The sequence below is a fragment of the Dietzia cercidiphylli genome, assembly GCF_039531545.1.
In the GTDB taxonomy this organism is placed as follows: domain Bacteria; phylum Actinomycetota; class Actinomycetes; order Mycobacteriales; family Mycobacteriaceae; genus Dietzia; species Dietzia natronolimnaea.
The window spans coordinates 446876-504208 of sequence record NZ_BAAAQG010000007.1 but is presented as its reverse complement, the minus strand read 5'-3'; the positions used below and the strand labels follow the sequence as shown (position 1 = coordinate 504208).

General features: G+C 70.4%; 52 protein-coding genes and 1 riboswitch (2 of these 53 only partly in view). Of the genes, 24 read left to right on the top strand and 28 right to left on the bottom strand.

Translation table 11 applies throughout. The features are described 5' to 3' along the window. The 3 genes in view from ABD250_RS08665 to ABD250_RS08655 are tightly spaced (at most 53 nt apart) and all read right to left on the bottom strand, a layout consistent with a single transcriptional unit that may run on beyond the window. Window positions 1-112: the beginning of a lysophospholipid acyltransferase family protein gene (locus tag ABD250_RS08665; protein WP_179525045.1), read on the bottom strand. The gene continues 623 nt to the left of window position 1, outside the view; the window shows 112 of its 735 coding nt (coding positions 1-112); the start codon lies at window positions 110-112; the stop codon falls past the left edge of the window. A 46-nt stretch (window positions 113-158) separates the two neighbouring features. After that, window positions 159-989 carry a hypothetical protein gene (locus ABD250_RS08660; RefSeq protein ID WP_338404239.1) on the bottom strand — a complete coding sequence of 277 codons (831 nt, stop codon included), beginning with the start codon at window positions 987-989 and terminating at the stop codon, window positions 159-161. A 53-nt stretch (window positions 990-1042) separates the two neighbouring features. Further along, complete coding sequence (locus ABD250_RS08655; RefSeq protein ID WP_182609375.1) at window positions 1043-1504, bottom strand: SRPBCC family protein; 462 nt, start codon at window positions 1502-1504, stop codon at window positions 1043-1045. Window positions 1505-1649: 145 nt separating this feature from the next. Here ABD250_RS08655 and ABD250_RS08650 point away from each other — a divergent pair, with 145 nt between their 5' ends. Continuing rightward, a complete protein-coding gene (locus ABD250_RS08650; protein WP_179525042.1) occupies window positions 1650-3449 on the top strand; it encodes an AMP-dependent synthetase/ligase in 1800 nt (599 codons plus the stop codon). A 30-nt stretch (window positions 3450-3479) separates the two neighbouring features. On the opposite strand, the gene ABD250_RS08645 is transcribed toward ABD250_RS08650, so the two are convergent. From ABD250_RS08645 to ABD250_RS08630, 4 genes are all read right to left on the bottom strand, one after another. Then, entirely contained in the window at window positions 3480-4613 is a 1134-nt protein-coding gene (locus tag ABD250_RS08645) for a glycosyltransferase family 4 protein (RefSeq protein ID WP_182659329.1), read from the bottom strand. 52 nt (window positions 4614-4665) lie between these two features. Beyond that, window positions 4666-5766 carry an NlpC/P60 family protein gene (locus ABD250_RS08640; protein ID WP_344391759.1) on the bottom strand — a complete coding sequence of 367 codons (1101 nt, stop codon included), beginning with the start codon at window positions 5764-5766 and terminating at the stop codon, window positions 4666-4668. A gap of 163 nt (window positions 5767-5929) precedes the next feature. Further along, complete coding sequence (locus ABD250_RS08635) at window positions 5930-6544, bottom strand: NlpC/P60 family protein (RefSeq protein ID WP_179525039.1); 615 nt, start codon at window positions 6542-6544, stop codon at window positions 5930-5932. 13 nt (window positions 6545-6557) lie between these two features. Next, window positions 6558-6706, bottom strand: a riboswitch (cyclic di-AMP (ydaO/yuaA leader). Between the two features lie 80 nt (window positions 6707-6786). Continuing rightward, window positions 6787-6996 carry a hypothetical protein gene (locus ABD250_RS08630; RefSeq protein WP_241730472.1) on the bottom strand — a complete coding sequence of 70 codons (210 nt, stop codon included), beginning with the start codon at window positions 6994-6996 and terminating at the stop codon, window positions 6787-6789. 189 nt (window positions 6997-7185) lie between these two features. Between ABD250_RS08630 and ABD250_RS08625 the strand changes: the two genes are divergently transcribed. Then, window positions 7186-8838 carry an exonuclease domain-containing protein gene (locus ABD250_RS08625; protein ID WP_179525037.1) on the top strand — a complete coding sequence of 551 codons (1653 nt, stop codon included), beginning with the start codon at window positions 7186-7188 and terminating at the stop codon, window positions 8836-8838. Here ABD250_RS08625 and trpD read toward each other — a convergent pair. Then, a complete protein-coding gene (gene trpD, locus ABD250_RS08620) occupies window positions 8819-9883 on the bottom strand; it encodes an anthranilate phosphoribosyltransferase (RefSeq protein ID WP_182610020.1) in 1065 nt (354 codons plus the stop codon). The genes ABD250_RS08625 and trpD overlap by 20 nt on opposite strands. A 283-nt stretch (window positions 9884-10166) precedes the next feature. On the opposite strand from trpD, the gene ctaE reads away from it, so the two are divergent. The 4 genes from ctaE to qcrB are packed head-to-tail and all read left to right on the top strand — an operon-like array spanning window position 10167 to window position 14525. Beyond that, window positions 10167-10778 (top strand): aa3-type cytochrome oxidase subunit III, encoded by a 612-nt coding sequence (ctaE, locus tag ABD250_RS08615; RefSeq protein ID WP_182610021.1) that lies wholly within the window; start codon window positions 10167-10169, stop codon window positions 10776-10778. Between the two features lie 56 nt (window positions 10779-10834). Further along, a complete protein-coding gene (gene qcrC / locus ABD250_RS08610) occupies window positions 10835-11719 on the top strand; it encodes a cytochrome bc1 complex diheme cytochrome c subunit (protein WP_182615678.1) in 885 nt (294 codons plus the stop codon). After that, on the top strand, window positions 11716-12906 hold the full coding sequence (gene qcrA, locus ABD250_RS08605) for a cytochrome bc1 complex Rieske iron-sulfur subunit (RefSeq protein WP_182658742.1): 1191 nt from the start codon (window positions 11716-11718) through the stop codon (window positions 12904-12906). The genes qcrC and qcrA overlap by 4 nt, the downstream gene beginning before the upstream one ends. Next, the gene (gene qcrB / locus ABD250_RS08600; protein ID WP_182658743.1) at window positions 12903-14525 is read left to right on the top strand and encodes a cytochrome bc1 complex cytochrome b subunit; all 1623 of its coding nucleotides are present in this window, start codon (window positions 12903-12905) and stop codon (window positions 14523-14525) included. Before qcrA ends, qcrB begins: the two co-directional genes overlap by 4 nt. 264 nt (window positions 14526-14789) lie before the next feature. Here qcrB and ABD250_RS08595 read toward each other — a convergent pair whose 3' ends face one another. Then, window positions 14790-16373: an FAD-dependent oxidoreductase gene (locus ABD250_RS08595; RefSeq protein WP_182640073.1), complete on the bottom strand. Its 1584-nt coding sequence runs from the start codon at window positions 16371-16373 to the stop codon at window positions 14790-14792. A 157-nt stretch (window positions 16374-16530) separates the two neighbouring features. On the opposite strand from ABD250_RS08595, the gene ABD250_RS08590 reads away from it, so the two are divergent. Beyond that, window positions 16531-17055, top strand: a complete 525-nt coding sequence (locus tag ABD250_RS08590; RefSeq protein WP_179525030.1) for a DUF3253 domain-containing protein — start codon at window positions 16531-16533, stop codon at window positions 17053-17055. A gap of 129 nt (window positions 17056-17184) precedes the next feature. After that, the gene (locus ABD250_RS08585; protein ID WP_182615672.1) at window positions 17185-18342 is read left to right on the top strand and encodes an acyl-CoA dehydrogenase family protein; all 1158 of its coding nucleotides are present in this window, start codon (window positions 17185-17187) and stop codon (window positions 18340-18342) included. Between the two features lie 202 nt (window positions 18343-18544). Here ABD250_RS08585 and ABD250_RS08580 read toward each other — a convergent pair whose 3' ends face one another. Together ABD250_RS08580 and ctaC are read right to left on the bottom strand one after the other, a co-directional pair. Then, window positions 18545-18961, bottom strand: a complete 417-nt coding sequence (locus ABD250_RS08580; RefSeq protein ID WP_179525028.1) for a cytochrome c oxidase subunit 4 — start codon at window positions 18959-18961, stop codon at window positions 18545-18547. A 36-nt stretch (window positions 18962-18997) separates the two neighbouring features. Beyond that, window positions 18998-20116 (bottom strand): aa3-type cytochrome oxidase subunit II, encoded by a 1119-nt coding sequence (ctaC, locus tag ABD250_RS08575; protein ID WP_179525027.1) that lies wholly within the window; start codon window positions 20114-20116, stop codon window positions 18998-19000. Window positions 20117-20343: 227 nt separating this feature from the next. Here ctaC and asnB point away from each other — a divergent pair, with 227 nt between their 5' ends. Both asnB and ABD250_RS08565 read left to right on the top strand, forming a co-directional pair. Next, window positions 20344-22269 carry an asparagine synthase (glutamine-hydrolyzing) gene (gene asnB, locus ABD250_RS08570; RefSeq protein WP_182653740.1) on the top strand — a complete coding sequence of 642 codons (1926 nt, stop codon included), beginning with the start codon at window positions 20344-20346 and terminating at the stop codon, window positions 22267-22269. Between the two features lie 137 nt (window positions 22270-22406). After that, the gene (locus ABD250_RS08565) at window positions 22407-23642 is read left to right on the top strand and encodes an IS30 family transposase (protein WP_425551884.1); all 1236 of its coding nucleotides are present in this window, start codon (window positions 22407-22409) and stop codon (window positions 23640-23642) included. Window positions 23643-23741: 99 nt separating this feature from the next. Here the strand turns inward: ABD250_RS08565 and ABD250_RS08560 are convergent, their stop codons facing one another. Both ABD250_RS08560 and ABD250_RS08555 read right to left on the bottom strand, forming a co-directional pair. Next, window positions 23742-24719 (bottom strand): carbohydrate kinase family protein, encoded by a 978-nt coding sequence (locus ABD250_RS08560; protein ID WP_182616426.1) that lies wholly within the window; start codon window positions 24717-24719, stop codon window positions 23742-23744. Between the two features lie 65 nt (window positions 24720-24784). Further along, window positions 24785-25147: a HesB/IscA family protein gene (locus tag ABD250_RS08555; protein ID WP_107756186.1), complete on the bottom strand. Its 363-nt coding sequence runs from the start codon at window positions 25145-25147 to the stop codon at window positions 24785-24787. Window positions 25148-25314: 167 nt separating this feature from the next. On the opposite strand from ABD250_RS08555, the gene ABD250_RS08550 reads away from it, so the two are divergent. The 3 genes from ABD250_RS08550 to ABD250_RS08540 all read left to right on the top strand — a co-directional run bounded on the left by ABD250_RS08550 (window position 25315) and on the right by ABD250_RS08540 (window position 28779). Next, window positions 25315-26010 (top strand): DUF3043 domain-containing protein, encoded by a 696-nt coding sequence (locus ABD250_RS08550; protein WP_182610029.1) that lies wholly within the window; start codon window positions 25315-25317, stop codon window positions 26008-26010. A 99-nt stretch (window positions 26011-26109) separates the two neighbouring features. Continuing rightward, the gene (gene cobT, locus ABD250_RS08545; RefSeq protein WP_182653738.1) at window positions 26110-27939 is read left to right on the top strand and encodes a nicotinate-nucleotide--dimethylbenzimidazole phosphoribosyltransferase; all 1830 of its coding nucleotides are present in this window, start codon (window positions 26110-26112) and stop codon (window positions 27937-27939) included. Between the two features lie 6 nt (window positions 27940-27945). After that, window positions 27946-28779, top strand: a complete 834-nt coding sequence (locus ABD250_RS08540; protein WP_344391738.1) for an adenosylcobinamide-GDP ribazoletransferase — start codon at window positions 27946-27948, stop codon at window positions 28777-28779. Window positions 28780-28917: 138 nt separating this feature from the next. On the opposite strand, the gene ABD250_RS08535 is transcribed toward ABD250_RS08540, so the two are convergent. Together ABD250_RS08535 and gcvT are read right to left on the bottom strand one after the other, a co-directional pair. Next, window positions 28918-30009: a branched-chain amino acid aminotransferase gene (locus ABD250_RS08535; protein ID WP_182659561.1), complete on the bottom strand. Its 1092-nt coding sequence runs from the start codon at window positions 30007-30009 to the stop codon at window positions 28918-28920. Between the two features lie 29 nt (window positions 30010-30038). Next, window positions 30039-31151 (bottom strand): glycine cleavage system aminomethyltransferase GcvT, encoded by a 1113-nt coding sequence (gene gcvT, locus ABD250_RS08530; RefSeq protein WP_179525021.1) that lies wholly within the window; start codon window positions 31149-31151, stop codon window positions 30039-30041. Window positions 31152-31294: 143 nt separating this feature from the next. Here gcvT and ABD250_RS08525 point away from each other — a divergent pair, with 143 nt between their 5' ends. Next, entirely contained in the window at window positions 31295-32821 is a 1527-nt protein-coding gene (locus ABD250_RS08525; protein WP_344391736.1) for a leucyl aminopeptidase, read from the top strand. A gap of 34 nt (window positions 32822-32855) precedes the next feature. Here ABD250_RS08525 and ABD250_RS08520 read toward each other — a convergent pair whose 3' ends face one another. Next, window positions 32856-33221, bottom strand: coding sequence for an oxidoreductase (locus tag ABD250_RS08520; RefSeq protein ID WP_179525019.1), 366 nt, complete (start codon window positions 33219-33221; stop codon window positions 32856-32858). 313 nt (window positions 33222-33534) lie between these two features. Between ABD250_RS08520 and sucB the strand changes: the two genes are divergently transcribed. From sucB to ABD250_RS08500, 4 genes are all read left to right on the top strand, one after another. Continuing rightward, the gene (gene sucB, locus ABD250_RS08515; protein ID WP_344391733.1) at window positions 33535-36009 is read left to right on the top strand and encodes a 2-oxoglutarate dehydrogenase, E2 component, dihydrolipoamide succinyltransferase; all 2475 of its coding nucleotides are present in this window, start codon (window positions 33535-33537) and stop codon (window positions 36007-36009) included. An 84-nt stretch (window positions 36010-36093) separates the two neighbouring features. After that, window positions 36094-36771 carry a lipoyl(octanoyl) transferase LipB gene (lipB, locus tag ABD250_RS08510; RefSeq protein WP_182658490.1) on the top strand — a complete coding sequence of 226 codons (678 nt, stop codon included), beginning with the start codon at window positions 36094-36096 and terminating at the stop codon, window positions 36769-36771. Window positions 36772-36792: 21 nt separating this feature from the next. Then, window positions 36793-37803: a lipoyl synthase gene (gene lipA / locus ABD250_RS08505; protein WP_182611207.1), complete on the top strand. Its 1011-nt coding sequence runs from the start codon at window positions 36793-36795 to the stop codon at window positions 37801-37803. A gap of 145 nt (window positions 37804-37948) precedes the next feature. After that, window positions 37949-38704: a DUF4191 domain-containing protein gene (locus tag ABD250_RS08500; protein WP_179525016.1), complete on the top strand. Its 756-nt coding sequence runs from the start codon at window positions 37949-37951 to the stop codon at window positions 38702-38704. Window positions 38705-38851: 147 nt separating this feature from the next. On the opposite strand, the gene ABD250_RS08495 is transcribed toward ABD250_RS08500, so the two are convergent. Beyond that, window positions 38852-39340, bottom strand: coding sequence for an RDD family protein (locus ABD250_RS08495; RefSeq protein ID WP_179525015.1), 489 nt, complete (start codon window positions 39338-39340; stop codon window positions 38852-38854). 221 nt (window positions 39341-39561) lie between these two features. Between ABD250_RS08495 and glnA (ABD250_RS08490) the strand changes: the two genes are divergently transcribed. The 3 genes from glnA (ABD250_RS08490) (at window position 39562) to ABD250_RS08480 (ending at window position 42377) form a co-directional block, all read left to right on the top strand. Further along, on the top strand, window positions 39562-40998 hold the full coding sequence (glnA, locus tag ABD250_RS08490; RefSeq protein ID WP_179525014.1) for a type I glutamate--ammonia ligase: 1437 nt from the start codon (window positions 39562-39564) through the stop codon (window positions 40996-40998). 113 nt (window positions 40999-41111) lie between these two features. Then, window positions 41112-41522: a hypothetical protein gene (locus ABD250_RS08485; protein WP_179525013.1), complete on the top strand. Its 411-nt coding sequence runs from the start codon at window positions 41112-41114 to the stop codon at window positions 41520-41522. A 45-nt stretch (window positions 41523-41567) separates the two neighbouring features. Further along, complete coding sequence (locus ABD250_RS08480) at window positions 41568-42377, top strand: DUF1206 domain-containing protein (protein ID WP_182611208.1); 810 nt, start codon at window positions 41568-41570, stop codon at window positions 42375-42377. A gap of 25 nt (window positions 42378-42402) precedes the next feature. On the opposite strand, the gene ABD250_RS08475 is transcribed toward ABD250_RS08480, so the two are convergent. The 5 genes from ABD250_RS08475 to glnA (ABD250_RS08455) all read right to left on the bottom strand — a co-directional run bounded on the left by ABD250_RS08475 (window position 42403) and on the right by glnA (ABD250_RS08455) (window position 48793). After that, the gene (locus ABD250_RS08475) at window positions 42403-42933 is read right to left on the bottom strand and encodes a DUF732 domain-containing protein (protein ID WP_241730614.1); all 531 of its coding nucleotides are present in this window, start codon (window positions 42931-42933) and stop codon (window positions 42403-42405) included. Between the two features lie 15 nt (window positions 42934-42948). Then, entirely contained in the window at window positions 42949-43914 is a 966-nt protein-coding gene (locus ABD250_RS08470; RefSeq protein WP_344391725.1) for an endonuclease/exonuclease/phosphatase family protein, read from the bottom strand. Continuing rightward, window positions 43911-44270: a hypothetical protein gene (locus ABD250_RS08465; protein ID WP_304813275.1), complete on the bottom strand. Its 360-nt coding sequence runs from the start codon at window positions 44268-44270 to the stop codon at window positions 43911-43913. Before ABD250_RS08465 ends, ABD250_RS08470 begins: the two co-directional genes overlap by 4 nt. Window positions 44271-44340: 70 nt before the next feature. After that, a complete protein-coding gene (locus tag ABD250_RS08460) occupies window positions 44341-47433 on the bottom strand; it encodes a bifunctional [glutamine synthetase] adenylyltransferase/[glutamine synthetase]-adenylyl-L-tyrosine phosphorylase (protein WP_182658715.1) in 3093 nt (1030 codons plus the stop codon). A gap of 19 nt (window positions 47434-47452) precedes the next feature. Next, complete coding sequence (gene glnA, locus ABD250_RS08455; RefSeq protein ID WP_179525009.1) at window positions 47453-48793, bottom strand: type I glutamate--ammonia ligase; 1341 nt, start codon at window positions 48791-48793, stop codon at window positions 47453-47455. 239 nt (window positions 48794-49032) lie between these two features. On the opposite strand from glnA (ABD250_RS08455), the gene panB reads away from it, so the two are divergent. Both panB and pip read left to right on the top strand, forming a co-directional pair. Then, the gene (gene panB / locus ABD250_RS08450) at window positions 49033-49896 is read left to right on the top strand and encodes a 3-methyl-2-oxobutanoate hydroxymethyltransferase (RefSeq protein WP_182610486.1); all 864 of its coding nucleotides are present in this window, start codon (window positions 49033-49035) and stop codon (window positions 49894-49896) included. 17 nt (window positions 49897-49913) lie between these two features. After that, the gene (gene pip / locus ABD250_RS08445) at window positions 49914-50909 is read left to right on the top strand and encodes a prolyl aminopeptidase (protein WP_182658714.1); all 996 of its coding nucleotides are present in this window, start codon (window positions 49914-49916) and stop codon (window positions 50907-50909) included. A 32-nt stretch (window positions 50910-50941) separates the two neighbouring features. Here the strand turns inward: pip and ABD250_RS08440 are convergent, their stop codons facing one another. Further along, on the bottom strand, window positions 50942-51760 hold the full coding sequence (locus tag ABD250_RS08440; protein ID WP_182638936.1) for an SDR family NAD(P)-dependent oxidoreductase: 819 nt from the start codon (window positions 51758-51760) through the stop codon (window positions 50942-50944). 65 nt (window positions 51761-51825) lie between these two features. Continuing rightward, the gene (locus ABD250_RS08435; protein WP_182616380.1) at window positions 51826-53334 is read right to left on the bottom strand and encodes an FAD-dependent oxidoreductase; all 1509 of its coding nucleotides are present in this window, start codon (window positions 53332-53334) and stop codon (window positions 51826-51828) included. A gap of 127 nt (window positions 53335-53461) precedes the next feature. Here ABD250_RS08435 and ABD250_RS08430 point away from each other — a divergent pair, with 127 nt between their 5' ends. Continuing rightward, window positions 53462-55096: a CYTH and CHAD domain-containing protein gene (locus tag ABD250_RS08430; RefSeq protein ID WP_182658713.1), complete on the top strand. Its 1635-nt coding sequence runs from the start codon at window positions 53462-53464 to the stop codon at window positions 55094-55096. A 99-nt stretch (window positions 55097-55195) separates the two neighbouring features. On the opposite strand, the gene ABD250_RS08425 is transcribed toward ABD250_RS08430, so the two are convergent. The 4 genes from ABD250_RS08425 to ABD250_RS08410 form a co-directional block, all read right to left on the bottom strand. Next, complete coding sequence (locus tag ABD250_RS08425) at window positions 55196-55369, bottom strand: SPOR domain-containing protein (RefSeq protein WP_182610482.1); 174 nt, start codon at window positions 55367-55369, stop codon at window positions 55196-55198. A 72-nt stretch (window positions 55370-55441) separates the two neighbouring features. Continuing rightward, window positions 55442-56410 (bottom strand): crotonase/enoyl-CoA hydratase family protein, encoded by a 969-nt coding sequence (locus ABD250_RS08420; RefSeq protein ID WP_182638928.1) that lies wholly within the window; start codon window positions 56408-56410, stop codon window positions 55442-55444. Next, complete coding sequence (locus ABD250_RS08415) at window positions 56407-57210, bottom strand: crotonase/enoyl-CoA hydratase family protein (protein WP_338404188.1); 804 nt, start codon at window positions 57208-57210, stop codon at window positions 56407-56409. Before ABD250_RS08415 ends, ABD250_RS08420 begins: the two co-directional genes overlap by 4 nt. A gap of 5 nt (window positions 57211-57215) precedes the next feature. Beyond that, window positions 57216-57333 carry the 3' portion of an acyl-CoA dehydrogenase family protein gene (locus ABD250_RS08410; RefSeq protein WP_182658712.1) on the bottom strand. 1529 nt of this gene lie beyond the right edge of the window, so 118 of the gene's 1647 nt are visible here — the last part of the coding sequence; the start codon falls outside the window, past its right edge; it ends in the stop codon at window positions 57216-57218.

The following is a 57333-nucleotide window of genomic DNA, read 5'->3' as shown; positions in this document are numbered from 1 at the left end:
CGAGAACCGCCGCCCCGCTGGTCGGGAAGTTCTCCCGGCCGGTGATGACCGGCCTACTGGTCAGCCGCAGGAAGGGCCCGATGATCACGTACTTGAACAGCCAGTACAGCAACTTGGGTCACCGGACCTTCCGTCGTTGGGAGTTGACGGAGCGGATACTACCCGGATCGGTCCGCGAATCCGGACGGGACGAGATTCGGTGGCCACAGCTCGGGATCCGGGACGAAGCTGGCGATCACGGCGCGCGCCCCGGGGTCGAAGTGCGAGGCGACGAGGGTGCACCGGGACAGCAACGCGGGGAGCCTCACCACCGTCCGGACACCGTCGAGGTCCAGGCGCAGCTCGTCGCCCTCGACCGAGGGCGGGGTCGTCGGACGGTCCGGCACCGGGCACTCCACCCGGTATCCGCCACTACCGTCCGGGGAGACGGAGGGTGTGACCGCCCCGCGTGCGAGTGCCGCCAGCGCCGCGGTCCGGCCCGGGGCGCTCCCGGCGACCATCACCTCGACGGGCCCCGCGAGGAACGTCGAGACCTCCGCCGCGAGGAGGGACAGTCGGTGCGCCTCGCGGGTCCGGGCGTCCGCGCGGTCACCTGCGGCCATCGAGGCGAACCGCACGTGCGCGGGCCAACGAGACTCCACGAACGCGGTCAGCTCCCCCGCCGCCGCGATCCTCCGGACCGCCGCGAGGTCACCGTCGAGTTCCACCACCACCACGTCCCACACTCCCGCGGCGGCCGCCCGCCGGGCGTACTCCCATCCCAGGACAGCGGCGAGGGGCGCGTCCCCTCCGGCGGCCAGCGCCGCGAGCACGTCGTCGTCCGGATCCACCGCACCGGACCTGTACGACTCGAGTCTCGCGGTGGCGTCGTCCGCCCGGACCTCCACGGGCCCCTCGTCGGTCGTGTCCAGCCGCGGATCCACCGCACCGGGGTCCCCGGTCAGGATGAGAGCCGTTCCGCCCGCGTCGAGCAGGAACTGCGCGGTCACCTCCGACCTGGCCGGGGGGTCGCCCCCCATGACGATCGCGACCCTGGCGCCGGTCACCGCGACTCGGCCCGGCGCTTGAGTTCACGCAGGGCCTCGGAGAGGATCCGCCGTTCGGCCCGGTCGCGGAGCCGGCCGATCACCGGCACCACGAGTTCTATCTCCAGCTCGTAGTCGACCCTGGTGCCGCCCTCGACCGGTTCGAGGCGATAGGAGCCCTTCTGCGCACGTTGCAGCGCCGAGCTCTCCAGCCTCCACTCGACGACCCTGTGGTCCGCCGACCAGGAGTAGGCGAGGACGTAGTCGTCGACGATCGCGCCCGCCTCCAGGGCGAACCGGACCCGGTCCGGACGACCGTCCGCGCCGACGGACAGGACCTCGGCGACCCGGATCGACGTGGACCATTCGGGATACGAGTCGAAGTCCGAGATGACGGCCATCACGTCCTCGACCGTCGCGTCGATCACGGTGGAGTCGCTGGTCGGCCACACCTCGGGGGCGCCGTTGTCCTCGCTCATATCCCCCAGCTTCACATATCTTCGGCCGGGATGCGCCCTGGCGACCGGCGCCCGGGCACACGGGTGACGTGGATGCCGACCGGCCCCGGGGATAGTGTGTCCTCACTGCGATTAGACCATCGATCGTCTCCACCAGGAGGACCCTTTGCGCGAATACGTCGCCGCCCCCGCCACTTTCACCGTCCCCGACGACTGGTCCTGCGCCCAGGCGGCCTACGACCGCGCGGAGCGGACGCCGGACAACGTGGCGTTCCAGCGGCCGGTCGACGGTCGGTGGACGGATGTCACCAACCGGGAGTTCGCCGAGACGGTCCGCGTGGTGGGTCGGGGTCTCGTCGCCCGAGGCGTCCAGGCCGGGGACAGGGTCGCCCTCCTGTGCTCGACCCGATACGAGTGGAACGTGATCGACTTCGCGATCTGGGCCGCCGGCGCGGTCACGGTGCCCGTCTACGACAGCTCCTCGGCCGAGCAGATCCGGTGGATCATGGAGGATTCGGGCGCCCGGCTCGCCATCGTCGAGAAGGAGACCCACGCCGCCACCACCCGCGAGGGGATCAGCGGGCTGGAGGCGGCCCCCGACGTCCTCGTGATCGAAGGAGACACCCCCGCGTTGGACGCCCTCGCCGCGGGTGCGACCGAGGTGCCCGACGCGGTACTCGACGAACGGCGCGCCGGGGTGACCGCCGACTCCCCCGCGACGTTGATCTACACCTCGGGCACCACCGGACGCCCCAAGGGGTGCATGCTCACCCACCGCAACTTCATGTCCGAGGCCCTCGCGGTCCTCGAGACGCCGTTGAACCAGTACCTCCGCCAGGACGCGACCACCGTCATGTTCCTGCCCCTGGCCCACGTGCTGGCCCGCGCCATCACCTACGCCGGGTTCCACGCGGGTGTCCGCATCGCCCACTCGTCGGACCTGACCAATCTCGTGGACACGTTCTCCGAGATGCAGCCCCACTACATCCTGGCCGTCCCGCGCGTGTTCCAGAAGGTCTTCAACAAGGCCCAGGCCACCGCCCAGGACGGCGGCACCGTCAAGGCCTGGATGTTCGACAAGGCCACCGACACCGCGGTCGCGTACTCCAAGGCCAACCGCAGTGGACGCGTCGGGCCGCTGCTCAGGCTTCGCCACGCCCTGTTCGCCAAGCTCGTCTACGCCAAGCTCGTCGCGGCGCTCGGCGGCCGCTGTGAGATCGCCATCTCGGGTGGGGCGCCCCTCGGTGAGCGCCTGACGCACTTCTTCGACGGCATCGGTGTCAACATCTTCGAGGGATACGGCCTCACCGAGACGTGCGCCGCGATCGCGGTCAACACCCCCGGTCAGATGCGTATCGGCACCGTCGGCCAGCCGCTGCCCGGGTGTGCGGTCCGGATCGCACCTGACGGTGAGGTCGAGGTGAGCGGCCCGGTGGTGACCTCCGGCTACTGGCGTAACGAGCGCGCCACCGCCGAGGCGTTCTCCGACGGGTGGTTCAGGACCGGGGACCTCGGGTCCCTGGACGAGGACGGCTACCTGACCATCACCGGTCGCAAGAAGGAGATCATCGTCACCGCCGGGGGCAAGAACGTCGCCCCGAGCCAGCTCGAGGACGCGCTCCGGGCCGACCCGCTCGTGGCCGAGGCGGTGTGCGTGGGCGACGGCAAGCCGTTCATCTCGGTGCTGCTCACCCTCGACCCGGAGGCACTGGAGCGGTGGAAGGCCCACCACGGTAAGACCGGCTCGCTGTACGAGCTGCTCCGGGACGCGGACATGATCGAGCATCTCGACCAGGCGCTGTCCCGGGCCAACCGGACCGTCTCCCACTCCGAGGCGATCAAAAAGTACCACGTGCTACCCGACCAGTTCACCGAGGAGACCGGGGAGCTCACCGCCTCGCTCAAGGTCAAGCGGAACGTGGTGCACCAGAAGTTCGCGGCCCAGATCGAGGACCTCTACGCCTGACCCACGGCCGGGTCGGGGTTCGAGCCGGGGCTAGTCGCCGGAGAGCACCCGCCGCATGTCGCGTGCCAGGTCCTCCCAGCGCCACGACCCGAGAACCCAGGAGCGTCCGCGGACGCCCATCGCGGAGGCGCGTGGCCGGTCCGAGAGCAGACCGGCCACGGCCTCGACGATCTCGCCGTCCGAGGTCCCGTCCACCACGAGACCGGTGCTCCCGTCCACGACGGTCTCCGGAGCGCCACCACTCCGGCCGGCCACCACGGGGACACCGCAGGCGGACGCCTCCAGGTACACGATCCCCAGCCCCTCCACGTCCAGTCCCCCGCCCCGGGTGCGGCACGGCATGGCGAACACGTCCGCCATCCGGTGGTGGTCGACGATCTCGTCCGCCGGGATCCGACCGGTGAAGATCACCCGGTCGGACACCCCGTGCCTGCGGGCCAGACCCTCGAGCGTGCGACGGTACGGACCACCCCCGACGACGACGAGGACCGCTCCCGGAACGCGGCGGGCGATCTCGGGCAACGAGCGGATGAGCGCGTCCTGACCCTTGCGCGGGACGAGTCGTGAGAGACACACGATCACCTCCCGGTCCGCCACCCCGTAGCGTTCCCGGATCGCCCTACGCCGCACGGGATCGGGACGGAACCTGGCCGTGTCGACGCCTCCGGGCTGGTGCACGAGTCGGGCGTGTGGACCGAACGCCGCCGCGAAGCGACGTCTCGTGTAGTCACTCACGTAGGTGACGGCGTCGGTGGACTCCCCGATCAGCCTGAGCACCTGCCGCGAACCCGGCAGCATCGACCACCCCACCTCGTGACCGTGGGTGCTGGCGACGATCCGCTCGACGGGCCCCTCCCGGAGGACGGGCGCCATCACGGCCAGCGGCGCCGCCGCACCGAACCACACCGTGCTCGCCCCGAAGTCCGAGGCGAGCCTCCGCGCACGCACCGCGAGCTCCGGCGTGGGCAGCAGCATCTCCGTCGGCACCCTCTCGACCAGGTAGGGACGGGAGTCGTCGTAGTCGGTCGAGTCGCTACCCCGGAACGTCGAGGCGAGGACCGCCACGTCCTCGGGATCGAGATGCGCCAGATAGGTCTCCAGGTACGACTGGATGCCGCCGGGTCGCGGCGGATAGTCGTTGGTGATCAGCAGGGTCTTCGTCATCACGTCCGAGACTGCCACAGTGTCCGGGTCTCCCCCGCCCGGCGTCCCCGCGTCAGTACCGTCGGATCCCGCTGATCGGCATCGCGTCGACCTTGTCGAGTTTGACCGGGACCCCATAGGTCGACGCGTGCAGCACCAGTCCGTCGCCGGCATACATGCCGACGTGGGTCGCCCCCGGGTAGTAGATGACGAGGTCGCCCGGTTGGATGTCGGCCATCGCGACGGGTGCGCCCGACACCGCCTGCGCCTGACTCGACCGCGGTAGCGTCTTCCCCTCCTGCGCGTACGCCCACACCATGAGTCCCGAGCAGTCGAACTCCTCCGCGCCGGTCGCCCCCCAGGAGTACGGGGAACCGAGCCGGGTGAGAGCCACCTTCAGCGCCGCGGTGTTGACGCCGTCGACAGCCGGGGCGACGTAACCGGGCGGGACCAAAGGGCCGCCGGCCCAGACTGCACGCTGCGCGTCCGAGAGGGCGTCGACACGACGTCTCACCTCATCGATCCGCGCCCGCATCTCCTCCGAGCGCCGGTCGAGCTCATCCGCCCGACCCTGTGCGTCCCGGGCCGAGGCCCGCGCGATCTCCGATGCCACGTCCGCGTCCCTGCGGAGGCGGGCGGCCTCAGCCGAGGCGGCACGCGAGGCGTCCAGGGCGCTGGTGGTGGTGCCGGACAGCCGCTGCAGCGTTCCGAGCCGGTCGACCAGGTCGCGGGGACTCTCGGCGAGGACGGCGGCCCGTGTCGCCCCGGTGTCGCCCCCGCGATAGCGCACGGTCGCGAGTCGATCCACCAGGGACTGGTCGCGCGAGGCACCGGCGTCGGCGACCACGGCGAGCCCGGCGGCGACCCCGGCCTCGCGTTCGCGTCGTTCCCGTTCGGCGTCGGCCCGCTCGAGTTCCGCGCGCGCCAGATGGAGCTCCTCACCGAGCGCTCCGGCCTCCGCGGACAACCTCGCCAGCTCCGCCAGGTCCTCACCGGGTGCGTCATCCGTCGAATCGACACCGGCCCGTGCGGTGCTCTGCCCCGGGCCCCCCGCCTGCGCCGGCCCCACCACCCGGGTGGGGTCCGCGGTCTGAGCCGACACCGTCACGACCCCGGAACTCAGGACAACGAGAGCGGCCACGATGAGGGCGACCGGCCGGGCTCTGGGGGTCATGGGCAATTGTGACACTCTCGGATCGCTGTTCAGTGACGAGCGGAACGCGGCGGGGGCACCGTCAGACTCCGTTGCCGAGATGGTACAGACGACGAACCCCGCCGGTACCGGTTACGTGACCGGCGTTCGGCGGGGTTCGCGGACGTGCGTGGTGCGAGACGGCTCAGTAGTAGCGGGTCGCACCGTAGAACGGCATGGAGTCCACCGGCGCGTAGCTCACAGAGGTGCCGGAGTACGGGGCATGGACGACCTGGCCGTTGCCGGCGTAGATCCCCACGTGGCTGGCGCCGCTGTAGAAGGCGACGATGTCCCCGGGCTGCAGGTCGGCCTTGGAGACCTGGGTCCCGCCGCCGATCTGGGCCTGGCTGGTGCGCGGGATGGAGATTCCCGCCTCCTTGTACGCCCACGAGGTCAGGCCCGAGCAGTCGAACGAGTTGGGGCCGGTGGCGCCCCAGACGTACGGCGAACCGACGCGGGTGCTGGCGGCGTCGAGGATGCGCTGACCGGTGGAGATCTGCGGCGCCGGGGCGGCGAACTCGACGGGGGCCGCCTGTGCGGCGGCGGCCTGGGCCAGGCCGGCCGGGAGGGCGATGCCCTCAGGGAGGTCGACGGTGACCTGTGCGGGCACACCGGGCAGACGCAGCTCGACGGGGACGTCGACGGTCACCGGCGCGGCGGCCGCGGTCCCGGCGCCGGCGATGGCGGCTCCGGCCGCGAGCAGTCCTGCGGTGGCGACACGACGCCCGGTCGAGTTGGCCTTGATGCTGTGGGCTCCCACGAGAGTGATTTCCTCTTTCTTCCTGGACACCGACCGGGTTAGCTGACGGGTTCGGACACGGAAGTCTGTCCTACGCCCGGACCTCTCGGCCCTCGGGCGATTCACCCCAGTGGAACGTGGTTCCCCGGTGCACCGTGGTTGGCGCTTTGGTGGTGACCCCGGCCCCCCACCGGCGGGCGGGTGATGACTTCCGAGGTCTCGAAAAGGTTACGAAACCATCTCGTCGAAGTCCAGTCCATCCGCTAGGCGGCCGTCTCCGAGGCCATGATCTCGACCGTCGAGACCATTCCGAGCTCCATGAGCACCTCGATCGCCGAACGCACCTCCGGCTCCAGGACGTACCCACACGACTCCTCGGAAAGCGCGTCCACCTGCGACTCTCCGGCCAGGAGCACCGAGACGACGCAGTCCTCACACCGGCGCGGGCGGGCCGGGCACCGTGAGCAGTCCATCGAGAACATGATCTACATCACACTCCGTCCTGGGCGTGTTGCCCATTCGTTACCGGGCCGCGATCTACGGCTCGAGGCCGACCGTAACGGCGGGGTACGACATCCCCCTCCGCGGCGGCGGGCCGCACCCGGCCTCCGCCACGACCGTCCGCCCCGCCACTGTCGGACCGGGTCGCTACCGTCGGCACCATGCCCACTCCCCCGACGCGAGAGCCGGTCCGCACGCCCGGGCCCCAGGGGGTCCAGGCGGCGTTCGACGAACTCGAACCGATGCTCTCCGAGGTGACGTTCGTCGTGGTCGACCTGGAGACCACCGGCACCCGACCGGGGACGGACGAGATCACCGAGATCGGCGCGGTCCGCGTACGGGGCGGCGAGGTCCGGGCTGAGCTGTCCACGTTCGTCGCCATCGACGGTGCCCTGCCGGGGCACATCAGCAGGCTCACCGGTATCGACCCCGGCGACCTCGTCGGGGCGCCCACCCTCGGAGAGGTGATGGCGACGTTCCTGGAGTTCTCCCGCGGCGCCGTCCTGGTCGCCCACAACGCCCGGTTCGACCTCGGTTTCCTCCGGGCGGCTGCCGTCTCCACCGACCATCAGTGGCCGGATCCCCCGTCGATCTGCACGCTCGCCCTGGCACGTCGGATTCTCCACCGTGGCGAGACCCGCGGACACCGTCTCGGTGAACTCGCCGCCCATCTGGGATCCACCGTCGAGCCCAACCACCGGGCGCTCCAGGACGCCCGCGCCACCGTCGACGTCCTCCACGCCCTGATCTCCAGGGTCGGGGACTGCGGGGTGGCCACCCTCACCGAGCTCCGGTCGTACGACGGCCGCCTCGCCCCCGAGGTACTGCGCCGCGCCGCGCTGACCGAAGCGCTCACCACCGGTCCCGGCGTCTACCTCTTCCGTGACGGGTCGGGGGGCGCCCTGTACGTGGGGTCATCCGTGTCGGTGCGGCGGAGGGCCCGTTCCTACTATTCCGGAGCCGACTCGCGCAGCAGGATGCGCACGATGGTCGGGCTGGCCGCGAGTGTCGAGTCGGTGCCCTGTGCGCACCTCCTGGAGGCGTGGACCGTCGAGGAGCGGCTCATCGATTCCCTGCAACCGCCGTACAACCGGCGCTCGCGGAGTCCCCGTCGCGGGTGGTGGCTCTCCCCACCCTCCGGGCGCGCGATCCGTGGACAGGTCACCCGCACACCGGAGCACCCGTCCGCCCTCGGCCCGTTCCGGAGATCCGAGGACGCCAGGTCGGCGTGGCTGGACCTCGTCGAGACCCTCGGTTCCCCGCCCGACGCGGAGGACTGGGAGGCGCTGGTCGCCGGCCGGAGCTCCGCGACCGTCAGGGCGATGGTCGACCAGATCGACGCGATCGCGGCGGGCGGAGCGTTCGAGCGCGCGGCCCGGTTGCGCGATCGCACGGCGACGCTCGTCCGGATCCTCACCCGGCAACAGGAGCTCGCCGCCACCGCCGGCCTGCCCGAGCTGGTCCTGGCCCAGCCCGGCCCCGCGCGCACATGGGCCGTGGCAGTCGTGCGTCACGGACGTCTGGCCGCCTCGGGGATCGTGCCGGCCGGGGCCGCCCCCCTCCCCGTCATCGACTCACTCAGGGCGGGCGCCACGACCGTGCGACCCGGACCCGGGCCGTTCTCCGGCGCCAGCGCCTCGGAGATCCGGAACGTGCACAGATGGATCGACTCCGCACCCACCCGCATCGTGTCGGTCGCGGGTTGCTGGGCCCTCCCCGTCGACGGTGCCCACACTCTGACCGCATGGGCGGATCGAGCCGAACGGGCGGCCGCGGAGACGAGCAGAGCAGGGATCAGTCCCGCGCGACGCTGAAGGCCGCCCACCTGTCCAGGAGTCCGGCCGCCTCGCCGTCGTCCACCGCCCTCGCGGCGCGATCCACCGCCGACGTCATCGCGGTCACCAGGTCAGCTCCCGGCTCGAGTCCGTCGAAAGCCACCAGCGCAGCCGCGGAATTGAGCAGGACGGCATCCCTGACGGGGCCCTTCTTACCCGCCAGCAGGTCCCGGGCGACGCCCGCGTTGTGCTGCCCGTCCCCCCCACGCAGCTCCTCGATCGCGCACGTCGCCATCCCGAAGTCGCCGGGGGCGATCTCGTCCTCCTCGATCCGGCCGTGCGAGACGCGCAGCACGCGGGTCGGCCCGGTCATCGTGATCTCGTCGAGGCCGTCGGCTCCCCGCACGACGAGCGCCGAGCGCCCGCGGAGCGCGAAGACCTCCGCCATCACGGTCATGAGACGGTCGAAGGCGCACCCGATGAGGTTGGCCGCGGGGGCCGCGGGGTTGGTCAGGGGACCCAGGATGTTGAAGACGGTCGGGATGCCGATCTCCCGCCGTGGCGCGGCGGCGAAGCGGAGGGCGGGATGGAACACGGGGGCGAAGCAGAAGGCCACACCCACCTCGTCGACACACCGGGCGACCTCCTCCGGGCCCAGGTCGATCGCCACCCCGAGAGCCTCGAGGACGTCGGCCCCTCCGCTCTTCGATGACGCCGCACGATTACCGTGCTTGACCACGGGCACTCCGCAGGCGCTCACGACGAGGGCGGACATGGTGGAGATGTTCACCGTTCCCTGCCGGTCCCCGCCGGTCCCGACGATGTCGACGCAGGGCCGGGAGGTCGGCACGCGACGCGAGTAGTCGAGCATCGTGGAGGACAGGGCGTCCAGTTCCGGACCCGTGACACCCTTCATGTCGAGCGCGACCCCGAACGCCGCGATCTGCGCATCCGTCGCGAGGCCCTCCATGATCCGGGACATCGCCCAGCGGGCGTCCGCCGGTTCCAGGTCCTCACCCGCCGTGAGCGTGCCGAGTACCCCGGGCCAGGACCGGCCCTCGTCGAACGCTGCAGAACTCCCCACGTGTCCCGACCTCTCTCCCTGGATCCCGGCGGTCCGTCACCGTCCGACCGCACAGTGACAATCGTGCCACCAGCCGCGTCGTCGGTGCCCGCGGACTCCCGTCACGGGACCCGTTCCCCCAGCCGCAGAAGAGCCTGAGAAGGCCCTGATACCCCTGCACGGGGTGCGTCCCCTGACGGGTTACCGGGGAGTTCTAGGAACGACCTGCGAAAACGCTGTGGGGACACGCCGAAATCGGGGGTCCCTGCAGCCTCCGCCCACCTCAGGGGTCATACTTGGCCTCGTGACGAGCGCAGTGGATAACTCAGGATCGGCAATGGCTCAGCGCGTTCATTCGCTGAACCGGCCGAACATGGTCAGTGTGGGCACCATCATCTGGTTGTCCCAGGAGTTGATGTTCTTCGCGGGGCTGTTCGCGATGTACTTCGTCTCCAAGGCGAACTCGGGAGGTGACTGGCCCTCCTACCCGACGCACCTCAACGTCCCGTTCGCCCTGACTATCACGGCGATCCTCGTGGCGTCCTCGGTTACCTGTCAGATGGGCGTCTTCGCCGCCGAGCAGGGTGACGTCTTCGGTCTCCGTCGCTGGTACATCATCTCGGCCCTCATGGGCACGGTCTTCCTCATCGGTCAGGCCTACGAGTACGTCATGCTGTACCTCGAGGGCACCACGATCTCGTCCAGCGTCTACGGGTCCGTCTTCTTCATCACCACCGGTTTCCACGGCCTCCACGTGGCGGCCGGCGTCCTGGCGTTCGTCGTCCTCGTCATGCGGACGACCATGTCCCGGTTCACTCCCGCCCAGGCCACGGCGGCCATCGTCGTGTCGTACTACTGGCACTTCGTCGACGTGGTCTGGATCGGCCTCTTCGTCACCATCTACTTCATTCAGTAGTCAGCTGGCCGCAGGACGCTGCGTCCAGCAGGTCCCAACTCCAAAGGGAACTCATAATGAACTCACCTCACCCACCCGCTGCGGACACGCCGTCGCCGGAGCCCGCGGTGAATCCGGCGCGCCCGGTCTCGTCCAAGCGTCGCCGTAAGGCGACCGGCGCGCTCGTCATCGCCGCCGGTCTCCTCGGCGCCGGGGCCATCGCCACTGCCGTCGTTCCCGATCCCCAGGTCGCGACGGCCCAGCAGGACCAGGCCGCGCTCATCGCCGAGGGCAAGCAGATCTACGACGTCGCGTGCATCACCTGCCACGGAATGAACCTGCAGGGTGTCGAGGACCGCGGGCCCTCGCTCGTCGGCACGGGCGCGGGCGCGACCTACTTCCAGGTCCATTCCGGTCGTATGCCGGCGGCCAACAACGAGGCCCAGGCCGAGCGCAAGAAGCCGCGCTACAGCGAGCACCAGATCATCGCGCTCGCGGCGTACGTCCACCTCTTCGGCGGCGGTCCCGAGATCGTCACCGATCCCGACGGGTCGATCGCCCAGGGGTCGCTGCGCGGTGCCTCGGGCGAGGCCCGCGCCGAGGAGATCGCGCGCGGTTCCGAGCTCTTCCGCCTCAACTGCGCCTCCTGCCACAACTTCACCGGTCGCGGCGGAGCGCTGTCGGCGGGCAAGTACGCCCCCATCCTCGACCCTGCCAACGAGCAGGAGATCTACCAGGCGATGCTCACCGGTCCGCAGAACATGCCCAAGTTCTCGGACCGTCAGCTCACGCCTGACGAGAAGAAGGACATCATCGCCTTCATCAAGGACACGGACTCCAAGGTCTCGCCCGGCGGCTACGCGCTCGGCGGACTCGGCCCCGTGACCGAAGGTGTGGCCATCTGGCTAGTCGGCATCGTCGCCCTCATCGGTGCGACCCTCTGGATCGGATCCCGTTCATGAGTGAGACCCCCAAGAACCCGTCCCCCGCGGACCTCGACCGGATGAGCGACGCCGAGCTCGTCCGGTTGGGAACCGAACTCGACGAGGTCGACGTCCGATTCCGCGAGAACCGGTGGCCGGACGGTGTCACCACGCGATCCGAGAAGCGTGCCGCACGAGTCGTCACCACCTGGTTCGCACTGTCCGCGGTCCTCGCGCTGGCCTTCGCCGTCATCTACATCGCCTGGCCCTGGGAGTACCGCGGCCAGGGCGAGGACGGCTACTGGCTCTACATGGTGTACACGCCCCTCCTCGGCCTGACGATCGGCCTGTCGATCCTCTTCCTGGGCTTCGGTGCGGTGCAGTTCACCAAGAAGTTCATCCCCGAGGAGATCTCGGTCCAGACCCGTCACGACGGCCCGTCGGAGGACATCGACCGCCGGACCCTCGTCGCCGGGCTCAACGACTCCTGGAAGACCTCGACCCTGGGTCGCCGCAAGGTCATGGGCGGCTTCCTCGGAGCGAGCGTGGCCCTCATCGGTCTGTCCGCGATCCTGCCGCTCGGTGGCATGGTCAAGAACCCGTGGCGCCGTGGGGAACTCACCATCGCCGGAGACGGCACCCTGCACACCACGGGGTGGACCCTCGCGTCGGACACCCGTCCGGACGGGCTCCCGGCCGAGAAGGTGTACCTCGGTCGCGACACCGGCAAGGTCTACCCGGACGGCCATCCCCCCGCGGGTGAGGGACGCCTCGAGCGCATCCACGTCGAGGACCTCTCAGCCGGTGGACTCGAGTCGGTCTTCCCGCTTCCCGAGAGCGCCCTGGGCGACTTCGAGGAGCACATGCACTCGATCCACGGGGCGCGCAACTCGGTCATGCTGATCCGCTTCCGCCCCGCCGACTCGGCCCGGGTGATCAAGCGCAAGGGCCAGGAGAACTTCAACTACGGCGACCTCTACGCCTACTCGAAGATCTGCACGCACCTGGCGTGCCCCACCTCACTGTACGAGCAGCAGACGCACCGCTTCCTCTGCCCGTGCCACCAGTCGCAGTTCGACGCGCTCGAGTACGCGAAGCCGATCTTCGGCCCCGCCGCGCGCGCACTGCCGCAGTTGCCCATCGCGGTTGACAGCGAGGGTTACCTCGTCGCCAACGGTGACTTCATCGAGCCGGTCGGACCTGCCTTCTGGGAGCGTCGTTCATGAGTAACAACACCAAGCTCGCGACGATCGGGGACAACCTCGACTCGCGATACACCATGGCCAAGGGCATGCGTCGGCAGATCAACAAGGTCTTCCCCACGCACTGGTCCTTCCTGCTGGGCGAGATCGCCCTGTACAGCTTCATCATCCTGCTGATCTCGGGTGTGTACCTCACCCTCTTCTTCGACCCGTCGATGTCGAAGGTGATCTACCAGGGTGCCTACGCGCCCCTCAACGGCATCGAGATCTCCCGGGCCTACGAGACGGCGCTCAACATCTCGTTCGAGGTCCGCGGCGGCCTGTTCGTGCGCCAGATCCACCACTGGGCGGCACTACTCTTCGTCGCCTCGATGATCGTCCACATGATCCGCATCTTCTTCACCGGCGCGTTCCGTCGCCCGCGTGAGGCCAACTGGGTCATCGGTTGCGTGCTGCTGCTGCTGGGCATCGTCGAGGGCTTCCTCGGCTACGGCCTCCCGGACGACGTCCTGTCGGGAACCGGCATCCGGATCACCTCCGGCATCATCGTCGGGCTCCCGGTGATCGGGACCTGGATGCACTGGATGATCTTCGGCGGGGACTTCCCCGGCGATCTCCTGATCCCGCGCTTCTACATCCTGCACGTGCTCATCATCCCCGCTATCATCCTGGCCCTCATCGCCGCGCACCTCGCGCTGGTCTGGTACCAGAAGCACACGCAGTTCCCCGGGCCGGGCCGCACGGAGAACAACGTCGTCGGCGTCCGGATCCTCCCGGTCTTCGCCGTCAAGTCCATCGCGTTCGGCGCCATCACGGTCGGCATGCTCATGCTCTTCTCGGGCCTGTTCACCATCAACGCGATATGGAACCTCGGGCCGTACAACCCATCCCACATCTCCGCCGGCTCGCAACCCGACTGGTACATGCTGTGGACCGAGGGCGGCGCCCGCGTGATGCCTGCGTGGGAGATCTACCTGGGCAACTACACCATCCCTGCCGTCCTCTGGGTGGCCGTGATGCTCGGCGCCATGGTCGCGGTGATGTTCCTGTACCCGTGGATCGAGGCCAAGCTCACCGGTGACACCGCGCACCACAACCTGCTCCAGCGTCCGCGCGACGTTCCGGTTCGTACCGCCGCCGGCGTCATGGCCATCACGTTCTACGTGATCCTGGTGTTGATGGGATCCAACGACCTCATCGCGTATCACTTCAACATCTCGCTGAACGCCACCACATGGGCGGGCCGGATCGGTCTGATCCTGCTGCCGCCGGTCATGTACTTCTTCACCTACCGTCTCTGCCTGGGTCTCCAGCGGGCCGACCGGGAGGTCCTGGAGCACGGGATCGAGACCGGCATCATCATGCGGATGCCGCAGGGCGAGTTCGTCGAGGTCCACCAGCCGCTGGGCGGGATGGACGAGCACGGTCACGCGGTTCCGCTCGAGTACGCGGGTGCCAAGGTGCCCACGAAGATGAACCAGCTCGGTGCGGCCGGCCGGCCCCCGCGGGGCGCACTCACCGCCGACCCCGTCGACGAGGTGCGTCATCTCGACGACGCCGATCACGGCAAGCACGACCGCGAGCACTCGATGCTCACCACGTTGCAGCAGGAGAACCGTACGCGTCGCCACGACGAGCACTGATCCACCGCTGACACCCGACCGCGGGCCGGAGCTCCGAGAGGAGTTCCGGCCCGCGGTCGTCTCGCCTCCTCCACCGGGGGCGAGTGATCTTTCGGGAGCGGGTGATCTGTCGGGGGGTCGACGTCGCGGGCCGCGTGACACCGGCCTCACCCCGGCGCCTGGGACGTCCTCCTCATGGGACGGGTTGGGCCGGAGGCCCGTGGGACCACCCGGGAGGTGCGGTCACCGTGCCCGGCCACCCGCGAGAGGTGGCGGGCGCTCCGGTCACCGGGCGACCGGAGCGGGGTTCACCGGCAGCGGCTTCCCGGCCATGTCGGCCACGGCCCGGAAGGCCATGGTCATGCCCGACCCCAGGGGAACCCCGGGACCCGGGTATGCCTCACCGGACACCGACGCCGACGAGTTGCCGGCGGCGTAGAGGCCCGGGATCGGTGCACCGTCGGTACCCACCACGGCCCCGTTCGGGTCGATCACGGCACCACCCTTGGTGCCCAGGTCCCCCAGCACCAGGCGCACGGCGTGCAGACGATCGCCCCCCAGGGGCCGCAGGCATTCCTCGGCAGTGGAGGCGCCGAGGAAGAACCTCCCGTACGGATCCTCGCCCCGTCCGAAGTCGTCATCTCTGCCCTGCGCGGCATGGCCGTTGAACCGGGTGACGCTCTCGGCGAGGACGTCCGGATCGATACCGATGGCCTGGGCCAGCTCCCCGATCGTCGCTGCGGTGTGCCAGAGCCCGGCCGCCCGCAGCTGCTCGGGATCAGGGGCGGGGACGCAGATCGCCGGATACCCGCCCGCCTCCGAGTCATCGAAGACGAACCAGAACTCCTCGCCCGCTCCGTCGTCCATCCGGGCGTGCATGCGACGGCCCATCTGGTCGTACGGCAGGAGTTCGTTGGCGAAGCGACGACCTGCGCCGTCGACGATGATCCCGGAGCGGAAACCGAGGGTGAACGCCGCGTGCCCGTTGGGGAACAGTGTCGCCGGACACCACCATGACTGGTCCAGCAGGTCGAGTCTGGCCCCGACCTCGTCGAACATGCGGACGGCGTCCCCGGAACCGGTATCCGGGTGGGAGGCCGACCAGTCAGAGGTCGGCATCCGCTGCCACCGTCGACGCAACTCCGTCGACCGCTCGAATCCGCCCGCGGCGACGAGTACGCCCCGCCGTGCGCGAATCGACCGCAGGCCCGAGCCCTCTCGCACCTCGACCCCCACGACCCGCCCGTCGTCGTCGCGGATAAGTCGCTCCGCAGCCGTCGACAGCCAGAGCTCGGCCGACTCCATGCCATCCAACGCCAGCACGAGCCGGGCGACCCAGGCGCGGCCGCCCTCCAACCTGGCGGTGTCCTCCGGGGAACCGAACTGATCCGACGGCACCGAGGAGCGGATATCTCCGGTGCGCTCACCGACCTCCTCCCCCTTGATGGGCTTGGGGTAGATGCTTCGACCCACCTCCTGGCGTCCGGGTGCGTCGAAGTAGTCGGGGAACGCCTGGAATCTCGTAGGGATCCCCAGCGTGTCCTGGAGGAAGTCGACGACCATCGGCCCGGTGTTCAGGTACGCGTCCTGCAGGTCGTGGTCGGTCCGGTCGCCCACGACGGCGCGGAAGTAGGTGCGGCCCGTGTCCACCGAGTCCTCCAGCCCGTCGCGGGCGAGGACGGCGTTGCCGGGCAACCACACCGCGCCGCCCGAGTACGCGGAGGTGCCCCCGAAACGGTCCGTCTTCTCGACGAGACAGGTGGACAGCCCCCGCGAGGCCGCCGCGGCCGCGCCGAAGAGCGCCGCGACGCCCGATCCCACCACAACCACATCGAACTCTGCATCGAACGTGCCGGCCTGCGTCGTCACGGGCTCTCCTCGTCTCGTCGTCACGGGCACACGGCCCGGACACCGGCCGTGGGCCGACGCCTACTAGAACACGTTCTACACTAGCTTCCCGGCGCGTTTCCGTGGCCCGACCGGCGGGTTTCGTGACACCTCAACGTCGTGCGGGCATGATCGCGGTGTGACGCGCAACGAGGTCGAACACACCGAGGACGGTCGCTACATCGTGGTCAGGGGGAGGCGATGGAGGGCCACCGATCCGTCGATCCCGGACACGCTCAGGACCGAACTCGTCTCCGCGCTCATGACCGGCCGCCGGCTCGTGAAGTCCGAGGGTGACGCCGCGCGGGTGATGGTGCACGACGCCAAGACCGCGCTGGGCGAGCGCGGCGACCCCTGGTGGGATCCGACCGAGGAGGGGACGCGGAACCGGTTGGCCGCGACGATCCGAACGCTGCTCCGCTCCCGCGGCGAGGGCTCGATCTGCCCCAGCGACGCCGCCCGCACGGTGGGCGGCGAACAGTGGCGCGAGCTCATGGACACCGCCCGACAGGTCGCCCTGGATCTCCGAGCGGACGGCGTCGTCGCCATCACGCAACGTGGCCGGGTCGTCTCCGGAGCCGACATCCGAGGCCCGATCCGCATCGTGGCGGCGGACGCGCTCGACTTCCGGCCACCGACGGACGGCAGCGTGGCACGGGACTGAAGCTACCAGCCGGTAACCCCCGCCATGTCGCGGTTCGCGACCTTGTACGATCACTTCTGGTAGGAGACATTCACCAGATCGCCCCGTCCCCCTCTCACGGCGGGTCGTCCAATGGAAAGGCATACACCCTTGCGTCGCACAGTGTTCAACGAAGACCACGAGGCCTTCCGCCAGACCATCCGCGCCTTCATCGAGTCCGAGGTGTCCCCCCATTTCCAGGAGTGGTTCGACGCGGGCATCGTGCCGCGCGAGTTCTACTACAAGCTCGCCGATCTCGGGGTCTTCGGCATCAACGTCGACGAGGAGTACGGCGGCGCCGGGATCAACTCGCACAAGTTCGAGGCCATCCTGTCCGAGGAGACCGCCCGGGCGGGCGTGAACTTCGGTGGATCGGGCGTTCACGTCCTGCTGGGCCTGCCCTACATCAAGGCCCTGGCGACCGAGGAGCAGAAGCAGCGTTATCTGCCCAAGTTCGTCTCCGGCGAGGAGATGTGGGCGCTGGCCATGACCGAGCCGGGCACCGGCTCGGACCTCGCCGGCATGAAGAGCACCGCCAAGCTCTCCGAGGACGGCACCCACTACGTCCTCAACGGTGCCAAGACCTTCATCACCGGCGGTGTCCACGCCGACCGCGTGATCGTCTGCGCCCGGACCGCTCCCCCGCGCGAGGACGACCGTCGCTTCGGCATCTCCCTCCTGGCCGTCGACACCAAGCTCGCGGGTTACTCCGTGGGACGCAAGCTCGACAAGGTCGGTCTGCGCACCTCCGATACCGCGGAGCTGGCCTTCAGCGACGTCAAGGTCCCTGTCGAGGACCTGCTCGGCGAGGAGAACCGTGGTTTCTACTACCTCGGCCAGAACCTGCCGTCCGAGCGCTGGGGAATCGCGTACGGCGCCTACGCCCAGGCCGCGGCCGCGGTGCGCTTCGCCAAGGAGTACACCCAGCAGCGCACGGTCTTCGGCAAGGAGGTCGCCTCGTTCCAGAACACCAAGTTCGAACTCGCCGCCTGCCAGGCCAAGGTCGACGCGGCGCAGGCCGTCGCCGACCGCGCGCTCGAGGCACTCGACGAGGGAGAGCTAACCGCGGCCGAGGCCGCATCGGCCAAGCTGTTCTGCACCGAGATCGCGGCCGAGGTCATCGACCGTTGCCTGCAGCTGCACGGCGGATACGGGTTCATCAACGAGTACCCGATCGCCCGCCTGTACACCGACAACCGGGTCAACCGGATCTACGGCGGGACCAACGAGGTCATGAAGACCATCATCGCCAAGGACATGGGACTGTAGTCCCCCACCGGGCCTGATCCGGGCCGGGACCTGCGCGCCGCGCGGGTCCCGGCCCGAGCTCGTTCCCGGGTGATGCCCCCGACGTCGGAGACGCCACGACCGCGGGTTGCCGACATGAGTCCCGGCTTCGGGCGGTGATCCGTGAACAAACGAAGCCCCCACCGCGTCTCGCGGTGGGGGCCTCGTGGGGTCTGACCGTCGGTCAGTGCTTCTCGCGGCCCCAGTGGTACTCGAAGACCAGGGCACAGGCGGTGATGATCAGCGCGGTCGCGCCACCGAGCAGCACCCACCAGTTCCAGAACGCCGCGCCGAAACCGATGATGAGGATCGAGAAGGCGATGAAGAACGGCCAGAAGCTGTGCGGGCTGAAGAACCCGAGCTCGCCGGCGCCGTCGGAGATCTCCGCCTCCTCGTAGTCCTCGGGAAGCGTGCTGATGCGCCGCGCCACGAAGCGGAGGTACCCACCGATCAGCAGGCACAGCCCGGCGGAGAGCACGAGAGCCGTGGAGCCCACCCACTCGATACCCGTGCGCGAGGTGCCCGTGAGGTAGGTGTACGCGATGGCCAGGATGGCGAGGAAGACCACCAGTCCGTCGAAGATTCTTACTGTTGCGTTCATCGTGCAGGAGCCCTTCGCGTGATACCGGGAGAGACGTCAGTTAGCGGATGCGTTCTCGATGATGTTGTTCTGGTCGCGGGTATCGCTGCGGCCGGTCTTGAACGGTGCCGTGGACGTGGAGTAGGGCTCCTCGCCGATCGACGCGAGCGCCTCCGCGTTGGACGCGGTCGGGTTGTCCTGGCGGAACTGGATGTACTCCGCGAAGGCCTCCGGCGACACCGCCCTGAGCTCGAAATTCATCATCGCGTGGTACGCGCCGCACATTTCGGCACACCGTCCGACGAAGGCGCCCTCACGCTCGATCTCCGCGATCTGGAACATGCTCAGCTGCTGGTTCTGGCCGGGGTGCGGCATGACGTCGAGCTTGTAGATGAACTCGGGGATCCAGAAGGAGTGGATCACGTCGGCCGCCGCGAGGCGGAACTCGACGCGGGTTCCGGTCGGCAGTACGAGCACCGGGACCTCTTCGGAGGTGCCGACGGTCTCGATGTCGTTGAAGTGGAGGTACGACTTGTCCTCGGCGAGGCGACCGTGGATCGGACCGCCGGCGGCGGGCTCCCCGTGGTGACCGAGGGCCATGCGCTGCTCCTCCGAGAGGACGCCGGCCTCCTCGGCCGCACGCTGGGCCTCCTCGTTGGTGCCGTCCTCGATGGACACACCCGCGACGTCGACCTTGTTGTACCCGAACTTCCAGTTCCACTGGAACGCGGTGACGTCGACCTTGACGCCGACCTCTTCCTCCGGCCGGAGGTCGAGGACCTTGTTCTGCGTGATGACGGTGAAGTAGAAGAGCACCGAGATGATCACGAACGGCACCGCCGTGTAGACCAGCTCGAGCGGCACGTTGTACGCGGTCTGACGCGGGAACTCGCCGTCGTCGTTCTTCCTCTTGCGGTGGAAGGCCATGGTCCAGAAGATGAGGCCCCACACGAAGAACCCGACGACAAGCGAGGTGATGACGGTGATAGTCCAGAACTCCCTGATGGCGATGCCCTCGGGCGTGATCCCGTTGGGGAACCCGAAGTTCATGGTCTGGTTCCACCATTTGTTGTCGGTGTGGAGGCTGCAACCGGACAAAATCAAGCCCAATGTGCCGAGCGACACCGCGAGTGCAGCCCTGCGCGTCCGACGACGCCCGTCACGCTGTTCCACCATCACGCCTTCCTGATCAGCGGCACCGACCACGTGGCCGGGACACTTAGGAATCGTAGACCACGGCTCTCAGTTTGGAAGCCGCGGGTCCCGGCATTTCACCGAACCCACCCCTCCGCCGTCCGGCGCGGCGGGCGGGAGCCCCGGGACCAGTAGTATTCGAACCCATCGTGGCCCGCAGACGCGGGTTCTCCCCCACCCCCGACGACGATCGACGAGGTACCCGACGAATGTGTGGCCTGCTTGGTCTGCTCACCCCCGACGGCTCCGCCCGCGCCCAGGAATCGAGGGTTCTGGGCGCGATGGGGTGCCAGCGTCACCGCGGTCCGGACGAGGTGGGGACCTGGGTCGACGACGACCTGGCGTTCGGCTTCAACCGTCTGTCGATCATCGACATCGCGCATTCGCATCAGCCGCTGCGCTGGGGTCCGCCCGAGGCCCCCGACCGCTACGCCCTGACGTTCAACGGGGAGATCTACAACTACGTCGAACTCCGTGCGCAGCTGCGTGAGGAGTTCGGTGCCGAGTTCCGGACCGAGGGCGACGGGGAGCCGATCGTGGTGGCGTTCCACCACTGGGGCCCCGCCGCCGTCCGCCGGCTCCGCGGGATGTTCGCCTTCGCGATCTGGGACACCGTCGAACGCACCCTCTTCGTGGCCCGCGACCCCTTCGGGATCAAGCCCCTCTACATGGCGACCGGTCCCGGGGGCACCGCGTTCGCGAGCGAGAAGAAGTCGATCACCGAACTGATCGACCTCCTCGCCGTCGACACCTCTCTCGACACCCGCGCCCTACAGCACTACGTCACCCTCCAGTACGTCCCCGAGGACGAGACGCTGACCCGCGGTGTCCGCCGCCTGGAATCCGGTTGCCACGCGACCCTCTCCCCCGGCGCCGCTCCGGTGATCGAGCGCTACTTCGAGCCGACCTTCCCCGTGGTCCCTGTCGCCGACGGCGATTCCGAGCGCCGCTACGAGGAGATCGCCGTGGCCCTCGAGGACTCCGTGGCCAAGCACATGCGCGCCGACGTCACCGTGGGTTCGTTCCTGTCCGGCGGCATCGACTCCACCGCCATCGCCGCGCTCGCCCGGCGTCACAACGAGAACCTCCTCACCTTCACCACGGGGTTCGAGCGGGAGGGTTACTCGGAGGTGGACGTGGCCGCCGAGTCCGCCGCGGCGATCGGTGTGGAACACATCGTCAAGGTGGTCTCGCCCGAGGAGTTCGCCGCCGCGATCCCCGAGATCATCTGGTACCTCGACGAGCCGGTCGCCGATCCGGCCCTGGTCCCGCTGTACTTCGTCGCCCGCGAGGCCCGCAAGCACGTCAAGGTGGTCCTGTCCGGCGAGGGCGCGGATGAGCTCTTCGGCGGATACACCATCTACAAGGAGCCGCTCTCGCTCGCACCGTTCGAGAAGATCCCCGGTGGCCTGCGCCGCGCACTGGGAAGGGTGAGCACGCGGATCCCCGAGGGCACGCGTGGGAAGAGCCTGCTGCATCGCGGATCCATGAGTCTCGAGGACCGCTACTACGGCAACGCGCGCTCGTTCTCCGAGGACCAGGTCCGCTCGGTCCTCACCGACTACCGTCCCGAGTGGAGCCACCAGGACGTGACGGCTCCGATCTACGAGCGCTCCCGCGGGTGGGACCCTGTCGCCCGGATGCAGCACCTGGACCTGTTCACGTGGCTCCGCGGGGACATCCTGGTCAAGGCGGACCGGGTCACCATGGCCAACTCACTCGAGCTGCGCGTGCCGTTCCTCGACCGCGAGGTCTACGAGGTCGCCTCCCGCCTGCCGTACACGGAGAAGGTCGCTCACGGGACCACCAAGTACGCGCTCCGCAAGGCGCTCGAGCGGATCGTGCCGGCGCACGTGCTGCACCGGAAGAAGCTCGGCTTCCCGGTTCCGACCCGCCACTGGCTGGCCGGACCGGAGCTGCACGACTGGGCGCGGGCGCAGGTCCTGGCCTCGGGCACCGACGAGTTCGTGGACAAGGCCGCCGTGATGCGCATGCTCGACGAGCACCGCCGTGGCGAGTCCGACCACAGCCGCCGGATCTGGACGATGCTGTGCTTCATGATCTGGCACGGCATCTTCGTGGAGGGGCGCATCACCCCGGACATCGAGCAGCGGGACTACCCCGTGCGCCTCTAGTCCGACCCGACCCCGCCGCCAGCCGGACCCGATCTCGGGCCCCCGCGGGCCCGACCCATCGAGAAGAGCGTTCCGCACACACCCTCTCGGGTGGTCTCCAGGAGCTAGCGCAACACCCTGACTGATCGGGGTGTGTGGTGGCTCAAGAGTTGGACTGGAGACTGCGGGCGGGGGTGTGTCGGTCCCTGCTCGAGGGAAGTAGCGGGCGTGATGCCGCGGCGCAGTGGGGTGTCAGCGTGGCTACGGCGTGGAGGTGGGCCAAGCTGGCGGGCATGACGTTTGAAGTGGGCCGGCACGGTGGCGTGGGCGTGGATCCCGGGACGGCCGGGACCCAGCGACCCTTGGAGAAGTTGGCGAGTTATCGCCGGTTGAGCTTGTTCGACCGGGTCTATATCCAGGCCATGTTCGAGCTGCCGACTCCGGCCGGTGTCCGGGCTATCTCCCGGGGTCTGGGGGTGGCCGCCTCGACGATTTGCCGGGAGCTGGCTGCCCACTCGTTCGAGCACTGGGGCAAGCGACGCTACGACGCCCGGTTGGCCCACCTGCTGGCCCTGGGCAAGCGCGCACGCTGCCGGCCGGGCAAGCTGGAGACCGCGCAGCTGCGCGGCGAGGTCATCGCCCGGTTGAACCAACGGTTCTCACCTGAGCAGGTCGCCGGCCAGCTGCGGTTGATGTTCCCCGAGCAGCCGGAGATGCACGTGTCCCACGAGACGATCTACCAGGCCTTATATGTCCAGGGCAAGGGTGCGCTGCGGCAGGAGCTCAAGGTCGAAAAGGCGCTGCGATCGGGGCGCAAGGGCCGCGTTCCCGCCTCCCAGCTGCCACCGCGCACCTCCCGCCCGTGGCTGCACGGGGCGCGGCTTTCCGACCGGCCGGCCGAGGTAGAGGACCGTGCCGTGCCCGGGCACTGGGAGGGCGATCTGGTGGTGGGGCCGAACAACTCCGGCATCGTCACCCTGGTCGAGCGCCAGACCCGGTACGTGCTGATCGGCAGGCTTCCCGGCTGCCGGGACAGCGCCACCGTCACCGACGTTCTGGCTCAGATGATCGCGGCGTTGCCCTCCCGATTGGTGGCCACGATCACCTGGGACCAGGGCACCGAGATGGCAGCGCACGCCGCGTTCACCGTCAAGACCGGCTGCCCGGTCTTCTTCTGCGATCCGCACTCGCCCTGGCAGCGCGGATCCAACGAGAACACCAACGGCCTGATCCGGGACTTCTACCCCAAGGGCACCGACTTCAACACCCTCAGCGACGCCGAAATCGCCGAGACCGAGCGCCTTCTCAACATCCGCCCCCGAGAAACCCTCGGCTTCCACAGTCCCCATGCGAAGATGACCGAACTAATCGACGGTGTTGCGCTAGCTACCTGAGACTGCCTCGGGGAATGCGTGCGGAACGCTCTTCTCGTCGGGGGTCGGTCGCTGGCCGGTCGGTGGTCGTCGGCACGGCGGTGAGCGCCCCGGGCGGGATCAGGCGGGCAGCAGCGCCGCGAGCTCCTCGGCGGCCTCGTCCCCGTAGGCCGCGGCGAGTCGCCGGCGCGCGGCGGCGGAGTCGATGCTCCACTCCTGGGTGCCGGTGGTCTCCAGCACGTGGGTGGCGATGAGAGCACCGAACTGGGCCGAACGCTCCAGCGAGAGGCCGTCGACCACACCGGTGAGGAATCCGGCGCGGAACGCGTCGCCGACGCCCGTGGGGTCGAGCAGGTTGTCCGAGGGCACGATGCCCACCTCGAGGGGCTCGGCGCCCTTCTCCACGATCACCACGCTCTTGCCTCCGCGGGTGGTGATGCGGGTACCGACCTTGTCGTCCAGCTCCTCGGCCGTCCACCCGGTCTTGTTCAGCAGGAGTTCGTACTCGTACTCGTTGGTGAACAGGTACCGGGCGCCGTCGACCAGCGCTGCGGCCGCCTCACCGTCGAGGAACGCCAGCTGCTGGGAGGGGTCGGCCGCGAAGTCGAGCCCGAGCTCGCGGCACTCCGCCGTGTGGGAGTTCATCGCGGTCGGGTCGTTGGCGCCGATGAGCACGATCTCGGGCCGACCGATGCGGTCGACCAGGCGGGCCAGGGAGATGGTGGCCGCCTCACCCATCGCGCCGGGGTAGAACGAGGCGAGCTGGGCCATGTCCGAGTCGGTGGTGCACACGAACCGTGCGGTGTGCAGGGCGGAGCTGATGTGGACCGCCGAGGTGTCCACGCCGTGCCTCTCCAGCCAGTCGCGGTACTCGGCGAAGTCCTCACCCGCGGCGCCCACCAGATGGGGACGACGGCCGAGCACGCCGAGCGCGAACGCGATGTTGCCACCCACTCCGCCGCGGCGGATCTGGAGGGAGTCCACCAGGAAGCTCAGCGACACGTGGGCGAGCTGGTCCGGCAGGAGCTGCTCGGAGAACCGACCCGAGAAGGTCATGAGGTGGTCGGTGGCGATGGAACCCGTGATGACTACTGACATGCTCCAGACAGTAGACGACCCGGGCCGACCAGCGATCGGCCCGGGTCGTCAGTGCCCGGCTGGACTCAGTTGAACGAGTCGCCGCAGGCGCACGAGCCGGTGGCCTGGGGGTTGTCGATGGTGAAGCCCTGCTTCTCGATGGTGTCGACGAAGTCGATCGACGCACCGGTCAGGTAGGGCACGCTCATCCGGTCGACGGCGAGCTTGATGCCACCGAAGTCGTCCACGACGTCGCCGTCGAGCGAGCGGTCGTCGAAGAAGAGCTGGTACCGCAGGCCGGCACAACCACCGGGCTGGACGGCGATGCGCAGCGCGAGATCGTCGCGACCTTCCTGGTCGAGGAGTGCCTTGGCCTTCGAGGCGGCGGCGTCGGTGAGCAGCACACCGGTGGCGGTGGTCTCCGTGGCGGTGTTCTCCGCAGTGGTCATGTCGGTTCTCCTTGCGATCCGAGAGGGTCTTCGGTGGCGTCCTACGGTGGTGCAACGCCCACCGGGGAGCTCTCTATTCCCCGGACGCCGCGTCGCCTGACACGATACGCCTGCGAGGAGTGACGGGTGAATGTCCTCGGCGGGGATCGATCGCCTAGCCTGGGTATGTGAAGTTGCGCGCATTCGGCTCCAGTAAAGACGACCCCGGCAAGGGCTCCGCAGGTACCGACACCGGGCCGGAGTCCTCCCCGGGCACGGATCCGGGGCCTGCAGGGGACGCCCGTCGGCCCGCGGGCAAGGGCAAGCCCACCCCCAAGCGGCGGGACCAGGAGCGCGCGCGCGGCCTGCGGACGGGTCCCGTCACGGCGCCGGTCACCCGTAAGGAGGCCAAGGAGCGCCGGAAGGCCGCCGAGGCCAGCATGACCAAGGACGAGCGCAAGGCCGCCCGGGCCGAGCAGCGTACCGCCCGTGAGGAGCGCCGCCAGCTCATGATGGCCGGCGACGACCGTTACGTGCTCTCGCGGGACCGCGGCGAGGTCCGTCGCTTCGCCCGCGACTGGGTGGACACCCACCGGCGCCTGATCAACTTCTTCATGCCGCTCGCGCTGTTCGTGATCATCTTCCAGCTGATCCCCAACCCGGAACTGATGTTCTACAGCCAGAACCTGTTCCTCATCCTGATCGTCGTGGTGGTGGTGGACGGAATCCTCCTCGGACGCAAGGTCAACAGTGTCGTCCGCGAGCGGTTCCCGGACACCGAGGACACCGGGTTCGGCATGGGCTGGTACGCGGTGATGCGGGCGACGCAGCCGCGGATGCTCCGCACCCCGCGCCCCCGGGTACGCCCGGGCGACTCCATCTGACCTGATCACCATCTGGCCTGATCACCATCTGACCTGCTCGGCAGCTGACCTGAACGACAGCTGACCTGACCGACGATCCACGGAAAGGCCCGGAACGCCATGCGCCTGCTCGTCCTCGGCGGCACCCGCTCGGGCAAGTCCGCCCACGCCGAATCGGTGGCCGAGGCCACCGGCGCGGACGTGGTGTACGTGGCCACCGCGCGACCGGACCACGACGACGCCGAGATGACCGCCAGGATCGCCGCGCACCGGGACCGCAGGCCCGCCGAATGGTCCACCGAGGAGACCGACGAGATCCCGCGGGTACTCGCCGATCACCCGGCCGACACGGTCCTCGTCGACGATCTCGGGGGTTGGCTCACCCGCCGGATGGACGCCACCCTCGGGTGGACTGACGGCGGGGCGGCCGTGTCCGATGAGGTCGACGCGCTGGTCTCGGCGGTCGCCGCCCACCCCGGTTCGCTCGTCCTGGTCTCCCCCGAGGTCGGCCTGGGGGTCGTGCCCGACACCCTCTCCGGCCGTCTGTTCTCCGATCTGGTCGGTTCGCTCAACCGGCGGTTGGCCGAGGTGTGTGACTCGGCCGTCCTCGTCGTCGCGGGCAGGGTCCTCCCCCTCTCCTCCCCCGGGGCCCCCGCCGCGGCGGACCGCTCCCCCGGTCACCCCGCCTCACCGGCTCCGGCCCACCCCGCGGCGTCCGCTCCCACCGTCGGTGGGGCCACCGCGCCCGCCGGTGCGACAGGGGACACCACTGACCCGCAGGTGTCCGGCGGGACCGCCCGGGACCTCGAACCGGAGACCGGGGCGCAGGACGAGCCGGGTCCCGGGTCGGAGTCCGCGCCGCCGACGCACGATTTCCCCGGTCTCGCGGACGTCGCGCACTACGACGACCCCGTCACTTTCCCCCCGGTCCACCCGCCCTCCCACACCGTCGGCGACGAGGCGCGCGCCCGGCAGCTCGTCCTGACCAAACCGTCGGGCTCGCTCGGCAGGCTCGAAGAGCTCGGGGTGTGGATCTCGTCCTGCCAGGGGACGTGCCCGCCCCGCCCGCTCGACAGAGCCCGGGTCGTGGTGTTCGCCGGCGACCACGGCGTCGCCGAGAACGGGGTCTCCGCCTACCCGCGTGAGGTCACCCTGCAGATGGCGGACAACATCGTGGGCGGCGGCGCGGCCGTGTCCGTGCTGGCCCGCGCCGCGCGGGCGACCGTCCGCGTTGCCGACATGTCCATGTCGGCCGAGCGACCCGGAGGTCTTGACGACCACAAGATCCGTCGCTCCAGCGGGTCGATCGACCGCGAGGACGCGTTGAGCCCCGACGAGGTCCGGGCGGCGATCGCGGCCGGCCGCCGGATCGCCGACGAGGAGGTCGACTCCGGGGCGGACCTGCTCATCGCGGGCGACCTCGGCATCGGCAACACCACGCCGGCGACGGTGATCACCTGTCTCGTCACCGGTCGCGAGCCGGTCGAGTTGGTCGGGCGCGGCACCGGGATCGACGACGTCGGGTGGATGCGCAAGACCGCCGCGATCCGGGACGCGATGTTCCGTGCCTCCGGAGACCTCCGCGATCCGGTGGCCATGCTCCGCAGGGTCGCGGGCGCCGACCTCGCGGCGATGGCGGGCTTCCTCGCGCAGGCCGCGATCCGGAAGACCCCCTGCATCCTCGACGGTGCGGTGGTCACCGCCGCGGCGCTGCTCGCCGAGTCACTGGCACCCGGGGCCCGCCAGTGGTGGGTCGCCGGTCACAGGAGCGCCGAACCCGCCCATTCCGCGGCGCTCACCTATCTCTCGCTCGAGCCGATCCTCGAGCACTCCATGCGCCTGGGAGAGGGCAGCGGAGCCGTCGCCGCGCTTCCCACCGTCCACGCCGCGATCGCGATCCTCACGGAGATGGCGACCTTCGCCGACGCCGGGGTCAGCGGCAAGGCCTGACGTCCCGTGGTCGACGCGGTCCGTCTGGCCCTGTCCTGGATGACGGTGCTGCCCGTCGGCGGGCGGGGCGTCCCGGGTCGGTCTGAGGCCGGTCGGGCCATGACCGCGCTACCTGTGGTGGGGCTCGTCTGCGGGGTGGTCGCCACCGCGACCGCCCACGGGGCGTACGCCGTCGGGGCGGGCTCCGTCATCGCCGGCGTGGTGGGGATCGCCGCGGTACTGGCGTTGACCCGTGCGATGCACGTGGACGCGCTGGCCGACACCGCGGACGGCCTCGGCTCGTACGCCGGACCCGAGCGCGCGCTGGAGATCATGCGTTCCGGCTCGGTGGGACCGATGGGGGCCGCGGTCCTGGTCCTGGTCCTGCTCGCCGAGGTCGCGGCCCTCGGGGCCCTGGTCGCCTCGGGAGCGTGGCTGGCACCGATCGCGGCCTTCGTCCTGTCCCGGTGCCTGCCCGTGATCCAGCTACGACGGGGTGTCCCGGCGGCGACCACCACCGGGTTCGGCGCCATGGTCGCCGGGTCGCAGTCCCGGGCCGCCGTGGTGGCCGTCGCTCTGATCTGCGCGGCGGCGGGAGCGGGTCTGGCCGGGTCGGGATGGTCGGCGACAGGGTGGGGGGCGGCATGGTGGGGGGCGGCATGGTGGGGGGCGGCATGGTGGGGGGCGGCATGGTGGGCCCCGACCATCGGGGCTGCCCTCGGACTGTCCCTCTACGCTGCTGCCGCGGGCTTCGCACGCCACGCCGTCCGCCGCCTCGGCGGGGTCAACGGCGACGTCCTGGGGGCGGGGATCGAGGCGGGCACGGCCGCAGCGCTGGTCATCGCCGTCATCCTGGCCTGACACCCGTCACGGAAAGACCCGCGCGTCAACGAGAAGACCGTTCCGCACACCCCCTACTCGAGAAACGTGTGCGGAACGCTCTTGGCGATGGAATCGGGCCGGACGCGGGACCGGACGCGAGGCCGGACGCGAGGCCGGTCAGGCGAGCGTGGTCATCCAGCCGAAGGTGTCCTCGACGGACCCACGCTGGATCCCGGTGAGGGTCTCGCGCAGACGCATGGTGATCTCGCCGGGCCCGCCGTCGCCGACCGTGTACCCGCCCTCGGCGTGCTTGACCGAGCCCACCGGGGTGATCACGGCGGCGGTCCCGCAGGCGAACACCTCGGTGACCGCCCCGGAGGCGACCCCGGACTCCCACTCCTCCACCGAGACCTTCCGCTCGGTCACCGGGTAGCCGAGATGGCGCGCCAGCCGGATGAGGCTGTCGCGGGTCACGCCGGGCAGCAACGAGCCGGACAGTTCGGGGGTCACGATCTCGGCGGAGTCGCCGGAGCCGAGGACGAAGAACAGGTTCATCCCGCCCATCTCCTCCACGTACTTCCGCTCGATCGCGTCGAGCCAGACCACCTGGTCGCATCCCTTGGCCGCGGCCTGCTCCTGGGCGCGCAGCGAGGCGGCGTAGTTGCCGCCGAACTTGGCGGCGCCGGTGCCGCCGGGGCTGGCGCGCACGTACTCGGTGCTCAGCCAGACGCTCACGGGGGCCACGCCGCGGGAGAAGTACGCGCCGGCCGGGGAAGCGATCACCGAGTAGAGGTATTCGTCGGCCGGCCGCACGCCGAGCCCGGTCTCGGTGGCGATCATGAAGGGCCGCAGGTAGAGCGCCTCCTCGCCGCCGGCGGCGGGGACCCAGTCGCGGTCGATCGCCACGATCTGCCGGAGGGACTCCATGAACAACTCCTCGGGCAGCGTCGGCATGGCCAGACGCTGCGCGGACCGGTTGAAGCGCGCCGCGTTCTGCTCCGGGCGGAAGGAGGCGATGGAGTCGTCGGCCTGCCGGTACGCCTTGAGGCCCTCGAAGATCGTCTGGGCGTAGTGGAGCACCACGGCGGAGGGGTCGATCGACAGCGGGGCGTAGGCCTCGACGGTGGGGGTACCCCAGGCCCCGTCTGAATACGGGAGGGTGACCATGTGGTCGGTGAAGTGCTTGCCGAAGCCGGGAGCGGCGAAGATGGCTTCGCGCTCGGCGGCCGTCCTCGGTGTGGCCGAGGGGCGGATGTCGAACTGGGACATGTCGTCTCGCTTAGGTGAGAAGGGGCGGGTCAGCGGGTGCGGATCTCGACGAGCGGGGGTACCGCGAGGCGGCACGGTACCTCTCGCCCCCGTACGTCGACGACGACCTCGTCGCCCTTCTTCAGGCCGGCGTCCAGCTCGACGAACGCGAGCGCGATCCCCGTCTTCAGCGTCGGCGAGAACGTGCCGGAGCTCGTGACGCCGACGTCGCGTCCGCCGGCCCGCACGGTCTGGCCGGCGCGCAGGACTCCGCGGCCCGTGACCTCGAGCGCGTACATGCGCCGGGCGGGCCCGGCCTCCTTCTGACGCAGCAGCTCGTCGCGCCCCCAGAAGGACGGCTTGTCCCAGCCGATGGCCCACGCGCAGCGGGCCTCGAGCGGGCTGAGGTCGAGGGACAGCTCGTTGCCGTGCAGCGGGTAACCGGCCTCCGTGCGCAGGGAGTCGCGGGCACCCAGCCCACACAGCGCCCCCTGGCGAGCGAGGACCTGCTCGGCCAGCGCGTCCCAGACCGGGCCGGCCTGATCCCACGCGGGCAGGACCTCGAAGCCGTACTCGCCGGTGTACCCGGTGCGGCAGACCCGGACGGGAACTCCGGACCAGTCGGCGTCGACGAAGGCCATGTAGTCCAGGTCGATGGGCAGGCCGACCGCGGTGAGGACCTCCCCGGCGAGCGGGCCCTGCACTGCGATCACGGCGCGGGAGCGGTGCTCGTCGGTGACGCTGACCTCGGGCGCCCGCTCGGCCGCCGCGGCCTGCATCCGCCGCACCACCTCGGCGGTGTTGGCGGCGTTGGGGATGAGGAAGATCTCGGAGTCGGAGACGCGGTAGGCGATGAGGTCGTCGACGACTCCCCCGGACTCGTCGCAGCACAGCGTGTACTGGGCGCTGCCGGCGGAGATCCGGTCGAGGTCGTTGGTGACGCAGGTGTTGACGAACCCGGCGGCGCCGGGGCCGGTCACGAGCGCCTTGCCCAGGTGGCTGACGTCGAACAACCCGACGGTCGTGCGGGTGGCGTGGTGCTCGGCGACGGTGCCCGAGTACTGCACGGGCATCGACCAGCCACCGAAGGGGGCGAAGGTGGCCCCGGCCTCCACGTGACGAGAGTGCAGCGGCCCCTCGTAGAGGTCCCCGGTGTCTGTCATGTGGCCACTCCTCGCGCTCTCCAGTACGGCTCCGCTCCCACGGTAGTCGATAGACTATGGTGCCCTGGCCGTGGCGGTCCCGCCACGTCATCAGGGCATCTGACACGTCCCGTACGTCCCCGCCGACCACCAGGAGTGCTTTCATGCCCACCGCGCAGTCGATCCTCACCCACAGCCCGGACCTCGCCGCGATCGAGGCCGTCACGACGCCTGTCGAGTCCGAGGTGGTGGTGGTCGGTATCGCCGCGGGCGCCGACCCCGGTGACGCCGACGGCGGTTCGGACGCGGCCCCCGTCGTCGTCGCCCCCGGTCTCGACGGCGAGGTCACCGCGGCGCTGGCCACGCTGGCCCACTCCGTCGGGGCCTCCACCAAGGTCGGGTCCACCACGCGCGTCCCGGCGCCGGAGGGCGTCCCCGGCCGGTCCGTGGTACTCGTCGGGCTCGGGTCCTCAGACGATGCGGTCGACGACGAGACGCTCCGCCGGGCGGCCGGCGCCGCCGCGCGCGCGTGCCGTGGGCTGGGCTCCGCACTGGTCCTGCTCGACGCCGGGCGCGCCGAGGCGGTCGCGTTGGGGGCTGCGCTGGGATCGTTCCGGCCGGCCAAGGTCACGGCGAAGAACGACGACGACGACAAGGCGGACACCGTGAAGGTGTTCGTCGCGGAGGGCGGCGAGGACGCGGTGACCCGTGCCGCCACCATCGCCGAGTGCGTCGGCCTCGCCCGCGACCTGGTCAACACCCCACCCAACCTGCTCTTCCCCGGTTCCTTCGCGGACCGCGCCGCCGAGCTCGCCGCCGCCGCGGGCCTGGAGGTGGAGATCATGGACGAGGCCGACCTGGCCGACGGTGGATACGGCGGCATCCTGGCCGTGGGCGGCGGGTCGTCCCGGCCACCACGCCTGGTCCGACTCACCCACCGGGGCAACGAGAACCGGCCGCCCGTCGCCCTGGTGGGCAAAGGCGTCACCTTCGACACCGGCGGCATCTCCATCAAGCCGGCCGCGGGCATGGAGCAGATGACGATGGACATGGGCGGTGCGGCCGCCGTGGTCGCGACCGTCATCCTGGCCGCCCGGCTCGGTCTCGACCTGACCGTGGTGGCGACCGTCCCGATGGCCGAGAACATGCCGTCCTCGACCGCGTACCGGCCCGGCGACGTGCTCACCATGTACGGCGGGACGACGGTCGAGGTGCAGAACACCGACGCCGAGGGGCGGCTGATCCTGGCCGACGCCATCGTCCGCGCGTGCGAGGACTCGCCGTCCCACCTCATCGACACCGCCACGCTCACCGGGGCGCAGATGGTCGCACTGGGCAAGAAGTCCCCCGGTGTCATGGGCACCGAGGAGTTCCGAGACCGGGTGGCCGAGCTCAGCCGGGGGGTCGGCGAGGGCGGCTGGCCGATGCCGCTGCCCGAGGAGCTCCGCGACGGCCTCGACTCCCAGGTCGCGGATCTGACCAACGTCACCCCGCACCGCTGGGGCGGCATGCTCTCCGCGGGCCTGTTCCTCTCCGAGTTCGTCGCCGAGGGCGTCGAGTGGGCCCACGTCGACGTGGCGGGCCCGGCCTACAACGACGGCGGCGCCGAGGGCTACCTGCCCAAGGGCGGGACCGGTGTCCCCGTCCGGACGATGCTCGCGGTGCTCGAGGACATCGCCGCGGCCGGCTGACCCGTCCGCGGGCGGCTGACCCGTCCGCGGCCGGTCAGGCCTCGTCGGCTCCGCGCATCTGTTCGCGGAGCCGGCGGGCCCTCTCCTTGCGCTCGCGGGAGATGCGGACCTCCTCGAAGAGCCGCATCCGGTCCGGGTACCCGGTCTCCATCGCGTCGTAGAGGGGGATCTTGAGCTCGTCGGCGAGCTTGCGCGCGGTGGCCACGTCCCCCACCGGGCGTCGCGTCCACTCGCCGTCGAACGCGACGAGGAGGAGCCCGGGCACCGACACGAGGGTCTCGGGCTCCAGGTACGCCTCGATCCCCACCCGGGTCTCGCACCAGGATCGGAAGTGGGCGAGGTCGGCGGGATCCGCGGGGATCCGCGTCTGCCGCCGCCGGAAAAGATCGCGGATCGCCACTGTCGGTCTCCTCCCGTCGGCCCCCCGTCCGGGGTGGGGCCGTCTACGCCGAATCGATCGTACCGAGCCCGAGCACCGGTGATCGCGCGGCCGCCGGGCGGATCGGGCGCCCACAGACGCCGGGATCGGAGCGTCCGCCGACACCGGTAGGTGGCACAGGGCACAATGGGGGTCGATCGTCCGGGCGGGCCGCCACAGTGGTTCCGTCCCGGGTCGTCTCGAAGAATCGATAGCCCACCACCATGTCGCCGCTCACGCGGGTGCGGATCGCGCCGGCGGGCAGCGCCCAGAACTCTTGAGGAGTCACGACACCATGGCCTTCTCCGTACAGATGCCGGCTCTCGGTGAATCCGTCAGCGAGGGCACCGTCACCCGCTGGCTCAAGAAGGAGGGGGACACCGTCGAGGTCGACGAGCCGTTGCTCGAGGTCTCGACCGACAAGGTCGACACCGAGATCCCGTCGCCCGCCGCGGGCACGCTGTCCAAGATCGTCGCCGACGAGGACGAGACCGTCGAGATCGGCGGCGAACTCGCGGTCATCGACGACGGTTCCGGTGGATCGGACGACACCGACGAGCCGGCGGAGGATTCCTCCGACGACGATGTCGACGACGACTCCGATGACGATGCCGACGAGGCCGACACCTCCACGGAGGAGGCCGACGAGGCACCCGCCGAGAAGCCCGCGAAGTCCTCCGGCGACTCGGGCGGCAAGGGCTCGGGCGGCAAGGGCACCGAGGTCACCATGCCCGAACTCGGCGAATCCGTCACCGAGGGCACCATCACCAACTGGCTCAAGGCCGTGGGCGACACCGTCGAGATGGACGAGCCCCTGCTCGAGGTCTCCACCGACAAGGTCGACACCGAGATCCCCTCCCCCGTCGCCGGCACCCTGCAGAAGATCGTCGCCGACGAGGACGAGACCGTCGAGGTCGGTGCCGTCCTCGCCGTCATCGGCGACGGCGACTCCTCCGACCAGGACGACGAGCCCGCCGACGCCGACGAGCCGGCGGAGGATTCCTCCGACGACGATGTCGACGACGACTCCGATGACGATGCCGACGAGGCCGACACCTCCGCGGAGGCCGACGAGGCACCCGCCGAGAAGCCCGCGACGTCCTCCGGCGGCTCGGGCGGCAAGGGCTCGGGCGGCAAGGGCACCGAGGTCACCATGCCCGAACTCGGCGAATCCGTCACCGAGGGCACCATCACCAACTGGCTCAAGGCCGTGGGCGACACCGTCGAGATGGACGAGCCCCTGCTCGAGGTCTCCACCGACAAGGTCGACACCGAGATCCCCTCCCCCGTCGCCGGCACCCTGCAGAAGATCGTCGCCGACGAGGACGAGACCGTCGAGGTCGGTGCCGTCCTCGCCGTCATCGGCGACGGCGACTCCTCCGACCGGGACGACGAGCCCGCCGACGAGGGGACGTCCGACGCCGCCGAGTCCACCCGTCCGGATGACGCCCCCGCGCAGGCGGAGGGCGATGCCACCGACGCTGCCGGCGCTGCGGAGCAGGACGACGCCGCGGGCGGGACCCCGAAGACCGAGAAGAAGGCGGCGAAGAAGGCCGCCGCCAAGGCCGAGAAGTCCGCGGACGCGGACACGGCCGACGGCCCGGGTTCCTCGGGCGCGCAGGGCGAGCGGGCCGAACCGGCGGAGGCCGCCAAGTCCGGCACCTCGCCGTCCCCCACCCCGTTGGTGCGGACGCTCGCCGAGGAGAAGGGTGTCGACCTCGAGACCGTCGAGGGCACCGGGGCCAGTGGGCGCATCCGCAAGCAGGACGTGCTCGCCGCGGCGGAGAACGGGACGGAGAACGAGGGCGGCGCCACGGGCTCCGGCTCCGGTACCTCCCCCTATGTCACCCCGCTCGTGCGCAAGCTCGCGCAGGAGCACGGCGTGGACCTGGAATCCGTCACGGGCACCGGGATCGGCGGACGCATCCGTAAGCAGGACGTCCTCGCCGCGGCCGAGGCTGGCGCCGAGGGCGGCACCGAGGCCCCCGCGGAGAAGAAGGCCCCGGCAGGCGGCCCGTCCAAGGCCGGAGTCCGACCCGAACTGGCCGAGCTGCGCGGGACCACCAAGAAGGCCAACCGGATCCGCAAGATCACGGCCAAGAAGACCCGCGAGTCGCTGCAGACCAGCGCGCAGCTCACGCAGGTCTTCGAGGTGGACATGAGCCGCGTCGCTCAACTGCGGGCCCGGACCAAGAGCCGGTTCGCGGACGAGCACGGCGTCAAGCTCACCTACCTGCCGTTCTACGCCAAGGCGGTGGTCGAGGCCCTGGTCTCGCACCCGAACGTCAACGCGTCGTACGACGAGGACACCAACGAGATCACCTACCACGGTTCGGTGAACCTCGGCATCGCCGTGGACACCGAGGCGGGGCTGCTCTCACCGGTCATCCGCGACGCCCAGGACCTGGACATCCCGGGGCTCGCCAAGGCGATCATCGACCTGGCGGAGCGGGCGCGGGCGTCCAAGCTCACCCCGGACGACCTCCAGGGGGGCACGTTCACCATCACCAACATCGGGAGCGAGGGTGCACTGTTCGACACCCCGATCCTCGTGCCGCCGCAGGCGGCGATGCTGGGGACCGGCGCGATCGTGCGGCGCCCCGTGGTGGACGCCGATGACGACGGCGAGTCGATCGCCATCCGGTCGATGGGCTACCTGCCGCTGACCTACGACCACCGTCTCATCGACGGCGCGGACGCCGGTCGTTTCCTCACCACGGTCAAGGACCGTCTGCAGAAGGCCGAGTTCGAGGGAGACCTCGGACTGTAGGTCCCGACGACAGCGCGACGGGCGTCCTCCTCCGGGAGGGCGCCCGTCGTCGTCTGCGGGACCCTTCGGCCTAGAGTGGACGGCATGTCCCACACCGGTCTGTCCCTGCGCCGCGATCCGGTCGAGCCGGAGATCCGCCGCCTCGGCACCGTCGAGTACACCTCTACCTGGGAGCTGCAGCGAACGCTCGCGCAGGAGCGTGCCGACGGAGCCCGCGGGGACACGATCCTGCTCCTGGAACACCCGGCCACGTACACCGCCGGGAAGCGCACAGAGCCGTCGGATCGCCCGGTCGACGGGACCCCCGTCGTCGACGTGGACCGGGGTGGTCGGATCACCTGGCACGGACCCGGGCAGCTGGTCGGGTACCCGATCATCGCCCTGTCGAACCCCATCGACGTGGTCGAGTACGTCCGCCGGGTGGAGCAGGCCCTCATCACCACGTGCGCCCGGATGGGGGTGGAGGTCGACCGGGTGGACGGCCGGTCCGGGGTGTGGTGTCCGGCCGGTGACGGCCGGCCGGAGCGCAAGATCGCCGCCATCGGGATCCGTGTCCAGCGCGGGGTGACGATGCACGGTTTCGCGCTCAACTGCGACTGTGATCTCGATGCATACTCGCGGATCGTCCCCTGCGGGATCGTCGACGCCGGGGTCACGTCCCTCTCGGCCGAACTCGGACGGGACGTCCCCGTCTCGGAGGTCCTCGACCAGGTCACCTCCGACGTGGTGGAGGCGCTCGACGGTCGACTACCCGTGGGGTGATTCGAGCGTAGGCTGGCGGCCGTGACTGTCACTCCCGAAGGCCGCAAACTGCTCCGCATCGAGGCCCGCAACGCCGAGACGCCGATCGAGCGGAAGCCCTCCTGGATCCGGACCCGGGCCACGATGGGCCCCGAGTACAAGGAACTCAAGGGCCTCGTCAAGACCGGCGGCCTGCACACGGTGTGCGAGGAGGCCGGCTGCCCCAACATCTACGAATGCTGGGAGGACCGCGAGGCCACCTTCCTCATCGGCGGCGAACAGTGCACGAGACGCTGCGACTTCTGTCAGATCGCGACGGGCAAGCCCAGTGCCCTCGACCGGGACGAGCCGCGGCGCGTGGCGGAGTCCGTTCGCGAGATGGGCCTGCGGTACTCGACCATCACCGGCGTCGCCCGGGACGACCTCGACGACGGTGGCGCGTGGCTGTACGCGGAGACGGTCCGCAAGATCCACGAACTCAACCCCAACACCGGCGTCGAGAACCTGATCCCCGACTTCAACGGGGATCCGGATCAGCTCGCGGAGGTCTTCGAGTCCCGGCCCGAGGTGCTCGCGCACAACGTGGAGACGGTCCCCCGGATCTTCAAGCGCATCAGGCCGGCGTTCCGGTTCGACCGGTCCCTCGGAGTGATCCGCGCCGCCCGTGACTTCGGGCTGGTCACCAAGTCCAACCTCATCCTGGGGATGGGTGAGACCACGGAGGAGATCGTCGACGCGATGATCGACCTGCATTCCGCGGGGTGCGACATCCTCACCATCACCCAGTACCTCCGGCCCAGTCCGCTGCACCATCCCATCGACCGCTGGGTCAAGCCGGAGGAGTTCGTGGAGTTGTCCGACCAGGCGCGCGAGATCGGTTTCGCCGGGGTCATGGCCGGTCCACTGGTGCGGTCCTCGTACCGGGCCGGTCGCCTCTACGTCCAGGCTCTCGAACACCGCGGCCAGGAGGTTCCGCAGCACCTCGCGCAGTTGACCTCCGGGGGCGCCGCCTCGCAGGAGGCCTCGTCCGTGCTGGCGCGCGCCCGGGCCTGACCCCCCGCGGGCCCACGTCCGACCCGGCCGTCTCAGCCGGGCCACCCGGCCGACTCAGCCGCGCCACCCGTCCTGCTCGCCCTGTCCACCCCTGCGGCGAACCGCGGTTCCCGAACGGTGGTCCCCGCCACGTATCCTGAACGGTATGGCGAAGAGCGAGGTCAGCAAGGCGGACAAGAAGGCGGCTCGGGCTGCACGGCGGCAGGCGAGCAAAGCGCAGCGCGGGCAGATGTGGGAGGCCCTGAAGATCCAGTCCAAGCAGGACAAACTCCTGTGGCCCCTGATGATCGGCGCGTTGATCCTCTCCACCGCCGCGTTCTTCCTCCTGGGTTCGCTCTGGGGCGGGGAGTGGTGGATGCTCCCACTCGGTGTCCTCACCGGTCTGATGCTGGCGATGGTGATCTTCTCCCGCCGCGTCCAGAACACCGTGTTCGCGAAGGCCGAAGGACAGCCCGGTGCGGCGGCGTGGGCACTGGATCAGCTCCGATCGGGCTGGCGCGTCAATCAGGCCGTCGCGGCGACGACCAGTTTCGACGCCGTGCACCGCGTGGTCGGCCGATGCGGGATCGTCCTCGTGGGCGAGGGGCAGCCGCACCGGCTCAAGCCACTCATGCTGCAGGAGAAGAAGAAGGTCGCCCGGGTCGTCGGTGATACCCCGATCTATGAGCTGATCGTCGGCGACGAGGAGGGGACGACCCCTGAACAGGTCCCGCTGCGCAAGCTCAACCGTCGCCTGACCCGCTACCCGATGAACATCAACCGCGCCAAGGTCGACGCCCTGGACACCCGGTTGCGTGCGCTGGGCACCAAGACCGGCATCCAGAACCAGATGCCCAAGGGCCCGCTCCCCCAGGGCGCGAAGGTCCGCAACATGCAGCGCAGCGCCCGGCGACGGGGCTGACCGGGGCCGGAGCCCGTCACGCCCACCGGTCGTGCTGGTCGCGCCGGCCGCGCTGGTCGCACTCGCCGGCCGCGCCGACGGGTTAGCGCGAACAGATCCCCGGATCCGCCTCCGGGCCCACCGGGCCCACCGGGACCAGCTCCGGGGTCACCGGGTCCGGATCAGCGCCGTACCCGTCGCCCTGTCGTGCAGGCCGCGGCCGTCCTCGTCCTGGACGAGGGGAGGCAGCAGGAAGAACACGAAGGCGACCCGGACGATCGCACGGAGGACACCGACCCGCTCGTCGGCGTCGATCCGTGCGGTGCCGATCCCGAAGAGTGCCTGTCCGGGCGTCTGGGCGAAGAGCCAGACGCACACCACGCCGGACAGGCCCCAGAGCAGCGGAGTCGCCCAACTGGCCACGGCGGAGAACGTCTCGCCTCCGAGCAGGCCCGGTCCACCGAGGGTGACGACGAGTCCCACGAACCCGTAGGCCAGGAACCAGTCGACCAGTAGCGCGCCGAGACGCACCCCCAGCGGCGCGAGAGAGCCCTCGCCGTACCGGGGCAGCCCGAGCCGCTCACCTTTGAAGGCCTGCTCCGGCTCGTTGCCGGACGAGGTCGGGCCGGACAGCCATGATCCTGCAAGTTCACGCATGGTTCCCAGGGTAACCGGGGCCCGGTCGATCCCCGTGTCGACGTTCCCCCGCAGTGGTTGACTAGGCTGACCCCTATTGGGAGGGACACCACCCGGCCCGCCTCTGTAACACTGCCGAAACATTCGGTTGACGGCCGGGCAACACCTCGCCCATATCGTGAGGTCACCGCACGACGGGCGGCACCGGTTGCCCGTCGCACAGAGAGACGAGGAGCGACATCGTGGCATTCTCCACTCCGGACGAGGTCATCAAGTTCATCAAGGACGAGGGCGTCGAGTACGTCGACATCAGGTTCACCGACCTGCCCGGCGCCGAGCAGCACTTCACGATCGCTGCCGCGGCTTTCGACGAGGACATGATGGAGGACGGCCTGGCGTTCGACGGCTCGTCCATCCGGGGGTTCCAGTCGATCCACGAGTCCGACATGATGCTCCTGCCGGACGTGTCGACCGCTCGCCTCGACCAGTTCCGCAAGGCGAAGACGCTGAACATCAGCTGCTTCGTGCACGACCCCTTCACCCGTGAGGCCTACAGCCGCGACCCCCGCAACGTCGCGCGCAAGGCCGAGGAGTACCTGATCTCCACGGGCATCGCCGACACCTGCTTCTTCGGTGCCGAGGCCGAGTTCTTCGTGTTCGACTCCGTCCGCTACGGCTCGGGCACCAACCACGGCTTCTACGAGGTCGACTCGATCGCCGGCAACTGGAACACGGGAGCCGAGTCCGAGGCCGACGGTTCACCGAACCTCGGGTACAAGGTCCGCCCCAAGGGCGGGTACTTCCCGGTGGCGCCCTACGACCACTTCGTCGACCTGCGCGACGAGATGTCGACCAACCTCACCAACGCCGGCTTCGAGCTCGAGCGCTTCCACCACGAGGTGGGCTCCGGTGGCCAGCAGGAGATCAACTACAAGTTCAACACGCTCCTGCACGCGGCCGACGACATCCAGCTCTTCAAGTACATCGTCAAGAACACCGCGTGGAAGAACGGCAAGTCCGCGACCTTCATGCCCAAGCCCCTCTTCGGTGACAACGGCTCCGGCATGCACGCCCACCAGTCGCTGTGGAAGGACGGCAAGCCGCTGTTCCACGACGAGGCCGGCTACGCGGGACTGTCGGACGTCGCCCGCTACTACATCGGTGGCATCCTCCACCACGCGCCCAGCCTGCTCGCGTTCACCAACCCCACGATCAACTCGTACCACCGGCTCGTCCCGGGTTACGAGGCACCGATCAACCTGGTGTACTCGCAGCGCAACCGCTCGGCCTGTGTCCGTATCCCGATCACGGGCAACAATCCCAAGGCCAAGCGCATCGAGTTCCGCTGCCCCGACTCGTCGGGCAACCCGTACTTCGCGTTCGCCGCGATGATGATGGCGGGCCTGGACGGCGTGAAGAACAAGATCGAGCCGCACGCCCCCGTGGACAAGGACCTCTACGAGCTCCCGCCGGAGGAGGCCGCCGACATCCCGCAGGCCCCCACCTCGCTTTCCGCGGTGCTCGACCGCCTCGAGGCCGATCACGAGTACCTCACCGCGGGTGGCGTGTTCACCGAGGACCTGATCGAGAACTGGATCGAGTACAAGCGGGAGAAGGAGATCGCCCCGGTCAACCTGCGTCCGCACCCGCACGAGTTCGACCTGTACTACGACTGCTGATCCCGCAGCTCGCGTAATCGTTGAAACGCCCCGGCCCCTGTGGCCGGGGCGTTTACGGTTGACCCAGGACCGGGGAACGCCAGGAGGCGGGGAACGGAAGGGGTCGGGAGCTCGTGGACGCAGACGACGTGGACTTCCGGAGCGCCTCCCCGAGGGCCAGACCACTCAAGGTGGTCGCGGCCGCCCTGGACCCGGATCACGAACCGGGAACCGGCGGCGACGGCGAGAGCTACCCCGTGCTGCTCAAGCTGTCGCGGGTGCTCGACCCCGAGGAGGCGAGGTTGATCCTCGAACGGAACCCGTTCCTCCATGCCAGCGCGGGCTCACGCAAGCTCATCGCGATGGACACCTCGGTCGAGACACTGCGCGAACAGAAGGACCGTCTCCAGCTCCTCCTGGCCGAGGTCGAGGCGGACGCACTCGCCGAACAGGCCCGCCGCCGCTCCGAGGAGCACCGCGCGGCCGAACAGCGGCTGGCCGAGCTCCGTCGGCGGAACGACGTCCTCGGCGAGATCGAGTGGTGAACCGCCGAGGTCGTGGGGAAGCCGAGCTCGTGGGAGAGTGCTGAGATGAAGACACCCAGTTCCCCTCGCTCCGTTCAGGGCGCCGCCCGCTCCGCCGTCGACCATCCCGCCCTCGAGTGGCTGGCCCGCGCGGGCTTCGTCATGAACGGGATCCTCCACCTGCTCATCGGGTGGATCGCCATCCGGATCGCGACCGGATCGGGCGGAGAGGAGGCGTCCAACTCGGGTGCCCTCGCCGAGATCGCCTCCGCACCGGGTGGCCAGGCCCTCCTCTGGGTCGGCGCGATCGGCTTCCTCGCCCTCGGTCTCTGGCAGGTCATCGAGATGATCCTGGGATCGGAGGAGGCCTCGGACAGGGTCAAGGCGGGCGCCAAGGCCGCCGTCTACCTCGCTCTCGGCGTGACCACCGCCCGGTTCGCCTCCGGTGGATCCGATTCGGATTCCGAGACGGCGTCCGGTACCACCGCCGGACTGCTCGGCTCCGCACCGGGCAAGGTCGCGCTCGTCGTGGTGGGCCTCGTGATCATCGGCGTGGGCGCGTATCACGTCTACAAGGGCGCCACCAAGAAGTTCGTCGAGGACCTGGAACGCACCGGGGGCGGACACGTCGGGCGGGCCATCGTCGTCTCCGGTCAGCTCGGGTACATCGCCAAGGGTGCCGCCCTGGTCATCCTCGGCGGACTGGTGATCGCGGCGGTCGTGACCGCGGATCCCGAGAAGGCGGGCGGACTCGATGCCGCGCTGCGAACGGTCGGCGAGCAGCCGTTCGGCCAGATCCTGCTCATCATGACCGGCGTCGGGATCGCGTTGTACGGCGTCTACTCCCTGGGCCGTGCCAAGTACAGCCGGATGTGAGACGCCGGGCTCACACCGGCCGGGCTCAGCCGAGCTTGGGGAAGTTCTGGGGGCAGTAGGTACCCACGGCGGCGCCGAGGAAGAATCCCTGCTGCTCGGGGCCCAACCGCCCGTACTCGCCGAGCCACCCCGAGACCTCGTCCATCTGCTGGCCCCCGTCGAAGCGGCCACACGCCTCCGCGGCGGTGGCCACCGGATCCACGCCCTCGGGGAGTGCGACGTCCTGCCTCTGCAGCAGCGCGACGAAGTCACCGCCTCCGGGGGCGACGGGAGCGGGCTCAGCCGCCGGGGTGTCGTCCGCTCGTGGTTCCGGCGCGGGCTCCCCCGGCATCGGTTCCGGCTGCGGCTCGGGCGGCGGGGGCGGTGTCACGGGCCCGGTGGGCTTCTCCGGTCGCTCCTCGGCGAACGGGGTACTCGACGCGGCGGACGTCGTGGTGGACTCCGTGGCCACCTCGGGCGCCTCCCCCTCCACGGTCGCCCCGCCACAACCCCCGAGTACCACGGCGAGCGCGACCGCACCGAGGCCGGACGCTGCTGTCAGGATGCGTGAACTCATGGTGCGCATCGTAGGTCAACGGACCCGGTCCCCGGCAAGACGTACCGTCGCGATCACGCCCAGGTGATCGGTGCCACCCACCCGGACGGTCCTGGTCTCCCCCACCGCCGACGCTCCCCGCGCGAGCACGTGGTCGATGCCGATCAGTGGCGGGACGCGCCCGTCGGCTGGCCACGTGGGCACCCAGCCGTCGCCACCGCCGGAGACCGAATCGGTGTACCCCAGCCCACGCAGTCCGCGGAACCGGGCGTGGTCCCAGGTGGCGTTGAAGTCGCCGCCCACCACCACGGGGGCCGGTCCGGGCAACCCGCCGAGGTACCACCTCAGACGGTCCGCCTCCTCGACCGCGGCGGGACCGTCGAACACGGGCGCGACGGGGTGAGCCGCCACCACCGTCACCGGACCCGCGGGGCCGGCCATGTCCGTGCGCAGGACTCCCAGGCTGAATCCGGCGACCCGCTCGGGTGGCGAGAGCGGGTACCGCGACCAGACCGCGACGCCCGCGGCCTGCGGGGCGGCATCGGATGCCTCGTGCGGGAGCATCTCGCCGAGGCCCGCCGCGCGGAGACCGTCGACAGCCTCCGGGGTGGCCTCCACCGTGATCAGCAGATCGACCCCGCCGTCGCGGACGGCACGGGCCACGTCGACCGGGTCGGCTCCGCCGTACTCCAGGTTCTGCACCAGCACCCGGAGGTCGACGCCCTCGTCGTCGTCGTACCCACGGGCGGGTGACACCAGCGGGCCGTACTGGACCGCCCCCGCCCCGACCAGCGCCACGGCCACGACCGTCAACACCACGGAGCGGGCGCGCAGCGCCGCGAGGACCGCGATGAGGGAGAACGCCCAGGCCCACAGCGCGAACGTGGCCAGGACCAGGACCGCGGGGACCTCGGAGGTCGAGTGGTGCAGTGCGATTCCCGCCGCGGCCACCAGCGCGGCCAGCACGGCCGCCGCCCGGGCCACCGGGCGGGGTCGCCTCACCGCAGGAACTTGCGGAGGTCCCCCAGTGCCGCGATCACACGGTCGAGGTCGTCACCGTTGCGGACCATCGAGCGGACCGTCTCCGCCACCGAGGCGATCGACGGTGAGGACGACGGTCCCGCGGCGGGCGCGACCGGCTCCCCGACGAGCGCACCCGAGGCCGCGCGGGCCGCCCCGGACCGGCGCAGGTCCGGGCCGAGCTCCACCTCGAAGCGGTCGCCCATGTCGTCGGACCCCAGACAGCGCACGCGTTCGTCGGCGGGCACGCCGGCCGCCCGGACCGCGTCGACGAACTCGTACAGCTCACCGTAGGTGACGCCGTCGAGGGTGAGGGTGAGGTTCATCTTCACAGCCATGACCCCAGGGTATCGGCGCGCGGCCCCGGAGCGCATCGGTGACAACCCTGGTCCGACCCCGGAACACGCCTCAGATCTCACCCCAGAAGACGTGGTCGACGGCCTTGCGGCCGAGGCGGGTGACCCGGAGGTACTGGTTGAGGAACTCCGCGCCGTCGGAGGACCCTGCGCAGATGCTGGCCACGGCCGCCAGGATCTTGCCCTGACCGGGGAGTTGGTCGACCGCCTTGCCGCGGGCCAGGACCAGGGCGTTGCGGGCGCGGGCGGCCATGAGCCACGACTGCACCAGCGCCTCACGCTCGCCCTCCGAGAGCAACTCCGCGGCGGCCGCGGCCTCGAGCGCCTCCAGGGTGGAGGTGGTGTGCAGGCCCGGCACCCGCGCCGCGTGCTGCATCGTGAGCAACTGCGCGCACCACTCGACGTCCGCCAGACCACCGCGCCCGAGCTTGGTGTGCGTGGCCGGGTCGGCCCCTCTGGGCAGACGCTCGGTGTCGATCCGCGCCTTCATCCGCCGGATCTCCTGCACCACCTTGGGCGGCACCCCGTCCGCCGGGTAACGGAACTCGTCGATCATGTGCAGGAAGTCCAGGCCCAGGTCGCGATCCCCCGCCGCGAACGCGGCCCGGAGCAGGGCCTGCAGCTCCCACGTCTCGGCCCACTTGGAGTAGTAGGCGCGGTAGGACGCAAGCGTCCGTACCAGTGGTCCGTTGCGGCCCTCCGGTCGAAGGTCGGCGTCGAGGTCGAGCGGGGGGTCCGACGACGGCGAGGAGAGCAGCCTGCCCACCCGTTCGGCCACCTGGACGGCCCACCGGACGGCGACGTCCTCGGCGACGCCCTCCACCGGATCGCACACGATCATCACGTCCGCATCGGATCCGTACGACAACTCGTCCCCGCCGAGCCGCCCCATCCCGATGTACGCGAGTCGGGCCGGCGGCGCCTGGCCCTCGGGGGCCATGTCCCTCATCACGGCCGCGAGGGACGCCTCGAGCACCGCCCGCCACACGGCGGACAGGCGCTTGCCGACCTCCGGCACGGAGACCAACCCCAGGACGTCCGCGGCGCCGATCCGGGCCAGCTCGGCCCGGCGTAGCGACCTCGCCGCGGCGATGACCTTCTCGGGGGTGCGGTGACGGGACGCCGAGGCGGACAGCGCGGAGGCGATGTCGGAGACCTTGGAGGCCACGAGCACGGGCCCCTCGGCGCCGTCGGTCAGCTCCGGGATCACCTCGGGGTTGCGGAGCAGGAGTTCGGAGACGAACGCGGAGGTGCCCAGCACCGTCACCAGGCGGCGCGCCACGATGCTGTCGTCCCGCAGGATGCGCAGGAACCAGGTGACGTCCTGGTGCTCCTCACACAGCTTGCGGTAGGCCAGCAGCCCGGCGTCCGGGTCCGGGGTGTCGGCGAGCCATTCCATGAAGGCGGGCAGGAGCAGCGCCTGGATCCGGCCGCGGCGGTTGTTCTGCCCGGCCAGGGCCCGGAGGTGCCCGAGTGCGTGGCGCGGTGCGCCGAACCCCAGTGCCGCCAGCTGCCGCTCCATCGCCTCGGAGCTCAGGGACAGGGCCTCCGCGTCGTAGGCGGCGATCGAGTCCAGCAGCGGGCGGTAGAACAGCTTGGAGTGGAGCCTGCGCACCCGGCTGCGGACCTGACGGAGCTGCTCGAGCAGGACCTCCGCGGCGTCGTGCCGACTGCTGGGCCGGATGTGGGCGGCGCGGGCGAGCCAGCGGTACGCCTCCCGGTCGCCGTCCTCCGGGAGCAGATGGGTGCGCTTGTAGCGCTGGAGCTGGAGACGGTGCTCGAGAAGTCGCAGGAACTCGTAGGCGGCCACCAGGTTGGCGCCGTCCTCCCGCGCGATGTATCCCCCCGCCCGGAGCGCCCCGAGCGCGTCCACCGTGCTGGCGACACGCAGCTCCTCGTCCGTGCGACCGTGCACCAGTTGCAGGAGCTGGACCGCGAACTCCACGTCGCGCAGGCCCCCACGCCCGAGCTTGAGCTCGCGCTCCCGGAGCGGCTCGGGGACGTTCTCCTCCACCCGCCGGCGCATGGCCTGGACGTCGTGCACGAAATCGTCCCGCTCGGAGGCCGTCCACACCAGCGGGTGCACGGTGTCGTAGTACTCGGTGGCCAGGGCCAGGTCGCCGGTCATCGGCCGGGCCTTGAGCTGCGCCTGGAACTCCCACGTCTTGGCCCACCGCCTGTAATAGGCCTCGTGCGACTCCAGCGTCCGCACCAGCTCGCCGGACTTGCCCTCGGGTCGCAGGGCGGCGTCCACCTCGAAGAAGGCCATCGAGCCGATGCGCATCATCTCCCCGGCCACCCGACCGGTCTTGGCGTCCGCGGGTTCGGAGACGAAGATGATGTCCACGTCGGAGATGTAGTTGAGTTCGCGGGCCCCGCCCTTGCCCATGGCCACCACGCCGAGGCGACAGGGCATGGGCGAATCCGGGTACACCGTGGAGACCGCCACCGCGAGCGCGGCGGTCAGCGCGGCGTCCGCGAGATCGGCGAGGCGACGACCCACCTCGGCGAACGGCAGCACCGGCTCGTCCTCGACCGTGGACGCCACGTCGTGGGCGGCCAGGAGCGCCACGTGGTCGCGGTAGGCCGACCGGAGCACGTTGACCGCGGCGCCGCCGATGACCGCGGCGCGATAGGTTCCCACGCTGCGCAGGTCGGCGGACTGGGACGGTGCGGGCGCGCCCTCGACGGGCTCCTCGGGCACGGCGTCGACCACCCCCAGCATGTCCGCCAGGACGTCCTCACGGGAGGGCAGCGGCGACCGGAGCAGCGCCCAGCGGGTGGGTTGCGCGACCAGATGGTCCCCGAGCGCGCTGGACGAGCCGAGCAGTCCCAGTAAGCGTCCGCGCAACCGGAGATCCGATCGGAGCGCCGAGTCCAGTGCGGCCACACCGCTGTCCCCGCCGGCGTCCGCGGTCGCACCACCCGTGGTCGGTCCGCCGTCCTGCGCCTCGGCGGCCAGCGCCTCCCTGAGCCGGACCAGCGCCCCCAGGGCGAGGTCCGGGTCGGGCGCGCGCGAGAGCGCCCACAGCATCGGGACCGCGTCCTCGTCGGTCCACCCCAGGTAGTCCAACCAGTCCCCGGCGCGCTGGTCGAGCAGTCCGAGCCTGCCCGGGCTGGGCACCCTGGACCGCGACGAATCCATGCTCACCTCGACCGTCCGGTCACAACGCGAGGTAGTTGCGGAGCTCGTACGGGGTCACCTCGTTGCGGTACTCCCGCCATTCACGCCGCTTGTTGCGCAGGAAGAACTCGAACACGTGCTCGCCGAGCGCCTCGGCGACGAGCTCCGACTCCTCCATGGCGTCGAGGGCCTGCTCCAGGCTCCCCGGCAGGTCCGTGTAGCCCATCGCACGCCGCTCGCGCCGGCTCATGGTCCACACGTCGTCCTCGGACTCCGGCGGCAGCTCGTAGCCCTCCTGGACGCCCTTGATCCCGGCGGCGATCATCACCGCGTACGCGAGGTACGGGTTGCACGCCGAGTCCGGGCTCCGCACCTCGATTCGTCGCGAGGAGGCCTTGTTGGGCGTGTACATGGGGACCCGCACCAGCGCCGAGCGGTTGGCGCGGCCCCAGGTGGCGGCGGTGGGGGCCTCGCCGCCGCCGATGAGCCGCTTGTAGGAGTTGACCCACTGGTTGGTGACGGCCGAGAACTCCGGCGCGTGACGCAGGATGCCCGCCACGAACGACTTCGCCGTGGTGGACATCTGGTACTCGTCGTCCGCGTCGTGGAACGCGTTGGTGTCGCCCTCGAACAGGCTCATGTGCGTGTGCATGGCCGAACCCGGGTGGTCCCGGAGGGGCTTGGGCATGAACGACGCCCACACCCCGTTGTTCATGGCCACCTCCTTGACGATGTAGCGGAAGGTCATGATGTTGTCCGCCATGCTCAGTGCGTCGGCGTAGCGCAGGTCGATCTCCTGCTGCCCCGGTGCCCCCTCGTGGTGGGAGAACTCCACCGAGATTCCCATCGCCTCCAGCGCCTCGATCGCGTGACGCCGGAAGTGCGGGGCGGAGTCGTGCACGGCCTGGTCGAAGTACCCGCCGTTGTCCGTCGGAACCGGCTCGGCACCGTTGGTGTCGAGGTCTTTGAAGAGGAAGAACTCGATCTCCGGGTGCACGTAGCAGGAGAAGCCGAGGTCGGCGGCCTTGTTGAGCTGGCGGCGCAGCACGTGGCGCGGATCGGCCCAGCTCGGGCTGCCGTCGGGGTTGAAGACGTCGCAGAAGATGCGCGCCGAGTGCTGGCCACCGTCGGCGTGGGCCCACGGCAGGACCTGGAACGTCGAGGGGTCGGGCTTGGCGACCGTGTCCGCCTCCGACACCCGCGAGAACCCCTCGATGGCGGAGCCGTCGAAGCCGATCCCCTCCCCGAACGCCCCCTCGAGCTCTGCCGGGGCGACGGCCACTGACTTCAAGGTCCCGAGAACGTCGGTGAACCAGAGCCGGACGAACCGGATGTCGCGCTCTTCCAAGGTCCTCAGAACGTACTCCTGCTGGCGGTTCATGCCGTCCAACCTAGTGCCTGTCGTGTTACGAGCGTGTGACATCGGGTCCCCGACACGCCCACCTGGGCCCCCGCCCGTGGGCCCCCGCCCGTGGGCCTCCCGCCCCATGGCCTCCCGAGCCACGCCGCCCGGCTCGTGGCACACTCGTCGGCGACGGCCGCGTCCGTCACCGCCCCCTGTCCACCCGGGGACCGGCCATCCCGCCGGCCTCGAGGTCACCGTAGGAAGGCCACACCGCCATGAGCGACAACCCCGACACCCCGGTCTACGGTTCCGGCGGCACCCCGGACGCCGGACCCCGGGGTCTGACGCGGGTGACCCGGATCCACCACCTGGCCGAACTCAAGGCCGCGGGGGAACCCTGGCCGATGCTCACCGCCTACGACTTCGTCTCCGCGCGCGTGTTCCAGGAGGCCGGGATCCCGGTTCTCCTGGTCGGGGACTCGGCGGCCAACGTGGTCTACGGGTACGACACCACGGTCCCCGTCACCGAGGACGAGATGATCCCGCTGGTGCGGGCCGTGACCCGGGGGGCGCCGAAGGCACTGGTCGTGGCCGATCTGGTGTTCGGTAGTTACGAGGCCTCCCCGGTGCAGGCCGTGGCCGCCGCCACGCGGATGATGAAGGAGGGCGGCGCCCAGGCCGTCAAGCTCGAGGGCGGCGTGCGGATGGCCCCACAGATCCGGGCGATCGTGGACGCCGGGATCCCCGTGATGGCCCACATCGGCTTCACCCCCCAGTCGGTCAACGGCCTGGGGGGCTTCCGCGTCCAGGGGCGCGGGGACGCCGCCGACGAGCTGCGGGCCGACGCCCGCGCCGTGCAGGAGGCCGGGGCCTTCTCCGTCGTCATGGAGATGGTCCCCGCCGACCTCGCCCGCGAGGTCACCGCGGAGCTGGACATCGCCACGGTCGGCATCGGCGCCGGGAACGGGTGCGACGCGCAGGTGTTGGTGTGGCAGGACATGGCGGGCCACGGCACCGGACGGACGGCCAGGTTCGTCAAGCGCTACGCCCGGCTCGCCGAGACGCTGCGCGACGCCGCCCGGGAGTACGGCGACGAGGTCCGTTCGCGCGAGTTCCCCGGCCCGGACCACTCCTTCTGACGGCGCGGTCAGCCTCGATGAGCCAGCAGACCACGCTCCGCACCCCGTACCCGCGGATCGAGCCGTACGAGACCGGCACGCTCGACGTGGGCGACGGTCAGCACCTCTACTGGGAGTGCTCGGGAGACCCGGACGGTTCCCCCGTGCTGTTCGTCCACGGCGGTCCCGGCGGCGGGACCACCCCGGAGCACCGCCGGATGTTCGACCCCGCGTCCTACCGCATCATCCTGGTGGATCAGCGCGGCTGCGGCCGGAGTGCGCCGCACGTCGCCGACGGCGCGGACCTCTCCGTCAACACCACGTGGCATCTCACCGCCGACCTCGAGCGTCTGCGCGAGGCCCTGGGGATCGAGCGCTGGCTCGTGTTCGGCGGCTCGTGGGGGACGACGCTCGCGCTGGCCTACGCGCAGGAGCACCCGGATCGCGTCCGCGGCCTGGTCCTGCGAGGGATCTTCCTCTGCCGGCCGTCGGAGATCGACTGGTTCTACCGGGGCGGCGCCGCCCACCTCTTCCCCGACGCGTGGGAGGGCTACCTCGCGCCGCTCGTGGCCGCCGAGGGAGCCGACGCGGTCCACCGGGCGGGCTTCGACCACGTGGCCGCCTACCACCGCCTCCTGCACTGCGGTGATCCGGCGATCGAGATCGGGGCAGCGCGAGCGTGGACGAGGTGGGAGACCACGACGTCCACGCTGCTCCCCCGTCCCGGGACCGGGGACGGCGACGAGGCCGACAGGTTCGCCCTGGCCTTCGCCCGCATCGAGAACCACTACTTCGTCAACGACGCATTCCTCGACGGCCGCGCCATCCTGGACCGCATGGACAGGATCTCGCACCTGCCCGCCGTGATCGTCCACGGGCGTTACGACGTGGTCTGCCCGGTCACGAGCGCGTGGGAACTGCACGCGGCCTGGCCGGGCTCCGAGCTGCACATCGTCCCCGACGCCGGGCACGCGATGGCCGAACCGGGCACCACACATCACCTGCTCGAGGCCACCGACCGCTTCCGACCCTGAACCCGCCTCCCACCCCGGCGAGGATGGTCGGGTCAGATCACCCCGAAGTGGCGGGAGACGGCCACCGTGCCCTTCTGGTAGCCGGACGGGAACAACCGGACGAGCGCGTCGATCACGTACGCGTCCGGGCCCACCAGCACCCTCGCTCGGCGCCGTTCGACGCCGTCGAGGATCACCCGCGCGGCCGTCGACGCCTCCGTGCGCGCGAACTTGGCGTCGAAGATCGTGGCGAAGGTCGCGCTGTCCAGGCCCTCGGCCGCGCCGGCGCTCCTGGCGACCGCGGTCCTGATGCCCCCGGGGTGGACGCAGGTGACCTCCACCGGGTGGCCGGCGGCGAGCATCTCCATCCGCAGGGACTCGGTGAACTGTTGCACCGCGGCCTTGGCCGCGTTGTAGGCGTTCTGGGTGGGCACCGAGAGGATCGCGAAGATGCTGGAGATGTTGACGATGTGCCCGTCCCCGGAGGCGATGAGGTGCGGCAGGAACTCCTTGGTGCCGTGGACGACCCCCCAGTAGTCCACGTCCATCACCCGGGCGATGTCCTTGTACCCGGATTGCTCGACCGACCCGGTGAACGCGATGCCGGCGTTGTTGACGACGAGGTTGACCACGCCGAACTGGTCGACCACCCGGCCCGCGTACTCCGCGACGGCGGCCTGCTCCGTGACGTCGAGCCGGTCGGAGTGCACCTCCACCGAGGACTCCGCCTCCACCAGCCCCACCGTCTCGGCCAGTCCGTCGACGTCGACGTCGCTCAGCGCCAACCGGGCTCCCCGGCGCGCCGCCTCACGTGCGAGTTCGCGACCGATGCCGGAACCGGCACCGGTGATGACGACGACCTTGCCGTCCATCCGCCAGCGGGGACGGCGGGCGGTCAGCCCACCCAGCGCCGCCATCGCCTTTCCGATCGGGGCGCTCACCGGAGTGCCCCCTGCCCGGTCGGCACCGCGGCGGGTTCGTCGATCGCGGTCCGGCGGTAGGCGCTCAGGTCGAACTCCCTCGTCTGGTTGCGGTAGGAGAAGGTGAAATCGGGCCACACGGCCGGGGCGTTGCCCTTGGCGTCCAGGTACCAGCTCTTGCAGCCGGTCACCCAGACGGTCTCCCCGGTGTTCTCGCGGAGTTCGCGGTTGTAGGCGTTCTGGACCGCCTCGCGGACCTCCACCGTCTGCAGACCGCGGTCGCGCATACTGCGGATCGCGTCCACCAGGTAGTTCAGCTGGGACTCGATCATGTAGATCATCGACGAGTGACCGAGACCCGTCGCGGGACCCATCAGGACGAACAGGTTGGGGTACCCCGCGACCGTGGTGCCCTTGTACGCCTCCATCCCCTCGCTCGCCCACTTGTCCGCGAGGGTCCGGCCTGCCGCGTCCCGGACGCGCTCGAAGAACGGGGAGTCCGTGACGTGGAACCCGGTGGCCACCACCAGCACGTCCGCCGGGTGCTCGGCGCCGTCCGAGGTGACGATCCCGCCCTCGGTCACCCGGCTGATGGGAGTGGTCACCACGTCGACGTTCCGCCGGGTCAACGCGCGGTACCAGGTGTTGGACAGCAGGATGCGCTTGCACCCGATCTCGAAGTTCGGGGTCAGCTTGCGCCGGAGACCCGGGTCGCGCACCGACAGGGCCAGGTGCGCGCGCCCGATCGCCTTGATCGGGGCGAGGGCCGCACGGGTCCGGGTCAGTCCCACCACCTGGAACTCGCGGCTGGTGTACTGGAGCGCCCGGACGGCGCGCTGGAGACCGGGGACCCTGCGGTAGAGGGCCCTCTCGAACCCCGGGTACTCCCGGTCGATCCGGGGCAGAACCCAGGGAGCGGTGCGCTGATAGACGTCCAGATGCTCCACGGTCGGGGCGATGGACGGCACCACCTGGACGGCGGAGGCGCCGGTACCGATCACCGCGACGCGTCGACCGGCCAGGGGCACCGAATGGTCCCAGCGGGCCGTGTGGAAGACGGGGCCGGCGAAGTCGTCGATCCCGTCGATCTCCGGGAGCCGGGGTTCGCACAGCGCGCCGACTCCCAGGACCAGGACCCTCGCGTCGTACTCCCCTGCCGTCGTGCTCACCGCCCACCGACCGCGGGTCTCGTCGAAGCGCGCGGCGGTGACCTCCACGCCGAACCTGATCTTCTCCCGTACGCCGGTGTCGTGGGTGACGCGGCGGATGTAGTCGTAGATCTCGCCCTGCGGGGAGAACGCACGCGACCACCCCGGGTTGAGGGCGAAAGAGTAGGAGTACAGGTGGGAGGGCACATCGCACGCCGCCCCCGGGTAGGAGTTGTCCCGCCACGTGCCGCCCACGTCGGAACCCCGCTCGACCACGATCACGTCGTCGACTCCGTCCTCGGCGAGTCTGATGGCCGCCCCGAGACCGGAGAAACCGGCCCCCACGACGAGGACGTCGACGGTTGTCGGCTGATCCACTTCTTCTCCCAACGACGAGCATGTGATCGGAACCACTGGGATCTTACCCGCAAGTAAGTCCGAGGAGTGGCGGGCCGGTCGGGACGAGGGGGACGCCGTGTTCACCCGGGCCTGATACAACCAGTCCATGACGATCAGCGAGACGGTGGAGATCGAGAGCAAGTTCGAGGTCGGGCCCGACACCCCGGTCCCCGCCGCGAGCGCCTTCGCCCCGCTGGTGGCGGACGACCCGGTGGTGCACGAGCTCTCCGCCACGTACTACGACACCGCCGACCTCTCCCTCACCCGCCACAAGGTCACGCTCAGGCGCCGCACCGGCGGTGACGACGCGGGGTGGCACCTCAAACTCCCGTCCGAGGCGGGACGGGTGGAGCTGCGGCTCCCGCTGGATCACGGAGACGACGTCCCCGACGAGTTCGTCGCCGCGGTGGCGGGACTGGTCCGCCGCCGACCTCTCGCGCCCGTGGCCCGCGTGGACAACCGGAGGCACGTCGTGCTCCTGCGCGACGGCGAGGGGACCGCCGTCGTGGAGTTCTGTGACGACCACGTCACGACGGAATCCCTCGTCGCCGCGGGCGCAACCGCGGGCGCCGCCGGGGACTGGCGGGAGTGGGAGGTCGAACTGGTCGATCCGTCGCAGCCCCGGGCTCGGGACCATCTCGCCGCCGTGGCCACCGCGTGCACCTCGGCCGGGGCCAGGACCTCGTCGTCGTCGTCCAAACTCGCCCGCGCCATCGGCCCCCTCCCCGACCCTCCGGACAGGGGCGTCTCCGCCGTGAGGGACGCCCTGCGCGAGGACCTCCACCGGGTACTCGACCACGACCCGGCCGCCCGACGCGTGACGATGGTGGGGGTCCACCAGATGCGGGTGGCGGTCCGCGGTCTCCGCAGCACGATCAGCTCGTTCGCCGAGGAGCTCGAGGCGGAGACCGGACACACGGACATCGACCTGGCCGCGGTGCTCGAGGAGCTCAAGGTGCTCGCCGCGGTCCTGGGCAAGGTGCGCGACATCCAGGTGGTCGACCACCGGCTCGGGGAGCTGGCGGCCGGGTACCCGGAGGACGTGGTGAGCACGCTGACCAGGCAGCGGCTCCGCGTCGAGCTCGGGGCGGAGGAGCGGCGGGCCGGCGCGCGGGTGACGGCCGCACTGGGTTCCGAGCGGTACCTCGACCTGCTCGACCGTCTCCACCTGCTCGTCGAGCTCGCCGGCACCGGGCCCGAGGTCGCCGGGTCGTCTGACGGGTCCGTGCCGGGACCGACCTCGAAGAAGCGCAGGCGCGAGGCCGAGGACATGATCCTGCGTGGGGTGGACCGGCAGTTCGCCAAGTTCACCAAGGCCCGCACCCGCACCGAACGCGACCTCGAGTCGCTCGAGTTGACCCTGGCCCAGCGGGAGGAGCTGACCCACGTCGTCCGCAAGCGCGCCAAGGCCCTGCGGCGCAACGTCGGCGCCCTACGGGAGTCGGACGGGCTGACCGTCGCCCCGCTACGCACCGCCTGCCAGCGACTGCACACGGTGCTCGGAGACGTCCAGGACAGCGTGACCGCCCGGAGGTGGATCCGGCGGATCGCGAGGCGTGCGGAGTCCGCGGGCGAGTCGACGTTCGGATTCGGGGTGCTCTATGAGCACGAACGCGGATTCTCCGAGCGCGCGCTCGACGGGTTCGAGAACGACGCGGCCACCGTCACCGCGGCCTACCGCGAACTGTCGGAGTCCCGGCGCGCGGCGCGACGGCGGAAGAAGAAGAGCACCAAGAAATAGGGCGGCGGCGAGCAGTGCCGCCCGGCCACGACGGGCGCCCCACGGGGTTCCCGGTGGGGCGCCCGGGGCTGAGTCCGGCCGGTCTCAGCGCTCCCGGTCTCAGTCCTTCTCGTCCTCGGCGTCCCACGCCTCGTTGCGGGACTTCGCCTTGGCCAGCGCCGCCTCCGCCTCACCGCGGGTGGCGTAGGGACCCATGCGGTTGTCCCAGTTGGTCACCTTCCCCTGGACCGCCTTGCCCAGGGCGATGTCGTAATACCACTGCTCTTCCGTCACGACGGACCTCCCGGGTTCGCTCGGCGTTCCTGTGTCCCGAGCCTACTCGCGGCGGGGTCCGGGATTCCCCGGTTACGGGCGTGTCGTCGCCGAGTCCCCGGGCCCGGCATGGGGCTTGGCGTCACCGAACGGCTCGTCTCGCCGCCGGACCGCCTCCCGGAAGCCGTCGGCCGCAGCCCTCGCCTGGAAGGCGTATCCCTCCGGGGTGTGGCGGGCGATCCCGTCGAAGACGGTGCTGATCATGCCTGAATTGGCCACCCCCTGGGCCAGCAGGGCACTGTTCAACGCCAGCTTGGCCATCACGAGCTGGTTGACCGGCATCCGCGCGATCCGCCCGACGAGGTCCTCGGTGCGGTCGTCCAGTTCCTCCGGCGGAGGTGCGTCGATCGCGAGCCCCCAGTCATGCGCCTGCCGCCCCGTGATGAGGTCGCCGGTGAACAGCAGGCGTTTGGCGCGTTGGTCGCCGAGCCGGTGCGCCCACATCCCGGACGCCGGGATGCCCCAGACCCGGGCGGGCGGGTACCCGATCCGGGTGTCGTCGGCGCAAATGATCAGGTCGGCGAACAACGCGATGTCGGTGCCGCCCGCCACGGCGAATCCGTGCAACTTGGCCACCGTGGGTTTGTTCGCGTGCAGGAGGCTGGAGAATCCGCGGTTGAACCTGCTCATCATCGCGTAGTCGACCATCGGGTCCCACGTGACGCGCGGGTCGTGGTTGCGGGCCTGGACGCCCGGATCGAGCACGGATCCGCCGGCCTCGCCGGAGGCGTCGGATGGGTCGGATTGGTCGGATGGGTCGCCTGCGTCGCGGGCCATCCCCTCGGCGAAGATCGACAGGTCGTAGCCGCCACAGAACCCCTTCCCTCGCCCGGACAGGAGGATCACGTGAACCGCCGGGTCGAGGTCGGCGCGCTCGACGGCGGACGCGAGTTCGACCGGGGTGTCGCTCGTGATGGCGTTACCGTGCTCGGGGCGGTCGAAGGTGATCCGGGCGATCGCCCCGGTCACCTCGTAGGTCAGGGTGCGGTAATCGGTGTTCATCTGCCCGTCTCCTCTGTGGCCTGTGCCTGTCCGAAGGAGCCGTGACGCCCGGCTCCGTCGGCGAACCGCGCCGCGCCCGCGACCGCCCCGGCCTGCAGCGAGATCAGGCCGTGGTCATACTCGTTCCTGATCGCCGCCTCCTCGTCGAGGCCCTCCTGTTCCAGCAGCGACAGCCGGTCCCGTCGCATGCACTCCTGGGGGAACCGCGCGATCTCGGTGGCCAGGTCGATGGCTGCCGTCAACGCCGTGCCGTCGGCCACCACCCGGTTCACCAGACCGATGTCCAAGGCCTCTGCAGCACTCACCGGGCGGCCGGTGAGCACGAGGTCCATCGCGCGGCTCGTGCCGATGAGGCGCGGCAGGCGGACTGTCCCGCCGTCGATGAGGGGCACTCCCCAGCGGCGGCAGAAGACGCCCAGCACCGCGGTCTCCTCCGCGACCCGCAGATCGGCCCACAGGGCGAGTTCGAGGCCGCCGGCCACCGCGTGGCCCGACAGGGCAGCGATGACCGGTTTGCCCAGTCGGAGCCTCGTCGGCCCCATGGGACCGTCCCCGTCCGCGGCCACCCGGTTCCCCGCGTCGCCCGCGATCGCCTTGAGGTCGGCACCTGCGCAGAAGGTCCCGTTCTCGCCGTGCAGCACGGCCACGGAGGAGCCGGGGTCCGCGTCGAAGGCCCGGAACGCGTCGGCGAGCGCCTGCGCGGTGGGCCTGTCGACGGCGTTGCGGACGTCAGGTCGGTCGATGCCGATCACGGTCACCGGACCCTGAATCGAGACCGTCACGCCCGGGACGTTCTCCACGGCCCTCACCCGACCTTCGGGGTGACGCGGTCGAGAATCGCGGTGGTGTCCACGCCGGTCGGCAGCGTGCCGAGGACATCCCCGCGATCGGCCCCCAGCCTGCTGACGAGGAAGGCGTCGGCG

Excerpts from the sequence above, each read along its gene's own strand:
- ABD250_RS08500 (WP_179525016.1), top strand. The coding sequence starts at position 37,949 with ATGGCGAAGAGCGAGGTCAGCAAGGCGGACAAGAAGGCGGCTCGGGCT.
- ABD250_RS08460 (WP_182658715.1), bottom strand. The coding sequence starts at position 47,433 with ATGGATTCGTCGCGGTCCAGGGTGCCCAGCCCGGGCAGGCTCGGACTG.
- lipB (WP_182658490.1), top strand. The coding sequence starts at position 36,094 with ATGTCCCACACCGGTCTGTCCCTGCGCCGCGATCCGGTCGAGCCGGAG.
- ABD250_RS08480 (WP_182611208.1), top strand. The coding sequence starts at position 41,568 with ATGAAGACACCCAGTTCCCCTCGCTCCGTTCAGGGCGCCGCCCGCTCC.
- sucB (WP_344391733.1), top strand. The coding sequence starts at position 33,535 with ATGGCCTTCTCCGTACAGATGCCGGCTCTCGGTGAATCCGTCAGCGAG.
- ABD250_RS08580 (WP_179525028.1), bottom strand. The coding sequence starts at position 18,961 with ATGAACGCAACAGTAAGAATCTTCGACGGACTGGTGGTCTTCCTCGCC.
- asnB (WP_182653740.1), top strand. The coding sequence starts at position 20,344 with ATGTGTGGCCTGCTTGGTCTGCTCACCCCCGACGGCTCCGCCCGCGCC.
- ABD250_RS08420 (WP_182638928.1), bottom strand. The coding sequence starts at position 56,410 with ATGAACACCGATTACCGCACCCTGACCTACGAGGTGACCGGGGCGATC.
- ABD250_RS08555 (WP_107756186.1), bottom strand. The coding sequence starts at position 25,147 with ATGACCACTGCGGAGAACACCGCCACGGAGACCACCGCCACCGGTGTG.
- qcrA (WP_182658742.1), top strand. The coding sequence starts at position 11,716 with ATGAGTGAGACCCCCAAGAACCCGTCCCCCGCGGACCTCGACCGGATG.
- ABD250_RS08465 (WP_304813275.1), bottom strand. The coding sequence starts at position 44,270 with ATGGCTGTGAAGATGAACCTCACCCTCACCCTCGACGGCGTCACCTAC.
- qcrB (WP_182658743.1), top strand. The coding sequence starts at position 12,903 with ATGAGTAACAACACCAAGCTCGCGACGATCGGGGACAACCTCGACTCG.
- ABD250_RS08645 (WP_182659329.1), bottom strand. The coding sequence starts at position 4,613 with ATGACGAAGACCCTGCTGATCACCAACGACTATCCGCCGCGACCCGGC.
- cobT (WP_182653738.1), top strand. The coding sequence starts at position 26,110 with ATGCGCCTGCTCGTCCTCGGCGGCACCCGCTCGGGCAAGTCCGCCCAC.
- ABD250_RS08475 (WP_241730614.1), bottom strand. The coding sequence starts at position 42,933 with ATGAGTTCACGCATCCTGACAGCAGCGTCCGGCCTCGGTGCGGTCGCG.
- ABD250_RS08535 (WP_182659561.1), bottom strand. The coding sequence starts at position 30,009 with ATGTCCCAGTTCGACATCCGCCCCTCGGCCACACCGAGGACGGCCGCC.
- ABD250_RS08560 (WP_182616426.1), bottom strand. The coding sequence starts at position 24,719 with ATGTCAGTAGTCATCACGGGTTCCATCGCCACCGACCACCTCATGACC.
- gcvT (WP_179525021.1), bottom strand. The coding sequence starts at position 31,151 with ATGACAGACACCGGGGACCTCTACGAGGGGCCGCTGCACTCTCGTCAC.
- ctaC (WP_179525027.1), bottom strand. The coding sequence starts at position 20,116 with ATGGTGGAACAGCGTGACGGGCGTCGTCGGACGCGCAGGGCTGCACTC.
- ABD250_RS08630 (WP_241730472.1), bottom strand. The coding sequence starts at position 6,996 with ATGGACTGCTCACGGTGCCCGGCCCGCCCGCGCCGGTGTGAGGACTGC.
- panB (WP_182610486.1), top strand. The coding sequence starts at position 49,033 with ATGAGCGACAACCCCGACACCCCGGTCTACGGTTCCGGCGGCACCCCG.
- ABD250_RS08655 (WP_182609375.1), bottom strand. The coding sequence starts at position 1,504 with ATGAGCGAGGACAACGGCGCCCCCGAGGTGTGGCCGACCAGCGACTCC.
- ABD250_RS08640 (WP_344391759.1), bottom strand. The coding sequence starts at position 5,766 with ATGACCCCCAGAGCCCGGCCGGTCGCCCTCATCGTGGCCGCTCTCGTT.
- pip (WP_182658714.1), top strand. The coding sequence starts at position 49,914 with ATGAGCCAGCAGACCACGCTCCGCACCCCGTACCCGCGGATCGAGCCG.
- glnA (WP_179525009.1), bottom strand. The coding sequence starts at position 48,793 with ATGAACCGCCAGCAGGAGTACGTTCTGAGGACCTTGGAAGAGCGCGAC.
- ABD250_RS08440 (WP_182638936.1), bottom strand. The coding sequence starts at position 51,760 with ATGGACGGCAAGGTCGTCGTCATCACCGGTGCCGGTTCCGGCATCGGT.
- qcrC (WP_182615678.1), top strand. The coding sequence starts at position 10,835 with ATGAACTCACCTCACCCACCCGCTGCGGACACGCCGTCGCCGGAGCCC.
- ABD250_RS08430 (WP_182658713.1), top strand. The coding sequence starts at position 53,462 with ATGACGATCAGCGAGACGGTGGAGATCGAGAGCAAGTTCGAGGTCGGG.
- ABD250_RS08625 (WP_179525037.1), top strand. The coding sequence starts at position 7,186 with ATGCCCACTCCCCCGACGCGAGAGCCGGTCCGCACGCCCGGGCCCCAG.
- ABD250_RS08525 (WP_344391736.1), top strand. The coding sequence starts at position 31,295 with ATGCCCACCGCGCAGTCGATCCTCACCCACAGCCCGGACCTCGCCGCG.
- ABD250_RS08495 (WP_179525015.1), bottom strand. The coding sequence starts at position 39,340 with ATGCGTGAACTTGCAGGATCATGGCTGTCCGGCCCGACCTCGTCCGGC.